Genomic DNA, 53728 nt, shown 5'->3' with positions numbered 1-53728 from the left:
GCTGGGGCTTGCCGTCGGCGCCCGTGCTGATGATCCAGCCCAGGGCGTCCTTGCAGGCGATCTCGTATTCGGGCTTGCTGCTGGGGCGGGTCGACAGCGGCGCGGCGTCGATCACCTCGCACGGCGCGTGCAGGTCGCCGGCGATCTTGGCGGCGGCCCGCACCTGCATCGGATTGCCCGGTTCGCGCTTCGTCAGGCGGGCGGTCGGGCGATTGATCGAGCTGTATTCGGACATGTAGTACTGCTGGGTGCCGGAAGGCGCGACGGGCTGCGGCGGGCCCGTCTGGGCGAGCGCGCCCCCAGCGAGCCCCGCCAGGGCGGCGGTCAGGACGAACAGGCGGCCGATCTTCAGCATGGGAAACCCCCGACGGATTTGACTGAGCCTTAGGTTGTATCGGCTTGGGCCGCGCCGCAAGCCCCGGCGACGCTAACCGGCGCCGTGGGCCCGGAACAGCTCCAGCGACCGCTGGCGGGCCAGCCTGGCGTCGTCGAGGTCGGAGTCGGGGCGGCCGTCGTTGTTGAAGCCGTGGCCGCTGTTCTCGTAGATGAACACGGGCACGTCCGGGTGCGCCTGACCGAGCTTGGCCTTCACGTCGTCGGCCGGGATATGGCCGTCCTTGCGGCCCAGGTGGACGACGACCGGCGCGTTCAGCGGCAGCGCGGCGTTGGCGGCGATCATGCTGCCGTAATAGGCCGCCCCGGCCGCCAGGCCCTTCAGCTTGCCCGCCGCCAGCCAGACCAGAGACCCGCCCAGGCAGTAGCCGACCGCGAACACCGGCCCGCGCGGGGCCAGCTCGTCGATGCAGGCCTGGATGTCGGACAGCATGGCGTCCAGCCCCACCGCGCCGACATTGGCGACGCCGGTCTGGAAGCCCTGGGGGTCGTGCTCGGCCACGTAGCCGGGCGTCACGCGGTCGAAGATCGACGGGGCCAGGACCTCGAAGCCCAGGGCCGACCAGCGCGTCACGTCGGCGTGGACGTACTGGTCCAGGCCGAAGATCTCCTGCACCACCACGATCCCCCCCTTGCGCTCGCCCTGAGGCTGGGCGTGGGCGGCGGTGAACTGGAAGCCGTCGATGGCGGAGGTCAGGGTGACGGTGTCGGTCATGGGGTGAACTCTGCTACGGGCTGTTGAGCCGGCCGACATCGAAGGTCAGGCCGTCCGGGGTCTGCTGGAAATGGAAGGGGAAGCCCATGATGCGGATCGTGGGCTGCTTGGTGGTGTCCGCCACGGGTTGGCAGGCGCGCGGCTCGAGAGGCGAGGTCGGCGCGAGGTCGGTCCAGGGGTCCTCGTTGATCCTGTATCGCGTCCGCCAGCCGACGAAGCGCCCTTCGGAGCACAGCTCCACGCCGATGTGGGCCGTGATCGGGGGATCGAACGCCTGGGGGCGGAAGCCGACCGGGCCGACCTTGCCCATGACGCGGATCAGGCCGAGCCCGTCGAACCCGATCGCGAAGGGGGATCCGTTCGAAATCCAGATGGCGTCGAGCTTGCCGTCGCCGTCCTCGTCGCTGAGGCAGTTGAGCGTCCGGTCGGCGGCCACGCGGGTGTCGCACCAGACGGTGCGCGCGCCGCCGTCCTTCAGGGACAGCTCGGCCTTCACCAGGGGCAGGCCGGCGGGGAGGGTCCGATAGCGCAGGCCGCCCTTGATCCCGTCGTCCAGGATCGCGGTCTCGGTCGCCCGCCAGCTGATGTCCAGCGCCAGGGTGGACTTGCCGACCGGTCCGGGCGGCGCGGTCCAGACCGGCTGGCCGGTCGAGGCGACCTTGGCCACCCCCATCTGGATTGCGGCGGCGGCGGGAAGGGCCGAGGCGATCACCGCCCCCGCCGTCATGGCCGCCGCGATCCCCCCGATCCTCATCCGCCGCCCCCAGCCCGGTCCGTCTAGACGTTGAACCGGAAGTGCATCACGTCGCCGTCCTTGACGACGTAGTCCTTGCCTTCGGCCCGCATCTTGCCGGCTTCCTTGGCGCCGTTTTCGCCCCCCAGACGGACGAAGTCGTCATAGGCGATGGTCTCGGCGCGGATGTAGCCCTTCTCGAAGTCGGTGTGGATCACGCCGGCCGCCTGCGGGCCGGTGTCGCCCACGTGGATGGTCCAGGCGCGGGCCTCCTTGGGGCCGACCGTGAAATAGGTCTGCAGGCCCAGCAGGTTGTAGGCCTCGCGGATCAGACGGTTCAGGCCGGGCTCCGACAGGCCCAGCGTCTCGAGGAACTCGGCGCGCTCCTCGGCGTCCAGCAGGGCGATCTCGCTCTCGATCTGGGCCGAGATCACGACGGCCTTGGCGTTGTCCTTGGCGGCGCGTTCGGCGACCAGGTCGCTGTACTTGTTGCCCTTGTCGGCGCTGCCTTCCTCGACGTTGCAGACATAGAGGGCCGGCAGCGAGGTCAGCAGCTGCAGCATGTGCCAGGCCTTCTCGTCCTCCTTGTCCACCACGGCGGCGCGGGCCGGACGGCCCTCGCGCAGCTGGGCCAGGGCCAGGTTGATCAGGCGCAGGGTGTTGGCGGCGTCCTTGTCGCCGCCGGACTTGGCCTTCTTCTCGATGGCCGGCAGGCGCTTTTCCAGGCTCTCCAGGTCGGCCAGCATCAGCTCCATCTCGATGATCTCGAGATCGCTGAGCGGGTCGATGCGGCCCTCGACGTGGGTGATGTCGTCGTCCTCGAAGCAGCGGGCCACGAAGGCCACGGCGTCGCAGTCGCGGATGTTGGCCAGGAACTGGTTGCCCAGGCCCTCGCCCTTCGACGCGCCGCGCACCAGGCCGGCGATGTCGACGAAGGTGATCCGGGCCGGGATGATCTCCTTGGAGCCGGCGATCTTGGCCAGGGCGTCCAGGCGCGGCTCGGGCACGGCCACGTCGCCGGTGTTGGGCTCGATCGTGCAGAAGGGATAGTTCGCGGCCTGGGCGGCGGCGGTCTGCGTCAGCGCGTTGAACAGGGTGGACTTGCCGACATTGGGCAGGCCGACGATGGCGACTTTAAGGGCCATGGAACTCTCGGTGGATTTCGTTGGCGCGCGCTTAGCATGGATCGGCGGGGAAGTCCTGTTTGGTGCAAGCCGCGCCCGCGAACACTTGCCCCCTACGGACCGCTTCGCGGTCGTCTTCCCCCGCAGGGGGAAGAGCGCTGGTGCGAAGGCTCCGCCCCCTACGGGGGCGGACAGGCGGCGAAGCCGCCAGGTGGGGGCAAGGGAGTGAGCCACGGCTTTTTCGCCTCACGCGATCTCTCGCTGAAGGTATGGAAAGGGCTGCGGAGCGCCGGACATCGTCCGGAAGAAGTTAGAGAATACCGTTTCGACGAAGCCCGTTCGCTCCGCGCGGTCGTTATCCGGAAGCGCGACGGCGCTGAGTTCTCTTAGAACCTCGCCGCCTTGAAGCCTCCGACGGACGGGCCAGGTCAACGACACCCGGTCCCGGACCGCGAGCCTGTCACAGCCCGCCTGCTGCTCAATCGGCCCCCATCCAACGCTGTATCCGTGTTCCGAGCCCAGCCGGCACCAGATGGATGGAGTTTGATCCTTTCGGACCGCCGAAGGAGCTTCCCGCTCGATCGCCCCCCGCCGCCGCATCGGTCGCTGGCCATGCGCCCTTTCCCGCGTCGAGGTGGGTAAAGGATACGGGCGGTCTGGAGGGTGAGGACCAAATCGGGTCGAGAAAGTTCAGGGCGTTGAAAACGCTGAACTTCATCCGCTATCCGCCGAGCATAAGTCGCCCACTCGGAACCCTCTCCCATAGGGAGAGGGTAGGGTGAGGGGTTACGGCGCCCGCCGGCGCGCCGGCAATGCGGCGGCAGCCAAACCTGACGGGATGTAACCCCTCACCCTCCCACGCCTTCGGCGCGGGCCCCCTCCCTCTCCCTCTGGGAGAGGGGGTATCGCTCTGTCGGCCGTCCGACGGACGCGGGGCGCGGAACCTGCCTAGCCTGGGCTCGGATCAGGAGCGCGCCGAGGGGCTGGCGACTTGGGGCAGACCTACACCTTCGTGGCCTTGACGGCGGACGGCCGCTCGCCGTTCCTCGACGTCCGCGTCTTCGAGAACGGCGAGGACCCGGCGGTCCATGCGCGCGAACTGCTGGCCGAGCACCGCAGCTGCGCGCGGATCGAGGTCTGGGACGGCGTCGTCCGCCTGTTCGAGGTGGGGCGCGACCCCGCCTGAGGCCTATTTCTTGCCGTCGACCACGTGGGTGGTCGGACGGTCGTCGCCGGCCGACAGCTCGTCGCGCCAGCGGCCGCGCTCATCCTCGTAGGAGATGCCGGTGTCCTCGCCCGCGATCCGCTGCTCGCCGGCCGCGCGCTGGGCCGCGTGCAGGGCCGCGTCGTGGGTCTTGAAGGTCTCGGAGAACACGTCGCCCACCTTGTAGGCCCAGCCGCCGTCGTGCTCGACGATGAGGTAGGTGATGTCGGTCATGGGACGGCTCCGTTGAAAGGCTCGTTTTTGAAACTGCGCCTCGATGGCCACGGTTCCAAGCGGGAAGTCTTGAATGGAGCGGCTGTGATCCTTCTCCCGCACGCCCTCACGCGCTCGTCATCCCGGGCCTTGTGCCCGGGAACCCTGGTTCAGCTCGCATGTGGAGCGCATTGGCGCGCCGCACCTGCGGCGGACAGAGGGGTCCCGGACACAAGGCCCGGGATGACGGCCTTAGCTGTTGGCGCTGAGATCCAGCCCTAAGCCACCTTCACCCGCGCCGCGCTCTCGGGCAGGTCGGTCCCGAACGCGCGCTGGAAGAACTCCGCCACGGTCGGCCGCTCCAGCTCGTCGCACTTGTTCAGGAAGGTCAGGCGGAAGGCCAGGCCGACGTCCTTGTCGAAGATCTCGGCGTTCTGGGCCCAGGTGATCACCGTGCGCGGGCTCATGACGGTCGAGATGTCGCCGTTCATGAAGGCGTTGCGGGTCATGTCGGCCACGCGGACCATGGCGGCGATCGCGCGCTTGCCGTCCGGCGTGTCGTAGGACGGGTTCTTGGCCAGGACGATGCCGGCCTCGACGTCGTGGTCGAGGTAGTTCAGCGTGGTGACGATCGACCAGCGGTCCATCTGGCCTTGGTTGATCTGCTGGGTGCCGTGATAGAGGCCCGTGGTGTCGCCCAGACCGATGGTGTTGGTCGTCGAGAACAGGCGGAAGTACGGGTTGGCGCGGATGACGCGGTTCTGGTCCAGCAGGGTCAGCTTGCCGCCGGCCTCCAGCACGCGCTGGATGACGAACATCACGTCCGGGCGGCCGGCGTCGTATTCGTCGAACACCAGGGCGATCGGGCGCTGCAGGGCCCACGGAAGAATGCCTTCGCGGAATTCGGTGACCTGCTTGCCGTCCTTCAGGACGATGGCGTCCTTGCCGACCAGGTCGATCCGCGACACGTGGCTGTCGAGGTTCACCCGCACCAGCGGCCAGTTCAGCCGGGCGGCGATCTGCTCGATGTGCGTCGACTTGCCGGTGCCGTGATAGCCCTGGACCATCACCCGGCGGTCGTTGGCGAAACCGGCGCAGATGGCCTTGGTCGTCTGCGGGTCGAACCGGTAGGCGGTGTCGATGTCCGGGACGTGGCTGTCCTTGTGGCTGAAGGCGGGCACCTTCATGTCGCTGTCGACGCCGAACGCGTCGCGGAGCGTCACCCACTTGTCGGGGGCCAGGGTGATCAGGGGATCGGCGGCGTGGCTGTCGGTCAGGTCGGGCATGATGCTTTTCGCTTACCGCTTTGACGTGGGGGGAGGGAAGGGCGAAGGCCAGTCCTGCATGGAAAAAACACCACGCGAACGCAAACGCCCCGGACGGTTGGACCGTCCGGGGCGCTCGCTACAGGTCTTGGAAGGCTCTTCGAGAAGGGCCTAGTTGTTGGCGATGATCACCGAGGCGATCAGGCCGGTGGCGATGGCCGCCAGGACGTACTGGTCGTTCACGCGCTGCCAGCGGTAGCCGCGGGGCGGGGCGCGCAGGCCGTGGCGGCGATAGTCGCTCACATAGTAGCCGTTGCCGCGATAGCGGGCGTCCAGGCGCTGGCCGCGCTGCCAGCGACGGTAGTCGCGGCGCTCGTCGCGGCGGTCGTAGCGATGGTCGCGGCGATCGTCGTGACGGTCGTAGCGGCTGTCGTGACGCTGGTCGTAGCGATGGTCGTCGTAACGTTGGCCCGCGGCCATGGCCGTCCCCGACAGGGCGGTCCCGGCCAGCAGGGTGGCGGCCAGGGTGGTGATGATCAGACGCTTCATAACGAGGTCCTTTCCTGTTGCGTGGCAGTCCGACACTGCCGAACCTCTTCGATAGTCCGACACTAGCGAGAGTGGTTTGGACCGGGGATGAACGGCGCTGGTCAGGAATGGTTCATCATGTTTCGAGGACGAAACATTTCGATGATCGCCTAGAATACTGGAGGGCGCGAAATCCAGTTTTGTGCGTTCACTTGCACATGATGCGTTTTCCAGCCTTTCGACCTCGCCGGGATTTGCCGCGACTGCTCGCGGCGGCGCGCGGCGAGCTCGGCGCCGTGGCCGCCCTGCTGGTGCTGGCGGGCGGCGCCCTGGCCTTCCTGGACCTGTCCGAGGACGTGGCCGAGGGCGACACCGCCGCCTTCGACCTGGCCGTGCTCAAGGCCCTGCGGCTGCCGGGCGATCCCAACAGCCTGGTCGGGCCCAAATGGCTGCACGTGGCCGCCGCCGACGTGACCGCCCTGGGCTCGATCACCGTGCTGACCCTGGTCGTGACCCTGGCCCTGGCCCTGATGCTCAGCCTCAGGCGCTGGAGCGAGGCCCTGGTGGTGCTGGTCGGGGCCGGCGGCGGGGTGGCGATCAGCCAGGGCCTCAAGCAGCTGTTCGGGCGCGAGCGGCCGGACATTGTCTATCGCGCGGTCGAGGCGGCCAATCCCAGCTTCCCCTCCGGCCACGCCATGCTGTCGGCCGTGGTGTTCCTGACCCTGGGCGCCCTGGCGGCGCGGTTCGCCACCCTCAAGCGGGTCAAGGCCCTGGCCCTGGGCGCGGCGGTGCTGCTGAGCCTGCTGGTCGGGGCGTCGCGGATCTATCTGGGCGTCCACTGGACCAGCGACGTCCTGGCCGGCTGGAGCCTGGGCGCGGCCTGGGCCATGGCCTGCTGGGTGGCGGCGTGGTGGTGGGAACGCAGGACGGGGCGGCGGCTCGACCCGGGTCGCGAAGGTCGATAGTCTCCCTGGGGTTGCGAGGGGGCGGGTGATGCGGAAAGCGGGTTTCGCGGGCGGTGTCGTCCTGGTCGTCGCCGCGACCCTGGCGGCCTGCGGGGCGCCGGACGCGCCGGCGCCGGTCCCGGCTCGTCCGGCCCCAGCGGCCGCGATCGACCCCAACGCCATGACCCCCGCCGAGATCGAGGCCGACCGCCAGCAGAATCTCGCCTTCGAGCGCGACCAGGAGACGGCGCCGTTTTCCCGCTGGCCGGGCGTCGCGCGGCGGCAGGGCGACGTCCTGGTCGTCCATGTCGGCGGCCGCGACGTCGCCAGCTTCACCGACACCGGCTATTGCGACGGCTTCGACCAGTGCGCCCGCTGGCGCTTCCGGGGCGTCTGGCGCCTGGGCGGGCGCGACTATCCGTGGCTGACCTTCTTCCACGGCGAGGGCGAGGAGATGGCCTATCTGGTCGACGCCGCCGGCGGACTGGTCAGCGCCTTGGGCGACCCCTCGGCCTCTCCGGACGGCCGCTGGCTGGTGATCGCCAATGAGGATCCGGACAGCGGCGGCGGCGTGAGCGTCTTCGAAGCCGGCCCGCGCGGCCTGCGGCTGGCGGCGGCCAGCGACATCGCCGCCTGCCGGGCGGGGGCGTGGAAGGACAACGGACGGCTGGCCGTGACCTGCGCCGAGTCCGACCCGGCGAAGGGCGAGCGGCTGGTGGCGGCCGACCTGGTCGCGGGCGAGGTCGGGTGGCGGATCGAGCCTCGCGCCGAGCTGGACGCCAAGACGCGCCAGCCCCTGGCCCGGCCGAGCCGGCCTCTGGTCGGCCTCGACGTGCCGCTGATCCTGAACGAGCACCCCGCCGACGTCGCCTACGAGGTCGAGAAGGGCTACCGGCTGCTTTGAGCGGAGAAGGCCGCTACTTCGCCAGCCCGGACTTCTGCAGGGTCTTGTAGGCCTTGATCACCCGCTGGAGCTTGTGCTCGGCGCTGCGGTCGCCGCCGTTCATGTCCGGGTGGCAGCGCTTGAGCAGGTCCTTGTAGCGGGCGCGGATCGCCGCGCCGTCGGCGCCGGCCTCCAGGTCGAGGTCGGCCAGGGCCTGGCGTTCCAGCTTGCCCAGCTGGCGGCCGGCGGCGGCCGATTCGGCCTTGCGCTGCTGGGCGCGGAACAGGCCGAACGGATCGTTCAGGTGACGGGCGTCGCGGGCGGCGGCGGCGGCGGCCTCGCGCGAGCGCGAGTCGGCCTTCATCGACCAGGTCGGCCGGCCGCCGGTCATCTTCTCCTGCTCCTGCTGGGCGCGGATCTGGCCCTCGCTCATGCCGGCGTAGAAGTTCCAGTTCTTGTTGTACTCGGCCGCGTGGCGCTGGCAGAAATTGTAGTAGACCCCCGGCAGGTCGCGCGACTTGGGCGCCTTGGCCGTGGCGGCCGAGCGGCATTCGGGGTGATCGCAGCGCACTTCGCCCGGTTTCAGGGCGTAGACGTCGTTCTCCCGCGCCGCTTCCTCCGGCGATTTCGGGGGGCGGACACGGATGTCGAAAAACTTGGGGCGATATTCGAAGTCGGCGCTCATGGCGCTTAGAGTAAGCCGCAGCTATTTGCGTTCAAGGATTGACAAGCAAGGAAGCCGCCATGGGCGCCGTCGCAGACACCATCGCCGCCAAACTGAACCGCGCGTTTTCGCCGACGAGGCTGGAGGTCGTCGACGACAGCCACCGCCATCAGGGCCATGCCGGACATCGCGAGGGCGGGGAGAGCCACTTCAACCTGCTGATCGAGGCCGAGGCCTTTGCGGGCAAGGCCCGCGTGCAGCGCCAGCGCCTGATCTTCCAGGCCCTGGCCGAGGAGATGGCGGGCCCCGTGCACGCCCTGTCGATCGTCGCCAAGGCGCCGGGCGAAGCTTGACCCTTTGGCGTGAAAACGGACTTGCCAGGGCGGCCCGCGACTGATTGCCTCTGCGCCCGGCGCGATCCCGCAAAGACGCGGTTTCCGCCGGCGACGAGGCCGGCATGAGCGCAACCGACACCACCACCCCGATCCCCATCTTCCTGGACGAGGACAGCGAGGCCGCCCTGGCCTCCGCCCTGCCGGCCCTGCTGGCGCGGTCCTACGCCCGCTATTCGAACTTCACGGTCGCCGCCGCGGTGATCGACGCCGACGGCCGCGCCCACCTGGGGGTCAATGTCGAGAACGCCGCCTATCCGTCGGGCACCTGCGCCGAGCAGACGGCGATCGGGGCGATGGTCACGGCGGGCGGGCGCAAGATCGCCAAGGTGCTGATCGCCGCCGGCTCCGACGCCGTGGTCCAGCCCTGCGGCGCCTGCCGCCAGCGCATCGCCGAATTCGCCGCCGACACCTGCGAGATCGTCTCGGTCCAGGGCGGCAAGGCCACGCGCCGCACGCCGTTCTGGAGCCTGCTGCCCGACTCGTTCGGCCCCAGGGACCTGGATTGAGGAATCTGGACTAGCGGCAACGAAAAAAGGGCGGCCCGCAGGCCGCCCTTCCCGAGGTTCCGGAAACCGGTCAGAGGCCGCCGGGGCCGCAGTCGGTCTTCAGGTAGTTCTCGATCTCGGTCAGCTGGGTCTCCAGCATGGCCGGGGTCATGAAGTTGTACTGGTGACCCATGTCCTTGATCTCGAGGTACTTGTAGGTCTTGCCGGCCGCCTTCAGGGCCCCGACGAAGCGGCGGGATTCCTCGACCTCGACCGTCTGGTCGCGATCGCCGTGATAGATGAAGATCGGGATCGAGACGTTCTTGGCGTTGGGCATCGGGTCCATGCCGTCGATGGTCGGGCGCTGGTATTCCCGCAGGAAGCGGTCGTTGAAGGTCTCGCCCTGGAAGCGCTTGATCTCGGCCACGCCCGCCCCGGCCACCGAGCACTGGTAGAGGCCGTTGGGACGGATGGCGGCGGCGTAGGCCGCGTAGCCGCCGTAGGAGTAGCCGAACAGGGCGATGCGGTCGGGCGCGGCCAGCTTCTGGTCGATCAGGTACTTGGCCGCGTCGTCGTTGTCGTCCTGCATGGTCTTGCCCCACTGGGCGTCGCCGGCCCGGGCCAGCTTGGAGCCCCAGCCTTCCGACCCGCGGAACTGGGGCTGGATCACCACATAGCCCCGGGCGGTGAAGTACTTGGTCCAGCCCGAGACGTCCCAGTCCAGATGGTCGCGGGCCGAGGGGCCGCCGTGCGGCAGGACGATGGCGGGGTAGGGGCCCTCGCCGTAGACGTCCTTGGGCGGGGTGTGCAGGAAGGCCGGGATCATCAGGCCGTCGCGGGCCTTGTATTCCACCAGCCGAGACTCGCCCAGCTTGGCGGCGGCCAGCTGCGGGCGCGACTTGCCCAGCAGGGTCAGCTTGGTCCCGTCGGTCAGCAGGTAGTATTCCGGCGGCAGGTTCGGGCCCGACTTGCGGATCAGGACGTACTTCTTGTCCTTGGACCAGTCGGCGATCTCGGCGCCCGCGCCGTCGGGATAGCTGAACTTGGCGGTGGGCGCGCCGCCGGGATCGGTCCAGGCCAGGCTGACGGTCTTGACCCCGAGAGCGGACGGCAGGTTCTTGGCGACGCCCGCCAGGGTGGGGTCGACCCAGTAGTTGCGAGCGGTCTCGGCCTCGTAGTCGAAGCCCAGCAGCTTGCCGTCGTCGTCGAGGATCGGACCGCCCGCGTCGAACAGTTTGATCTCGAAGGCCGGCTCCGTGATCTTCTTCTGCGCGATGTCGTACTCGTAGATACCGGTCTTGTCGGCGTCGCCCTGGCGGACGTTGACATAGATGATGTTGGGGTCGTCGCTGAAGCCGACCACGGTCATCAGGTTGCGGTCCTTGGCGTAGGAGCGCCAGTGCTCCACCCATTCGCCGGTCTTCGGATCGCGGATCTGCTGGCCGATATAGACCTTGCCGGCGTCGAAATCGACCTTCTGGCGGGCGCGCAGCTCGCCCTTGTGGTCGGCCTGCAGGCCGCCGAAGTGGTCGGAGCCCCGGGTCACCCGGTCGGCCGAGCCGTCGTACAGGTCGACCTTGTAGACGTCGCCCGAGCCGGTGAAGTTGGTGTTCAGCACCAGGATGTGGCGCGGATCGTTGGGCATCCGGCTCAGGATCGAGGGGTTGCTGACGGCCTGGGCGAACTGCTCGTCCTCGGTCTTGCCCCGGTTCTCGGGCAGGGCCGGCTTCCAGTCCGAGCCCTTCAGGTCGGTGATGTAGAGCTTCTGCAGGTGGGTCTTGGTCGCGCCGTAGGTCCAGGTCTGCTGGGCCAGGACCGCCAGGCGGTCGTTCTTGACGAAGTTCATCCCCATCAGCTGCATCTTGGCCGAACCCAGGATGGTCGGGGCCTTGTCGGGATTGGCGGTCTCCCAGATGGCGATGACCTTGTTCTCGCCGTCCTGCGAGACCAGGCCGGCGATGTGCTGGCCGTCCGGCGAGATGCTGACGTTGTCGATCTGGGCGTAGCGGGCGAAGTCCTTGGCGACCGGCGGCGCGGCCGGCGCCTGGGCCTGAACCGCCAAGGGCGCCGTCGCCAGACAGAATGCGGCGCCGACGAGCAATCCTAAATTGTATGAACGCATGTTGCTGCCCAAAGTCCTCGGATTGGAAAAAGATTCCGTTTTGTAAGCGTGGTCTTACTTCGCGTCGGTCCCTTCCCCGACACGCGCGGCGACCGACGAAACACCCCCGCCTAGGGTAATCTATCCAGATTGCATCGGTCTCCAACCCACCGTTTGCCGGTGGAACGCCGCACAATGCGGCGCCGTGTCGCATTCGTGGCGGCACTGTGACCAGATTGTAACGCTGTTCGGCCGAAGTTTGCTCACGCGCTTCTTATCGTTGAGCGACGCAGTGAAGGTGAATAGCGTTCTCCGCAATCGGGGGTGACGCAATTTTTTTGTCGTGTCCCCGACATGCTAAAAATTGAGGGGTCCATATGCTTGATCGCAAGTCACTGCTCACAAGTTCAATCTTGGCGGGTGTCATCGCTCTGTCGGCCGCGCCGACAGCCTTCGCCCAGACGTCGAGCTCGTCGACCGCCTCCTCGGACAGCGAAGTCGAAGCCCTGGTCGTCACCGGTTCGCGCATCAAGCGGAACGAATACACCAGCGCTTCGCCGATCCAGGTGATCACTTCGGAGCAATCCACCCTGCAAGGCCTGGCCGACACCGGGGACATCCTGCAGAAGTCGTCGGCCGCCAGCGGTTCGTTCCAGTCGAACAACCTGCTGACCGGCTATGTGATCACCGGCGGTGAGAACATCAGCAGCATCTCGCTGCGCGGCCTGGGCGCCAACCGCACCCTGGTCCTGCTGAACGGCCGCCGCCTGGCGCCGGCCGGCCAGGGCGGCACCGTCGGCCCGGTCGACCTGAACGTCCTGCCGTCGTCGATCATCGACCGCACCGAAATCCTGAAGGACGGCGCCTCGTCGATCTACGGCTCCGACGCCGTGGCCGGCGTCGTCAACATCATGACCAAGAAGGACTTCGACGGCGTCGAGCTGAACGTCTACGGCTCGGTCCCGGCCCGCGGCGAAGGCGAGACCTATCGGATCTCGGGCACCGCCGGGAAGGTGTTCGACAAGGGCTACATCAACCTGACCGCCGACTACAACGAGCAGAAGGCGCTGAAGGTCAAGGACCGCAAATACACCTCCTGCGCCGAAGACTACCGCTTCGACGCCGTGACCGGCGAGCGCGTCGACTTCATCGATCCGGCGACCGGCCACTACAAGTGCTACAACGCGGTCAACAACGCCTGGCAGGCGGCCGACGTCTACGGCGGCATCTTCCAGTACGACCCGACCCTGTCCAAGGCCCCTCCCGGCGGCTATCCGGCGGCGGGCCTGACCACGCGCGGCTTCCTGCCCGACTGGGTGCGCGCCGCCCGCGCCGGCCAGCCGGCCACCTATCCGTACGCCAACTACGACAACGCGGCCTACCAGAACTCGGACGCGATCTCGCCCGTCAAGCGCGGCACGATCTACCTGACCGGCAGCTATGACATCACGCCGAACGTCGAGGCCTACACCGAAGTGCTGCTGAACCGCCGCAAGTCGTCGGGCACCAGCATCATGTACCTGTTCGAGACCGTGTCGGGCGACAACCCCAACAACTCGGTCGCCGCGGGCCTGCAGGCCGGCGGCGCGTCGGGCGACGCGATCCCGCTGATCCTGCTGCCGCACTTCCAGCGCGAGACGATCGACTACGGTCGTGTCGTCGGCGGCCTGCGCGGCACGATCAACGGCGCCGGCTTCCTGAACAACTGGGACTGGGACGTCTACGGCCAGTACGGCAAGTCCGACGCCAAATACACCAGCGACTTCATCTACGCCGACCGCGTCTACGCCACCACCGGCGGCAGCGGCCTGGGCTGCGACCCGTCCGAGATCACGATCTCCGGCGGCTCGTGCATGAACATCGACTACTTCAATCCGAACGTGCTGGCCGGCAACCTCACCCCGGCCCAGAAGGCCTTCCTGATCGGTCAGGAAACCGGCACGACCAAGTACACCCAGTACTCGTTCGAAGGCTCGATCAGCGGTGACCTGTTCACCCTGCCGGCCGGCCCGGTCGGCGCGGCGTTCGGCGCCACCTACCGCAAGGACAAGCTGGACGACACCCCCGGCTTCAATGCCCAGAACGCCAACTACTGGGGCTACAGCACCGCGGGCCGCACGGCCGGCAGCGACGACGTGAAGGAAATCTACGGCGAACTGGCCATCCCGATCTTCAAGGACCTGCCGGCGATCGAGAAGCTGGATCTGAGCCTGTCGGGCCGCTACACCGACTACAAGAGCTACGGTTCGGACGAGACCTACAAGGTCGGCCTGAACTGGCAGCTGTCGTCGGCCTTCCGCATCCGCTCGTCGTACGGCACCTCGTTCCGCGCCCCGGCGCTGTACGAACTGTACCTGGCTGACCAGACCTCGTTCTTCAACGGCGTCGACCCCTGCCGTCGCTGGGGTGAATCGACCAACACCCGCCTGCAACAGAACTGCGCGGCCGCCGGCATCCCCGACGACTACGTGGAATCCTCGACCCCGCTGGTCAGCACCGGCGGCGGCGTGGGCCGCCTGAAGGCCGAAACCTCCAAGGCCGCGACCTTCGGCGTGATCTGGACCCCCAGCTTCATGGACCTGAGCCTGGCGCTGGACTACTTCGACATCGAGGTGAACAACGAAGTCGCCAACTTCGGGGCCGGCAACATCCTCAACGCCTGCTACGGCGGCAACAACTACCCGAACGACTTCTGCTCGCTGTTCAACCGTGACCCGGTCAGCCACGACGTCACGATCATCAACGACAACTACCTGAACGTCGCCAGCCAGAAGAACCGCGGCCTGGACTTCAACTCGCGCTACCAGCACGAGTTCACCGCCGGCAAGCTGACCATCGACGGTCAGTTCACCTGGCAGTTCGAGGACGTCACCAACCTGCTGGAAGGCGGCGAGCCGGACGACCACAACGGCGAAACCACCGAGCCGGACTTCACCGGCGTGATCAACACCCGGTTCGACCACAACGACTGGACGGTCAACTGGGCGGTCGACATGTACGGCAAGGCCTCGGACACCGAGCTGATTGACGGTGGCGATATCCACTCGAGCACCCGGTACAACAAGAACCTGTACTCCAAGCAGTACACCGAGTTCACGGCGTACCACTCGCTGACCGTGCGCAAGAAGTTCGACAACCTGTCGGTCCAACTGGGCGTGCTGAACGTCTTCGACGAACTGCCCCCGGCCCAGTCGGCCGGCCAGTTCCGGATCGGCGTCTCGGCGCTGAACGCCTACGACCTGCGCGGTCGCCGGTTCGTGTTCGAGATCAACAAGCGCTGGTAGTCCCGCCAGCCCCGCCGCCGACCCTCACGGGCCGGCGGCGTCGGCGGGAACCCGGACGCAAGACAAAAGGAAAGAGCGGCGGGAGCTTCCCGCCGCTCTTTTTCTTTGCCGGATCGGCGCGCGTCGGCGCGGCCGTCAGGCCACCTGGGCGGCCAGGCTCTCCAGCACCTTGCGCAGGTCGGCTTCGCGGAACGGCTTCTGCAGCACGGTCGCGCCCTTGTGGCCTTCCGACAGGCCGGCCTCGCCGTAGCCGCTGGCGAAGGCGAACGGCACGCCGCGCTCCTTCAGGGCGTCGGCGACCGGGAAGATCGGGCGTCCGCCCAGATTGACGTCCAGCAGGGCCGCGTCGATGTCGGCGGAGCCGGCCAGGCGCAGGGCCTCCTCCAGCTCGGCGGCCGGACCGACCACGACGCAACCCAGGTCGCTGAGCATGTCCTCCACCAACATGGAGACCAAGGCTTCGTCTTCGACCACCAGGACCTTGAGGGCGGCGAGGGTCTTCATTGTTCAGGGCTCCAAAGCACGGATCGGCAACCTCATGGTGCAGGCTAGGCCGAGGCTATCATAGGCTAGGCTGACCTGTGCGGACAGTTCGCCCGCCAGGCCCTTTTCGAGAAGTCGCGCGCCGAAGCCTTGACGCGTCGGCGCGACCACCGGCGGGCCGCCCCGCTCGGTCCAGGTCAGGCGCAGGGCCGGGCTTTCGTCGGTTTCGCCCGACTCCACCGCCCAGACCACCCGCACCTCGCCCCCAGGGACCGAGAGGGCCCCGTATTTCAGGGCGTTGGTCGCCAGTTCGTGCACGGCCATGCCCAGGGCCACCGTGGCCTTGGGGCTCAGCTGCAGGTCGCGGTCGTAGTCGAAGCCGATGCGGTCGCGGGCCGCGAAGGCCTCGAGCTCGAAATCGAAGATCTCGCGCAGGCTGGCGCCTTCCCAGTTCTGCTGGGTCAGGAGGTCGTGGGTGTGCGACAGGGCCATGATCCGGCCCTCGAAGGCGTCGCGGAAGGCCTCGGGCGTCTCGGTGGTGCGCAGGGTCTGGCTGGCGATCGACTGCACCGAGACCAGGGTGTTCTTCACCCGGTGGTTCAGCTCGTTGACCAGCAGCTTCTGGCGCTCCTCGGCGCGCTTGCGCTCGGTGACGTCCAGCGACACGCCGGCCATGCGCCGGGCGCCGCCGTGGTCGGCGGTCTGGGCGGCGCGGCCGCGGGCGTGCACCCAGCGGGTCTCGCCGACCGGCGCGCGCACCCGGTACTCGATGTCGTATTCGGCGCCGTGCCGGATGGCGTCCTCGATGGCGGCGGTCATCCGGTCGCGGTCGCCCGGATGCACCGAGGCGACCAGGTCGTCGAAGGTGAAGTCCTCGTCGGAGCGGCGGCCGTAATTGGCCTTGCAGATGTCCGAGGCCAAGTAGGCGCGGGTCTCGACATCCAGCTCCCACGAGCCCAGGCGGCCGGAATCCAGGGCGAACTTCAGGCGCTCCTCGGCGTCGCGGCGCTGGGCCAGCTCGGCGTGGGCGGCCTCGCGGGCGCGCACCGACTCGATGGCCACCGCCGCCTGGGCGGCCAGGCCGACCATCAGGCTCTCGGCCCGCGCGCCGAAGCGGCCGACCTGGGGATGGCCGAAGAACAGACCGCCCAGCACGGCGCCCTCGCGGGTGATCACCGGCACAGCCAGATAGCTGCGCACCGGCAGGTGGCCCTCGGGCATGCCCCTGCGCGGGGCGTTGCGGCCGTAGCGGGAATCCTGGGTGATGTCGTCCGACCGCACCACGCCCTCGCCCTTGAAGGTGGGGGCGAAGACGGCGGTGTTGCGCGGCATCGGGAAGCCTTCGAACGCCGAGCGCGGTGCGCCCGACAGGCTGTAGAGGGTGTAGCTTTCGCCGTCCGGGGCGACGATGTTGTAGAAGAACGCCCCGAACTGGGCGCCCGTCAGCTCGACGCCGCCGTCGACCACCGTCTGGACCAGGGTCTCGGCGTCATGGCCGGCCCCGATGGCCTCGGCGATGCGGTTGAGGGCCCGCGAGCGGCGCACCTCCTCGGCCAGGGCCTCCTCGGCGGCGCCCAGGCGCGCCAGAAGGTCCTCGACCTCGTCCCCTTCGGCGCGGCTCATCGCCCTGACCAAGCCCTTGATCCCCCCTGCCGCCATCCGCGGGCGTGCTCACAAACGCGCCGTTATGGTGATAGTTCCAAGCCCACGTCATCCTGCGCCCTGCGGTTGAGGCTTGGAAGCGTCTTCGTTGTGAAATCCGAGAAAATCAAGCGGTTGCGTCGGGTCCCCGACGCAGTCCCTGGGGCGCGGGGCCTAGCGCGCCCCCTCGTCCAGGCGGCCGCTGATCCGCAGGCCGGTGACCTGGTTGCGCTGACGGCGCAGCACCTGGAAACGGTGGTGATGGAAGATGAAGATCTGCCCCGGCTCGGGAATGGTCTGGGCCTCGTGGATCACAAGGCCGGCGATGGTCACCGCATCGCCTTCCGGCAGGCGCCAGTCCATGGCCCGGTTCAGGTCGCGCACGGTGACGTGGCCGTCGACATGGACCGAGCCGTCGGGCTGGGGCCGCAGGCCCTCGACCTTGGTGTCGTGCTCGTCCTCGATCTCGCCGACGATCTCCTCGAGGATGTCCTCCAGGGTCACCAGGCCCTGCAGGGCGCCGTATTCGTCGACCACCAGGGCGAAGTGGCTGCGCCGCTTGAGGAAGGCGTTCAGCTGGTCCTTCAGGTTGGTGGTGTCGGGGATGAACCACGGCTCGCGCTGGATGGCCGCCACGTCGATGTCGTCGATCGCCCCGTTGGCCGCGGCCAGGGCCCGCAGCAGGTCGCGGGCGTGCAGCACGCCGACGATGTTGTCCGGGTTCTCGCGATACAGCGGGATGCGGGTGTGCTGGGCCTCCAGGGCCTCGGCCACCAGCTCGCGGATCGGCAGGTCGGCGTCGATCAGGGTGATCGACTTGCGGTGGACCATGATCTCAGAGACGTCCATGTCCGACAGGTCCAGCACCCCGCCCAGCATCCGCCGGTCGCCGCTCTCCACGCCGCCTTCGGAGTGGTGGTACTCGACCGCGCCGCGGATCTCCTCGTGGGCGGCCAGCACGTCGACCGCCATGTCCAGCTTGACGCCGAACAGCCTCAGGGTGCGCCGCACGATCCACTGGATGGCGTAGATGATCGGGCCGAACAGGCGGACCACCAGCAGGGTGGGGGCCGACAGGAAGCGGGCCACGTCGTCGGACTTCAGGATCGCCAGGGTCTTGGGCAGCACCTCGGCGAACACCAGGACGAGCACGGTCATCGCCCCGGTCGCCGCCGCCACGCCCCACGGACCGGGGATGGCGGCCGTCAGCACCTGGGTGGTCAGGGCCGAGGCCAGGATGTTGATCAGGTTGTTGCCCAGCAGCACCGCCCCGATCATCGTCTCCTGGTCGGCCAGCAGGGTGTTGACCCGCTTGGCCGGCCGGTCGCCCTCGCGCTCCAGCTGGTGCATGCGGGCCCGCGAGGCGGCGGTCAGCGAGGTCTCGGCGGCCGAGAACAGCGCCGAGATGGCCAGCAGGACGATGATGATCGGCGCGAGGCCGAGGATGGCGGTCAGGATCATGGATCCTTCTTACGCCACGTCCCGGAAATGCGGGAGGCCGTCGATGGGGGCGGTCACACGCCCCAGAGCTTGCGGGCCTCCTCGGCGATCAGGTCCGGGCGCTCCTCGGGGAAGAACAGGTTGGCGTCCTCGACGAAGCGCACGCCGCGCGACTTCGGGAAGGTCCGATCCAGCCAGGCCGCCCATTCGTCGCCGAACAGCTCGTTGTTCCGGGCCCAGACCATCCGCACCGGCTTGTCGAAAGCACGCAGGGCGGGCGCGGCGGCGGGCAGGGGATTGGGCAGCATGGCGATGGCGTAGCCCTGGCCCTGGCGGCGGCGCTTGTCCGGCCCCGTCAGCGGCCGCAGGTAGGTGTCGACGACGGCGGGGGTCAGCACCTGGTCGGGATGGGTGTAGCCGCGTCCGATGCCGTCGTGCGACCGGACGAAGGCGTTGTCGGCCAGTTGCCTGTCGAACCAGCCGACCAGCTGGTCGTTCCGCGCCGCCTCGATCGCGCCCATGAACGGAGGAGGCGGACTGTTGGTGTCGACGTCGCCGTTGGTCAGCAGCAGCGACCGCACGCGCTTCGGATGGCCGGCGGCGACCAGCTGGGCCACGCCCGTGGCGCTGTCGTTGGAGACGAGGTCGGCCGCCTTCAGGCCCAGCCTGTCCATCACCGCCACCACCATCGCCGCCTGGGCCGCGGGCGACAGGTCGGCGTCCGCCGCCACGTCGCTGTAGCCCAGGCCCATCAGGTCGACGGCGATGCAGCGCCGATGGCCCTCCAGCCGGGCCATGGCGCCGCGCCACTGGAAGCCGTTCAGCGGATAGCCGTGCAGGAAGATCGCCGCCGGCCCCGAGCCGCGCTCGACATAGGCGATCCGGCCGACGTCCAGGTCGACGAAGCGCCGGGCGGCGTGGAATTGCGCGGGGGTCCATTCCGACGGCGAGGCCCTGGCCGGGCTGGTCGCCACGACAGCCAGTCCGCCGGCCAACAGGTCTCGTCTCAACATTCCAACGCCTCGCGCCCGCTGCTTCAGATGAAGGCGATGTAAGAAGATCGTCCGGGTCATCTCAACTACGCTGCAAATCATGGCGTCATGACCTTGGAGGTCATGGGCCGGGCCACCACCTGCTCGGCAAGCCTCCGGTCTCTTCGCGTCAAAGGGTCAGAATGAGCGTTTCGTCCGCCGCGTCGCGCACCCCGGCCGCCGCCGCCCAGCCGCCGATCGGCCGGCTCCTGCGGGAATGGCGGGCGGCGCTGCGGTTCAGCCAGATGGACCTGGCGATGGAGGCGGGCGTCTCGACCCGGCACCTCAGCTGCATCGAGACCGGCAAGGCCCAGGCCAGCCGCGAGGTCCTGACCCGTCTGGCCGACGCCCTGGCCATGCCGCTGCGCGAGCGCAACGCCCTGCTGACCGCCGCCGGCTACGCCCCGAAATATCCCGAGACCACGCTCGACACCCCCGAGCTGGAGCGGATGCAGAAGGCCATCGACCTGATCCTGGCCAAGCAGGAGCCGTACCCCGCCTTCGTCATCAACCGGCACTTCGACGTCCTGCAGGTCAACAAGGCCACCGCGCGCATCGACCAGCTGACCATGGGCCGCCAGAGCCGGCACAAGAACCTGCTGCACCAGGTGTTCGACCCCGACGACTTCCGCCCGGTGATCGTCAACTGGCAGGAGGTGGCCGAGGGCTTCGTCGGCCACCTGCACCACGAGATCGCCGTCTCGCCCACCGACCCGCGCCCGCAGCAGCTGCTGGACGAGATCCTGCGCTATCCCGACGTGCCCACCCGCTGGCGCTTCCGCGACGTCGACAAGGCCCCGTCGCCGATCCAGACCATGCGCTTCCGCAGCCCGCTGGGCGAGCTGCGGTTCTTCGAGACCATCACCACCTTCGCCCTGCCGCGCGACGTGACCCTGGACGAGATGCGCATCGAATGCGCCTTCCCGGCGGACGATCACACCGCGGCGGTGTGCGAGCGGCTGGCGGAGGGGGCGTAGGGCGCGGGGCGTCGGTTATTTGGCCTGGGGCAGCTTGATCCCCAGCAGGACCAGCCGCTCGCCGGAGATGCCGAACCAGTGGGGCACGCCGGCGGGGACCAGGATGACGTCGCCCGGGCCGAGCGTCCGCGTCGCGCCGCCCTCGATCCGGCTTCCCTCGACCAGGTTGGGGTTGGTGACCTTTTGATCGGCCATGGTCCCGCCCGAAACCAGCGTGCCGGCGCCGTCCAGCACGATGGCGTATTCCGCTTCGGCGGGGTGGACGGCGGGGCGGCCCGGCTTCTTCCAGATCTCGATCGCCGCCACGGTGGCGCCGTCGCGGACCAGGGGGCGCCACATGAACCCCTGGTCGGGCTTCATCGCGGCGAGCATGTCGCGGACCTGGGCCTGGACGTCCGCGCCGCTCGCGAAAGCGGTCGGGTCGGCGGCTTGAGCGGGGGACGTCTGGGCGGAAGCGGCGCCCGACGAGACGGCGAGCAGCACCGAGGCCGCGCAGATCGTGAAGGCCTTGGCCATGGTGGTCATCGCAGCTCTCCCCAGGTCGCGACCCTATCGTCGCCGACTCAAGCTAGCGGCCTCCGGCCTGCCGAGCCACCTCGACCAAAGGCGGGGGATCTGACCGAGGCCGCCAAAGGCTCGTTGCGGACGCTTCTTGAACCCTCTCCCTATGGGAGAGGGGGCAAGCCCTCGCACGGCCCCTTGCCCGTCTCCGCATGGAACTCGATCAGCATGCCCAGGTCCGCGCGGGTCGGGGCCAGGAACGACGCCCCGGACAGGCCCTGATAGGCCGCCAGGGTCGTCTCGTACCCCCGCTCGACCCGCCGCTTGGCGGCGTCCAGGTCGGCGACGCCCAGGCTGACGGCCAGCACCTGCGGGCCGCCGCCGCGCAGGGCGTCGGCGGCGACGCCTGGGCCGTCCGGCTCCAGGGCCAGCACGGCGTTCGGACCGACGGCCACGCAGTAGCCCTTGGCCCCGACCTGCGCGACCCGCACGGGGATCGCGCCGCGCACGCCCAGCTTCTCCAGGCCGGCCTTGTCGGCCGCGGCGTCGGCGGACAGCAGCCAGAAGGCCGACAGCGACCGCGCCCCGTTCGGATGCTGGCGGGCGGTCTTGTCGTCGGCGACGCTGGCCGGGTCGGACTTCGGGGCGGCGTAGTCGATCAGGAACAGGTTGCTGGACAACACCGGGCGTTCGAAGGCGAACAGCCGCCAGCGCGGCGGCTTGCCCGGGCCCTGGCCGTCCGGATCGTCGGCGGCGGCCGTGAAGATCGGCGTCGCGGGCAGGCCCCGGGCCTTCATCGCGGCCTGGGCCTGGTCCAGCGCGGCCGAGTGCAGGCCGAACGTCCGCGATCCCGCCCCGCCATGCAGCGAGGCCTGGTCGGCCTGCATGCCGGGGTCCATCTCGGCGTCGGGCCGGGTGATGCCCAGCAGCTCGATATAGCCCTGGTCGGCCAGGCGGATGTAGCGGTTGGCCACCCCGCCGGGGTTGCGCCCGGGCCGCACCTGGAAGCCCAGCTTCACCGCCAGCACGGTGGAGACCTGGTCGATGTCGCGGCCCCACAGCAGCGCGTGGTCCAGCTTGTCGGCGGGGGCGGGGGCCGCTTGGGCGGGCAGGGCCAGGCCCAGCGAGAGGGCGAGGGCGGAAAGGGCGAGCAGAGGACGCAAGGCGAGAAAGCTCCGTGACGGGACGGCGCAAGCTGGCACGCCGCCGTAAGCGGAGCCATGACCCCGGAGGTCATGAGTTCTGGCGGCGGGAGGTCAAATTCGGCGCCGACGGGGACATGCCCTTGGGCGTGTCCCCATCTTCCGCTCCGCCTCTGTTGGGGGCCCGCGCGAGCGCATGTCCCCGGCGTCTAGACCGCGCCTTCCTCGATCAGGAACGCCCGCAGCGCCGCGCGATCCACGTCCTTGGCCACGAAGGCGTCGCCGATGCCGCGCACCAGGATGAAGGTCAGCATCCCGCCCTCGGCCTTCTTGTCCTGGGCGCTGTGGGCGATCAAGGCGTCGGCGCTGAACGGCTCGGGGCGGATGTCCGACAGCTTGGTCGGCAGGCCGGCGGCCTTGATGGCGGCCTCGGCGCGGACGGCGTCCTGGCTGGGGCACAGGCCCTGGCGCGCCGAGAAGCGGAAGGCCTGGGCCATGCCCAGCCCCACGGCCTCGCCGTGCTTGAGCGCGTCGCCGAAGCCCATCTCGCCCTCGACCGCGTGGCCGAAGGTGTGGCCCAGGTTCAGGAGGGCGCGGCGGCCGGCCTCCTTCTCGTCCTCGGCGACGATCTCGGCCTTCATCTCCACCGAGCGGCCGACGGCGCGGACCAGGGCCGAGGTGTCGCGCTCCAGCACCGCCTGGACGTTGGCCTCCAGCCACTCGAAGAAGGCGAAGTCGCCCAGCAGGCCGTACTTGATGATCTCGGCGTAGCCGCAGGCCAGCTCGCGGGCGGGCAGGGTGGCCAGGATGTCGAGGTCGGCCAGCACCAGGCGCGGCTGGTGGAAGGCGCCGATCAGGTTCTTGCCGCGCGGGGTGTCGATGGCGGTCTTTCCGCCCACGGACGAATCCACCTGGGCCAGCAGGGTGGTGGGGATCTGGATGAAGTCGATGCCGCGCTTGTAGATCGCCGCCGCGAAGCCGGTCAGGTCGCCCACGACGCCGCCGCCGAACGCCACGACCATGTCGCCGCGCTCCAGGTTCAGGGCCAGCAGCTTGTCCGACAGGTCGGCCAGGCCCTCGAAGCTCTTGGTCTCCTCGCCCGGCGGGACCAGGATCACGTCGGTCGCCACGCCCGCGTGCTCCAGGGCGGCGGCCAGGCGCTCGCCGTGATGCTCGCCGACGATGGTGTCGGTGACGATGGCCACCCGCTTGCGCTTCAGGAGCGGCACGATGCGCTCGCCCGCCCGGTCGATCAGACCCGTGCCGACGACCACGTCATAGGCGCGCGCGCCCAGGCCCACGGGGATGGTGGTGATCACTGGGTCTCGCTTTCAGACGGTTGCAGGCGGCCCTCCAAATGGCTTTTGAGGGCCTGGATCACGGCCTCGACCGCCACGCCGTGGGCGGTGTCGCCGGTCTCGACCGTGAGGTGGGCCTCGCCATAGGCGGGATAGCGGGCGGCGGCGTGCTCGCGCAGCACGTCCATCGGGTCGCGGTTCTTGAGCAGCGGCCGGCCCTCCTTGCGGCCCACGCGGCGGGCCAGCAGCTCCAGGTCGGCCTTCAGCCAGACGGCCACGGCCTTGGACTTGATCAGGGCGCGGGTCTCGGCGTTGACGAAGGCCCCGCCGCCGGTGGCCAGCACGTGGGGCGGCTCGTCCAGCAGCCGGGCGATCACCCGCCGCTCGCCGTCGCGGAAGGCCGGCTCGCCCATCTCGGCGAAGATCTCGGGGATCGAGCGGCCGGCGGCGGCCTCGACCTCGTTGTCGGCGTCGCGGAACGGCAGGTCCAGGGCCGCGGCCAGGCGGCGGCCGACGCTGGACTTGCCCACGCCCATCAGCCCGACCAGCACGATGGTCTTGCGGCGCAGGGCGGCCTTCGGGTCGGGACCCGGCAGGTCGGAAGGGGAAGGGGCGGGATCGTCGGTCATGGCCTGCTGGCGGTTTACACGACGGCGAGGCCTCCCGCCAAGGTTTGGACCAAAGCCGCGTCCAGGGTGCCCGGCGAGGCGAAAAGTTTCGCCAACCCCTGTCCTGCGGCATAGTTGAACCATGGCTCCTTCCAAGCGACTCACGACCTGTTCGGCCCTCGCCCCCCTTGCCCTCGGTTTGGCGGCGGCCCTGGTTTCGACCCCGCCCGCGTGGGCGCAGGTGCAGGTCCAGTCCCTGGCCGCGCCGGACCTGTTCTCGGCGCCCGCCGCCGAGACGGGACTGTCGGCCGACCTCTGGAAGGACGCCCCGCCGGGCGTGGCCCAGGACGCCCTGCCCAAGCTGGCGGCCAAGCCGCTGTCGCCGGCGACCGCCGGCCTGGCGCGGCGGGTGCTGTCTACCGGCGCCCACGCCCCCGCCGGCATGGGTGACGATCCGGAGTTGGGCGCGACCCGCGCCCTGGCCCTGATCGCCCTGGGCGAGGCCAAGGGCGCGGACGCCGTGCTGGACCGCGCGCCCGGCGTGGCCGCCAGCGCCCCGCTGTCGATGGCCGCGGCCGAGGCGGCCCTGATGACCGGCGCCGACGACAAGGCCTGCAAGATCGGCGAGGCGCTCAGCGCCGATCGGGGCGGACCGTACTGGCTGCGGCTGCGGGCCTTCTGCCAGGCGATCGGCGACCAGCACGACGCCGCCCAGCTGACCCTCAGCCTGGCCGTCCAGCAGACCAAGGACGCCGACTACGCCCGGCTGATGAACGCCCTGCTGTCGGGCGCGCCCGCCGGGGCGGCCAATCTGCGCAACGGCGTCAACTACGCGCTGTCGCGCAAGCTGGGGCTGGACCTGTCGTCGGCCGCCGCCGTCGCCAGCGCCGCACCGGCCCTGAAGCCGCCGCCCAAGCCGGTCGAGGTCGCGGCCGACCTGACCGCCGCCCAGGCCCAGGTCCTGGCCGCCCTGCGCGCCGCCAAGGGCCTGGCCGCCTTCGCCGACGCCGCCAAGGCCTCGCTCCCGGCGATCGCCGCCCTGGCCGGCGCCGACGCGCCCCTGGAGGACCCGGTGCTGCTGGCCCGCGCCGCCCTCGCGGCCGGCGACGCGGCCACGGCCCAGGCCATCCGGGGCAAGCTGACCGGCGACAGCGTCCCCGGCGCCACCACCCAGGACCTGGCCCTGCTGGACGCGACCCTGGCCGCCGCCGAGGGCAGGAAGGACGGCCAAGTCCTGGACGGCCTGATCGAGCGCGGCGTCCAGGGTGGCGCCAAGTCGCCGGCCCAGCCGGCCGCCCTGATCCTGGCCGCCTTCGGCGCGCCGATGGACGCCGAGGCCCGGGCCCGGTTCGCGACTTTCGACCCCGGCAAGTCCGCCGCCACCGCCGGGCGGCTGGCCGTGCTGGACGACGCGGCCGCCGCCGGCCGCCAGGGCGAGGCCGCCCTGCTGGCCCTGTCGATCGCCGCCGACGCCGGTCCGTCCGGCCCCGGTCCGGTCGACCGCGCCCGCCTGGTCCGCGCCCTGCTCAAGGCCGGCCTGGAGACCGACGCCCGCGCCTTCGCCGTGGAGGGGCTGCTGGCGCTGCAGGTGAAATGAGCGCCTCCGCGTCCGGCTGGATCGACGCCTTCCTCGAGATGATGGCCGTGGAGCGCGCGGCCGCCCGCAACACCCTGACCGCCTACGAGAAGGACCTGGCCGACGCCCGCCTGTTCCTGGCCTCGCGCGGCGACCTGGACGGGGCGTCGGCCGAGGCCGTCGAGGCCTATTTCGCCGACCTGGGCGCGCGCGGGCTGTCGCCGGCCACCGCCGCCCGCCGCCGCTCGGCCCTGCGCCAGTTCTACCGCTTCGTGCTGGGCGAGGCCTGGCGCGCCGACGACCCATCCCGCCGGGTCGAGGCCCCCCGGGCCGGCCGGCCCCTGCCCAAGGTGCTGTCGCGCGACGCCGTCGAGCGGCTGATCGCGGCGGCCGCCGCCAAGGACGGCGGCCAGGGCCTGCGCCTGGCCTGCATGATCGAGCTGCTCTACGCCTCGGGCCTGCGGATATCCGAACTGCTGAACCTGCCCCTGGCGGCCCTGGCCCGCGATCCGGCCTTCCTGATGGTCAAGGGCAAGGGCGGCAAGGAGCGGCTGGCCCCGCTGAACGACGCGGCCCGTACGGCGGTGAAGGCCTATTTGGAGGCAAGGCCGCAATTCCTGCCAAAGGGCGTCAAGGAGAGTCCCTGGCTGTTCCCGTCGCGCGGCAAGGGCGGCAAGCTGACCGCGCGGCGGGTCTCCCAGCTGCTGGAGGACGCCGCCGTCGCCGCCGGCCTCGATCGCGAGATGGTCAGCCCCCACGTCCTGCGCCACGCCTTCGCCACCCACCTGCTGGAGGGCGGCGCCGACCTGCGCGTGATCCAGACCCTGCTGGGCCACGCCGACATCGCCACCACCCAGATCTACACCCACGTGGCCGGCGACCACCTGGCCCAGGTGGTGAAGTCCAAGCATCCGCTGGCGAAGAAGGGGTAGGTCGCGGGCCAAACAGGGGACACACACTCACGGCCCCGTCGGTTGCAGGACTGGCGAAGCCGTGGGGTGAGTGTGTGTCCCCACCTTGAGGCGCGGCATGACAAGGCGGGCCGGCGCTGCTACGCACCCCCACCCTTCCGGAGAACCCCCATGTCGGACGAAACCCGCGACAGCAACGGCGCGATCCTGGCCGACGGCGACAGCGTCACCCTGGTCAAGGACCTCAAGGTCAAGGGCTCGGGCGGCGTGACGCTGAAGCGCGGGACCCTGGTCAAGAAGATCCGCCTGACCGGCGACCCCGACGAGATCGAGGCCAATGTCGACAAGGTGAAGGGCCTGGTCCTGCGGACGGAGTTCGTGAAGAAGGCCTAGTCGCCCGCCTCGCGCCCGATCACGACGTGCGTCGCCAATTCCGTGGCGACGGAGTCCGTCACGCGGTAGCCGAGGGCGGGCAGGTCCAGGCCCTCGAACAGGGACTCGCCGCGCCCCAGCAGGACCGGCGAGATCGCCAGGTGCAGCTCGTCGATCAGCCCGGCCTGCAGGTACTGGCGGACGGTCGAGACCCCGCCGCCGATCTTGACGTCGAGGGTCCCCGCCGCGTCACGGGCGCGTTCGAGCGCGGCGTGGATGCCGTCCGTCACGAAGTGGAACGTGGTGCCGCCCTCCATGACGAGCGGCTCGCGGGCATGATGCGTCAGGATGAAGGTCGGGGCGTGGTAGGGCGGGTTGTCGCCCCACCAGCCCTTCCAGCCGTCGTCCGGCCATTCCCCGCGTCCGGGGCCGAACATGTTGCGGCCCAGGATGAAGGCCCCGAAGCCGTCCATCGAGCGGTGGGCGAAGGTCTCGTCCACGCCTTCGGAGCCGCCGCCCTGGCCGAACATGGCCTGGAAGGTCCTGGTCCCGAAGAACCAGCGATGCAGCTCGGTCCCGCGCTTGCCCAGCGGGTCCTCGAGGCTCTGATCCGGCCCCGCGCCGAACCCATCCAGCGACAGGGAGAACCCCGCGACTCTGACTCGACCCACCCTGAGTCTCCTCTATCGATTGAAATCCGCGACCGCCGGCCTCAGGCCGCGGTCTCGCCGTCAAAAGCGGCCTTCAGCTTGGGCATGTCCAGCTTCACCATCTTCATCATGGCGGCGAACATCCGGCCGACGGCCGCCTTGTCGGGGCTGGAATAGAGGTCCATCAGCTGCTGCGGCACGATCTGCCAGGACAGGCCGTACTTGTCCTTCAGCCAGCCGCACTGGCTCTCCTTGCCGCCGTCGGCGGTCAGGGCGTCCCAGTAGCGGTCGACCTCGGCCTGGTCGGCGCAGTGGACCATGAACGACACCGCCTCGGTGAAGGTGAAGTGCGGCCCGCCGTTCAGGGCGGTGTAGGCCTGGCCGTCCAGCTCGAAGTCGACGGTCATCACCTTGCCGGGCGGTCCGGCCGGCGGCGGGGAGTCGCTGGGATAGCGCGCGATGTTCTTGATCTTCGAGTTGGGGAACAGCGAGACGTAGAAGTTCGCGGCTTCCTCGGCCTGGGTGTCGAACCACAGGAACGGGGTGATCTTCTGCACGGGCGTGGCCTCCGTTGAACGGTTGTCGAGCGAAGGACGATCAAGACGCGCCGGTTCCGACATCGGCCCGCGCTTTTCGACGAACGGCCGGCCTCACGCGGCCGCCAGCAGGTCGGCGCCCTTGTGGTCGGGATCGCAGCCGGGGACCAGGATCACGTCGCCCCGGGCGTTGTCGGTGCGCAGGGCCAGGATGGCCTGGTACGCGGGCGAGGCGTACCAGGCGCGGGCCGTCGCCAGGTCCGCGAAGGCGATGATCACGATGTCGCCGGGCCAATCGCCCTCCAGCACCTCGACCCGCGCGCCGTGCACGACGAAGCGGCCGTCGAAGGGTTCGAGCGTGGCGTCGATGCGCCGCAGGTATTCGACGATGTCGGGACCGAAATCGACGCTGCGCAGATGGGCGATGGCGTAGGCGGGCATGGCGAGGCTCCTCGTCGTGGACGGGGAGAGCCTCGCGCGGGAAACGGCCGGATGCGATGACCTCGAAGGTCATGGCGCGCGGTCAGGCGAAGGCGGCGGCGTCCAGGGCCGAGGTCTGCCTGGCGGTGAGCCTCCGGATCATCCGGATCGCCAGGGCGCTGGCGATGAAGCCGGCGGCGAAGCTCACGATGGCGATCGCGGTCGAGGCCGCCAGGAACGCGGCGCCCTCGCTCTTGCCCACGATGTTGGACAGCGAGCCGCCGATGTTGCTGGTCAGGTGGAAGCCCCACCACCAGCGCAGCAGCGACGGCGTGTCCAGGGCGCGCCAGCGCGTGGGATCGATGCTGACCCGCCAGGTCTGGTCCAGCCCCTGGAACGGCTTGTACAGCGAGGCGAAGGGCACGAAGAACCAGCCCACCGCCCAGCCGGGCCCGACCTCCATGCCGGCGGACAGGGTCTGCGCGTTGCGGTTCGTGCGATGCACCCACATCAGGAAGAGCACCAGGTTGACGAGCAGGCTGGCGAGGTAGGCGATCGCCGCCAGGCCATAGGCCATCAGATAGGGGTCGAAGCTGTCCGCGACGCCGTCGGTGACCTTGTCGCCCGCGCCGGACAATTTCAGCAGGTGCACGAAGGTCAGTCCGCCGATGATCGCGACGGCGATCATGTGCAGGACGGCGCCGATGATCGCGCCCTTGGCGCGTTTCCTCGGATCCTTCGGCGTATAGACCTTCCTGGTCTTCATGATGTCGCTCCCCCAAGCCGGTCCGAGCTAGACCGTTTCGACGCCGCCCACAACGCCGCCGTTGCCGCCTCCTCCGCCGCGCACTAGTTACGCTGCATGGCCGCTTCCGACATCGAACCCTTCCACGCCATCGCCATCAGCCGTCTGGCCCACCAGATGAAGGCGCAGGGCCAATCGATCATCCACATGGAGTTCGGCCAGCCGTCGACGGGCGCGCCCCAGGCGGCCATCGCCAAGGCCCACCACGTGCTGGACACCGACGGCATGGGCTATTGGGAAAGCCCGCTGCTGAAGGCGGCGATCGCCAGGCGCTACGCCGATCTCGACGGGGTGAGCGTCGATCCCGAGCGGATCATCCTGACCTGCGGGGCCTCGCCGGCCCTGGTGCTGGCCCTGGCCTCGAACTTCGCGCCCGGCGACCGCGTGGCCCTGGCCCGGCCCGGCTACGTGGCCTACCGCAACACGCTGAAGGCCCTGAACCTGGAGCCGGTCGAGATCGCCTGCGGGGCCGAGAGCCGCTTCCAGCTGACCGCCGCCCACCTGGCCGCCCTGGAGCCCGCCCCGGCCGGGGTGATCATCGCCAGCCCGGCCAATCCCACCGGCACGATCATCCCCGCCGCCGAGCTGGAGGCCATCGCCGAGGTCTGCCGCGCGCGCGGGATCCGGGTGGTCTCCGACGAGATCTATCACGGCCTCAGCTACGGCGAGCCGGCCCGCTCGATGCTGGCCTTCGAGCCCCAGGCCCTGATCGTCAACAGCTTCTCCAAGTACTTCAGCATGGCCGCCTGGCGGCTGGGCTGGGTGGTCGTGCCGCAGGACCAGGTCCAGCGGGCCCGGGCCTTCATGGGCAACCTGTTCCTGACCCCGCCGTCGCTGAGCCAGCACGCCGGCCTGGTGGCCATGGACTGCCTCGACGAGCTGGAGGGCCACCTCGACGTCTACCGCGCCAACCGCGCCCTGCTGCTGGACGCCCTGCCGGCCCTGGGCCTGGGCTCGATCGCCCCGCCGGACGGGGCCTTCTACATCTACGCCGACATCGGCCACCTGACCGACGACAGCCTGGCCTTCTGCGAGCAGCTGCTGCGCGACACGGGCGTGGCCACCGCCCCCGGCGTCGACTTCGACCCGGTCGACGGCCGGCGGTTCATCCGCTTCAGCTTCGCGGTGTCGACCCCAGAGGTCGAGGAGGCCCTGCGGCGGATCACGCCCTGGTTTGCTTCGAAAAACCCTCTCCCTGAGGGAGAGGGCGGGGCCCGCGCCGGAGGCGTGGGAGGGTGAGGGGTTACACCTTCGCCGCCTTCTTCGCGGAAGCCGTGCCGGCGCGCCGGTTGACGTTTTAACCCCTCACCCTCCCATGCTGCGCATGGGCCCCTCCCTCTCCCTCTGGGAGAGGGTTTTCAGAGGACCAACGATGCGACTGATCGGGATGCTGGACTCGCCCTATGTGCGCCGCGTGGCCATCTCGGCCCGCCTGCTGGGCCTGCCGTTCGAGCACGAGGCGGTGTCGGTGTTCCGGCACTACGACACCTTCGCGGCGATCAATCCCGTCGTGAAGGCGCCGACCCTGGTGACCGACGACGGCGTGGTGCTGATGGACTCCGGCCTGATCCTCGAGCACCTGGAGCGCCTGGCCGGGCGGAGCCTGGGCCCGGCCGACCTCGCCGACCACGCTCGCGCCCAGCGGATCCTGGGCCTGGCCCTGGCCGCCAGCGAGAAGACCGTCTCGCTGGTCTACGAGTTCAACCTGCGCCCCGAGGACAAGCAGCACGGCCCGTGGGTCGAGCGGGTGCGCGGACAGCTGGCGGAGGCCTGGCGCCTGCTGGAGGCGGAGGTCGCCGCGCCTCCGCCGGGATTCGAGGGCTCGCAGGCCTGGCTGACCTGCGCGGTGGTCTGGACCTTCGCGATCCGCACCCTGCCGGGCTCGATCGACGCGGCGACCTGCCCGGCGCTCGCGGCGCTGACGGCGCGGGCCGAGGCGACCCCGGCCTTCCTGGCTACGCCCTTCGACTGAAGTCAGCGAACCCCCTCTTCGTTGTCATCCCGGAAGCCTCGGAGAGGCTGTCCGGGACCCAGGGGACTGGGTTGGCGCGTTGCGGTTCACCTGGGGCCCGGACAAGCGCTCCGCGCTTTCCGGGATGACAACTCAGAAGTGTTTGCTCGATCCGGCAAACCTCTTGCCCATTCCTGCGCCGTCGATTTCGCGCTCTTATCGTCGGGCCGGACGGCCCCCATCTTCCCCCGTGGAAGGCGGGCCTTCCCACGCGACATCCAACATCAGGAGCTCCTCATGAAGACGCGCAAACTCGGCGACGGGCTGGAAGTTTCGGCCATCGGTCTCGGCTGCATGGGGATGGGCCAGGTCTACGGCACCGCGCTGGACAAGGCCGACGCCTTCAAGGTTCTGGCCCGGGCGGTGGACCTGGGCGTGACCTTCTTCGACACCGCCGAGGTCTACGGCCCCTATCTGAACGAGGTGCTGGTCGGCGAGGGCCTCAAGCCTTTCCGCGACAAGGTGGTGATCGCCACCAAGTTCGGCTTCGACATCGCGCCGGAGGGCACGGGCGAGGGCTTCTCGCGCATGCGGGGCACCGACAGCCGGCCCGAGCACATCCGCGAGGTGGCCGAGGCCTCGCTCAAGCGCCTGGGCGTCGAGGTGATCGACCTGCTGTACCAGCACCGCGTCGATCCCAATGTGCCGATCGAGGACGTGGCCGGGACGGTCAAGGACCTGATCGCCGAGGGCAAGGTCAAGCATTTCGGCCTGTCGGAAGCCGGTCCCGAGACCATCCGCCGGGCCCACGCCGTCCAGCCGGTGGCCGCCCTGCAGAGCGAGTATTCGCTGTGGTTCCGCGAGCTGGAGGCCGAGACCCTGCCGGTGCTGCGCGAGCTGGGCATCGGCCTGGTGCCCTACAGCCCCCTGGGCCGCGGCTTCCTGACCGGGGCGATCAAGGCCGACGCGCCGCTGGCCGACAACGACTTCCGCCGCGCCCTGCCGCGCTTCCAGGGCGAGGCCATGGCCAAGAACCTGTCGCTGGTCGAGGCCCTGACGACGATCGCCGCCGACAAGGGCGTCACCCCGGCCCAGCTGGCCTTGGCCTGGATCCTCCACCAGGGCCCGGACATCGCCCCGATCCCCGGCACCACCAAGATCAGTCGCCTGGAGGAGAACGTCGGCGCCGTCGATGTGACCCTGTCGAGCGAGGACCTGGCGAGGATCGCCGCGGCCGTGCCCGAGACGGCGATCGAAGGCGAGCGCTACACCCCGGCGGGCCTGGCGATGGTGGGGCGGTAGCCCTCCAGTCTTCCCTCCCCCTTGTGGGGAGGGTGGACGCGAAGCGGACGGGTGGGGCCTGCTGACTCAGTAACCCCACCCGACCCTGGCTCCGCCAGGGCCACCCTCCCCACAAGGGGGAGGGAAGGGCGCGGAGGGGTAATCGGGGTATTGATCCCCGCCGCCGGGCGCCCCCACACTCGGCCCCATGTCGCCAAATCCCCTTACCCGCCCCGACGCGATCGAGCTGGTCAAGCTGGGCAAGACCACGATCACCCTGGGCGGCGTGGCGGCCGCGATCGTCATCGTGGTGGCGTCGATCTACCTGTCGCGGCTGGTGACCTCGGGCCTGCGCCGGCTGCGCGAGCGGTCGGTGGGCGCGGCGCCGTCGCTGTACATCGTCGAGCGGCTCAGCACCTACGGCCTGCGGGTGATCGGCCTGTTGATGGCCCTGTCGGTGATGGGGGTGAACCTGACCTCCCTGGCCGTCTTCGCCGGCGCCCTGGGCGTGGGCGCGGGCCTGGGGCTGCAGGGGCTGGTCAAGGACTTCGCCTCGGGCATCTCGCTGATGTTCGAGCGGCTGGTGGCGGTGGGCGACTTCGTCGAGCTGCAGAACGGCGCGCGCGGCGTGGTGCACGAGATCGGCCCGCGCTCGACCCGCCTGCGCACCAACGACAGCACCGACGTGATCGTGCCCAACTCGGTGCTGGTCAACGAGCAGGTGATCAACTGGACCCTGCACCACACCAGCCGCCGCATCCGCGTGCCGTTCGTCACCGCCTTCGGGGTCGACAAGGAGAAGGTGCGCGAGGCGGTGCTGAAGGCGGCCCATTCGGTATCGTTCACCGCGCCCGACGACGCCAACCGCAAGGCCCAGGTCTGGCTGGTGGGCTGGGGCGAGTCGACCCTGAAGTTCGAGCTGGTGGTCTGGCCCACGGTCGACTCGGTGCGCCGCCCGGCGGCGATCTTCGCGGCCTATACCTGGGCGATCGACGACGCCCTGCGCGGGGCCGGGATCGAGATTCCGTTCCCGCAGCGCGACGTCCGTCTGCGCGGCGTGCTCGGCGAGGAGGGCGACGACGCCCGCGCCGCCCTGCGGCTGGAGCCCCGCGCCGGCCGCAAGGCCAAGGCCAAGGCCGCCCCCTCGCGGAACGACGCCGCCGAGGACCTCAAGCGCGAGGACCCCGAGGAGCCGCCGCTGCCGGCGCAGGGGCCGCCGGCGAAGGCCTAGTCAGGGCGTTCCGAACCCCGTGTAGGCGCGGTCGGTCTTGGAGCACGAGTCGAAGGCGATATCGTAAAGCCACCCCTTGTCCCTGCACATCCGACATGCCCCGCCCGGGCCCCGGCGCACCTGCGCGTCGGGATAGGCGCTGGCTTGTCTCGTCAACTGACCGCACGAGATTTCCCGGTGTGCAAACCACCCGCCCGTCGCCAGCAGAAGAGCGCCGGCGACGATCGAAACGGCAAGAAGGCGCGGCTTTCCGGCGAGCATTCGGGCAACTTAGCCGTTTGGTCGCGGTTATCCACCGTCGCGCTTTCCTAGGACGGGGTCTTTCCGCTGACGCATGCGTCAGCCTTGACCCCGCTCGCCCCTCGCCGCACCTTATCTCGCAACTGCGAAATAAGCAGAGACTAGGGACGCGCGCGCCATGAAGACCCCCCGAGGCTTTTTCAAACCCCTGGCGATCGGCGCGCCCGCGCCCTGGCGCGAGCCGCCGGCCCGGGTCGAGCGCATGATCCACTTCGTGCCGCCGCACCTGGACAAGGTCCGCGCCAAGGTCCCCGAGATCGCCTCGACCGTCGACGTCATCCTGGCCAATCTGGAGGACGCCATCCCGGCCGACGCCAAGGGCGCGGCCCTGGCCGGCGCGATCGCCATGGCCCGGGAGACCGACTTCAAGGCGCTGGGCGTGGGCCTGTGGGTGCGGATCAACTGCCTCAACTCGCCGTGGCACCTGGACGAGGTGGCGACCCTGGTCGAGAAGGCCGGCGACCGCATCGACGTGATCATGGTCCCCAAGGTCGAGGGGCCTTGGGACATCTTCTACATGGACCAGCTCTTGGCCTCGCTTGAAGCCAAGCACGGCGTCACCCGGCCGATCCTGCTGCACGCCATCCTCGAGACGGCCGAGGGCGTGATGAACGTCGAGGCCATCGCCGGGGCCAGCCCGCGCATGCAGGGCATCAGCCTGGGCCCGGCCGACCTGGCCGCCAGCCGCGCCATGAAGACCACCCGGGTCGGCGGCGGCCATCCCGGCTACCGCGTGATCGAGGACCCGCACGCCGACGGCTCGCCGCGCGTCTCGGTGCAGCAGGACCTGTGGCACTACACCTTCGCCAAGATGGTCGACGCCTGCGCGGCCCACGGCATCAAGCCGTTCTACGGCCCGTTCGGGGCCATCGACGATCCGGTCGCCTGCGAGCAGCAGTTCCGCAACGCCTTCCTGATGGGCTGCGCCGGGGCCTGGAGCCTGCACCCCAGCCAGATCGAGATCGCCAAGCGCGTCTTCTCGCCGGCCCCCGACGAGGTGGCCTTCGCCAAGCGCATCCTGGAGGCCATGCCCGACGGCACGGGCGTGGCGATGCTGGACGGCAAGATGCAGGACGACGCCACTTGGAAACAGGCCAAGGTCATGGTCGATTGCGCCAAGCAGATCGCGGCCAAGGATGCGGAGTATGCCGAGCTCTACGGGTTCTGACCGGCGCGGAATGCTGCATGACATGCTGCGGCGGTTGCACGCGCGCGGCCTGGAGCTGCCGGAGTGGCTGGCGCTGCTGATCGTGGGCGGCGGGGTGACGGGCGTGAACGGCTTCAACCTGGGCCAGTTCGTCCTGCACGGCCGCTTCTACGTCGTGGAGCGTCACGTCCCGAACTACTGGGCGTACTGGCGCACGGACGCCGACGCCATTCTCAGGAACGGTCTCTGGAGCCTGGTGATCTTCGCCTTCGGCGCTTTCGCGCTGGCGACGGCCCTAGTCTATCCGCTGCTGGTCATGCGCTGGGGCAAGACCGCGCCGGGCTACAGGAAGCTGCCGCCGCTGAGCATCAAGGACTAGGCCGCCCGCGTCTCCACCTTCGACCCCGCCACCAGCATCTTGTGCACGGGGCAGGCCTCGGCGATCTCCATCAGGCGCGTGCGCTGGGCCTCGTCGAGGTCGCCGTTCAGGGTGATCACGCGCTCGAAGACGTCGGCCGGCAGCCAGCCCGGCTCGCGCCGCCAGGTGACCTGCACGTGGACCGCGCCCAGGGCCCAGGCCTTGCGCTTGGCGTAGAGCCTCAGGGTCTGGGTGGTGCAGGCCGCCAGGCCCGCGGCGACCAGGTCATGGGGATTGGGACCGACATCCAGGCCGCCGTCGGCCGGCGTCAGGTCGCCCGTGAAGCGGACGGGACCGGCGGTGATCAGAATCTGCACGCCGCCGTGGCCGCTGTCGTCGGCGATGGCGGAAGGGCGGGCGGGAACGGTCATGGGGCGGACTCCGTCAAGCGAGTCCCGAACTATAGCGCGCCGCAAGGGGCGCGCTTGCAGCTTCGTGCGCTAAGCCGCCGCCTGCTGGGCCGAGGTCACGGCGAAAAGCTGGGTCGCCCCGCGCCACACCTCGACGGTGTCGCAGCCGCGATGAACGCCGACCAGTTCCTCGGCGCGACGACGCGCGGCCTGGTCGTCAGGGCAGGGGGTGACGTCGAAACGCGGCACCGAGCCGTCGGACTCGACACAGAAGAAGGTGAACACCTGCATGGGAACATCCGTTCGCATCAGGCGGGACCGGGTCCATATTCGATGGGCGGGGCCGCGGGCGTCGGCTGTTTTCTGAGCCGACCAAGGGGATATAGGTGAGAATCCGACGGTTAACCAGGGTCCGCAGGTTTCAATACAGGACTCTCCACAGGACTCTCACGATGACGAATCCCTGAGACTCGCAGGGGTTCCTGGCGGGCTACGGTGTCGCTGCGACGACGAGTCGCAGGGGCGAGCTTCGCGAACCCTTCGTAGAGCGCCATTGAGTCGGGCCTGAGTCCCCTCCGAGGCGAGCTTTGGCGATTTCGAGGCCATGACCCGCCAAAAGCGGTTTCGTTTTCGGTTATCGCGCTCTAGGTTCGCCACCTTTCCGCAACGGCGACGTTAAGAGACCCATGGCCGCGCACTATCTCGACTTCGAGCGACCCATCGCCGATCTGGAAAGCAAGATCGAAGAGCTGTCCCGACTTTCCGAGACGGCCGGTCCCGGCGCGTTCGAAAGCGAGATCCAAGCCCTGCGCGACCGCGCCCAGCAGCTTCGCAAGGAAGCCTATGCGGGCCTGGACGCCTGGCAGAAGACCATGGTCGCCCGCCATCCCGAGCGTCCCCACCTGAAGGACTACGTGGCCGGCCTGATCGACGAGTTCGTCGAGCTGCGCGGCGACCGCAAGTTCGCCGACGACCAGGCGATCGTGGGCGGCCTGGGCCGCTTCCGCGGCGTCCCGGTGGTCGTGATGGGCCACGAGAAGGGCCACGACACCACCACCCGCCTGAAGCACAACTTCGGCATGGCCCGCCCCGAGGGCTACCGCAAGGCCGTGCGCCTGATGGACATGGCCGAACGCTTCAACCTGCCGGTCATCACCTTCGTCGACACCGCCGGCGCCTATCCGGGCCTGGGCGCCGAGGAGCGCGGCCAGGCCGAGGCCATCGCCCGCTCGACCGAGCGCGGCCTGGTGCTGGAGACCCCGATGGTCGCCACCATCGTCGGCGAAGGCGGCAGCGGCGGCGCCATCGCCCTGGCCGGCGCCAACAAGGTGCTGATCCTGGAGCACTCGATCTATTCGGTGATCTCGCCGGAAGGCGCGGCCTCGATCCTGTGGCGCGACGGCGCCCGGGCCAAGGACGCGGCCACCAACATGAAGATCACCGCCCAGGACCTGATCCAGCTGAAGATCGTCGACCGCATCGTCGAGGAACCGGCCGGCGGGGCCCACTCCGACCCGGCCGCGGCCATCGAAGCCGTCGGCGACGCGGTCGAGGACGAGCTGAAGACGCTGATGCGCCTGTCGCCCGCCGAGCTGAAGAAGCAGCGGGCCGAGCGCTTCTACGCCATCGGCCGCGAAGGCCTGCAGTAAATCCAGATCACCGCTCTTCCCGGCGAACGCCCGGACCCAGATGGAATGGCTCTGAAGCGGACTCCACGAGCGCGGCGCTTTTTCCCGTCAGGTTCAACCTTTGGATCTGGGTCCCGGCGTTCGCCGGGATGAGCGGATTTAAGGGGCTGAAAATTTCTGGCGGGCCCATGTCACGTTTCGCCGCGTGATCTCGTCTTATCCTCGAAGCCCGGAGACGGGCCCCAGAAGAGGAAAAGACCATGACCGCCGAAACCGCGCCGTTCCGCCACGACCTGAACGTCCCCGAGATCTACAAGGCCTTCATCGCCGCCGAGAACGCGGTGGTGGCCTCGGGCGTCGACAAGCACCTGCTGCACCTGATCAAGCTGCGCGTCTCGCAGCTGAACGGCTGCGCCTTCTGCGTGAAGATGCACGCCAAGGAAGCCCGCGACGACGGTGAGACCAACGAGCGGCTGGACCGCCTGGTGGTCTGGGACCACGTCAGCGACTTCACCGCCAAGGAGAAGGCCGCCCTGGCCTGGGCCGAGGCCCTGACCCAGCTGCCCACCCACAAGGACCTGGCCCCGCTGCGCGCCGCCCTGCGCGAGCACTACACCGACGTCGAGGCCAGCGCCGTCACGGCGGTGATCGCCCAGATCAACCTGTGGAACCGCCTAGGCGTGTCGGTGCACTAGGACCAAAAGCGGGGGGGGCTTGCCCCTCCCCAACGTCACTCGGCCATACTCCCCCGAAACAACCCAGGGAGAGGCGTCCGTGGCCATCAAGACCCGTTTCACCGAGCTGTTCGGCGTCGAGCATCCGATCGCCCAGGGCGGCATGCAGTGGGTGGGTACCGCGCCCCTGGTCAGCGCCGTGGCCAACGCCGGGGCCCTGGGCTTCCTGACCGCCCTGACCCAGCCCACGCCGGAGGCGCTCTCCAAGGAGATCGCCCGCACCCGCGAGCTGACCGACAAGCCGTTCGGCGTGAACCTGACCATCCTGCCGGCCATCAAGCCGCCGCCCTACGCCGAATACCGCGCGGCGATCATCGAGGCGGGGATCAAGATCGTCGAGACGGCGGGGTACAAGCCGCAGGAGCATGTCGACGAGCTGAAGGCTCACGGCGTGAAGGTGATCCACAAGTGCACCGCCGTGCGCCACGCCCTGAGCGCCGAGCGGATGGGCGTGGACGCCATCAGCATCGACGGCTTTGAATGCGCCGGCCATCCGGGCGAGGACGACATCCCCGGCCTGATCCTGATCCCGGTGGCGGCGTCGAAGGTGAAGATCCCGATGATCGCCTCGGGCGGCTTCGGCGACGCGCGCGGCCTGGTGGCGGCCCTGGCCCTGGGCGCCGACGGCGTCAACATGGGCACCCGCTTCTGCGCCACCCAGGAGGCGCCGATCCACGACAACTTCAAGCAGCAGATGGTCGCCAACGACGAGCGCTCGACCGACCTGATCTTCCGCACCCTGCACAACACCGCCCGGGTGGCAAAGAACGCGATCAGCCAGCAGGTGGTGGCCATCGAGCGGGCCGGCGGCGCCAAGTTCGAGGACGTCGCCGACCTGGTGAAGGGCGCGCGCGGCCGCGAAGGGCTGATCAGCGGCGACACGGACCACGGCGTCTGGTCGGCCGGCATGGTCCAGGGCCTGATCCACGACGTGCCGACGGTGCGCGAACTGATCGACCGGATCATGAGCGAGGCCGAGGACCTGATCCGGGGACGGCTGGCCGGGATGGTGGGGTAGGCTCGCGAGCCCCCCCCCTTTCAATCGTCATTCCGGGCCTTGTGCCCGGAACCCCTCTGTCCGCCGCAGGTGCGGATGTGTGGCGCGCCTGCGCGCCAAGGCGCTTCACGTGCGAGCTGAACAAGGGGTCCCGGGCACAAGGCCCGGGAAGACGGTTTTGGGTGGGGTAAGGGCGTTTGGGCAGTCACGGTAAACACCCCGGCAAACACTGTGACAGCACCGCGAAGTTTTCGTGAAATAGCAGCGCTTCGGGACCAGGATTAGCCAGTCGTTAGGCCAGAAATGGTCCATCCGGCCCCGAGTAATTGGGGTCTTACATGTTCACGTTGCGAGACACGGTTTCGTCGCTGGCGCCGGCCCGGGCCGACGACCTGGGCAAGACGCTGTACGAGCGTTTCCGCGAAGAACCCGACACCCTGATCGTGCCCGTGCTGGACGCCGACGACCGGCCGATCGGCCTGGTCGAGCGCAACGCCTTCTTCCTGCGCATGGCCGCCGAGTACGGCCGCGCCCTCTACGCCCTGCGGCCGATCTCGGTGCTGATGGACAACGACCCGCTGGTGGTCGAGGCCGATGTCGAGCTGGCGGCCTTCACCAGCGACAGCCTGTCGTATCGCGCCTCGGACCTGCTGCGCGGCTTCATCGTCACCGACGGCGGGCGCTATATCGGGGTCGGCACGGTGCTGGGCCTGCTGCAGGCGGCCAACGAGACCAACCGCCGGGGCGTCGAGGCCCTGGCCTCCGCCAAGGCCGATCAGGAACGCGCCCACACCTTCATGACCGCCGTGGTCGAGGCCATCCCCTCGATGGTGTTCGTCAAGCGGGCCGACGACCATTCCTACGTGCTGCTGAACCGGGCCGGCGAGAAGATCCTGGGCCACGCCCGCGTCGACATGATCGGCCGCACCGACGCCGACTTCTATCCGCCCGAACAGGCCGCCATCTATCGCCAGCGCGACGCCGAGGTCGCCGCCTCGGGCGAGGTGCGGGTGATCGAGGAGGACCTGGTGCCGCGCAAGGACGGAAGCACGGCCCTGCTGCGCACCAAGAAGATCGCCATCCCCGGCCCGGACGGCGCGGCCGAGTACATCCTGGCGGTCTCGGAAGACATCGCCGAGCGCAAGCGGGCCGAGGCCCAGATCGCCCGCCTGGCCCACTATGATCCGCTCACGGACCTTCCCAACCGCCTGCTGTTCCAGAAGGACCTGTCGGCCGCCCTGTCGCGCGCCGCGCGGCGCGAGGACCTGGTGGCGGTGCACTGCATCGACCTGGACCGCTTCAAGACCGTCAACGACACCCTGGGCCATCCGATCGGCGACGCCCTGCTGAAGACCGCCGCCGAGCGCCTGCGGGCCTGCGTGCGCGAGGGCGACACCGTCGCGCGCCTGGGCGGCGACGAGTTCGCGGTGGTCCAGTGCGGCCTGACCGACCTCTCCGGCGCCACCCGCCTGGCCGGCCGCATCGTCGAGGCCCTGGCCGAGACCTTCGAGCTGCAGGGCCACCAGGTGATGATCGGCGGCAGCGTCGGGGTGGCCGTGTCGCCCAACGACGGGTCCGACAGCGACGAGCTGCTGAAGAAGGCCGACATGGCCCTCTATCGCGCCAAGGCCGACGGCAAGGGCGCCTTCCACTTCTTCGAGCGCGCCATGGACGAGGCCCTGCAGGCCCGCCGGGCCCTGGAGCTGGACCTGCGCCTGGCCCTGGCCGAGGGCCAGTTCGAGCTGCACTACCAGCCGCTGTTCAACCTGGGCGCCGACAGGGTGACGGGCTGCGAGGCGCTGCTGCGCTGGCGTCACCCCGTGCGGGGGATGGTCTCGCCGGCCGACTTCATCCCGCTGGCCGAGGAGATCGGCCTGATCAACAGCCTGGGCGAGTGGGTGCTGCGCGAGGCCTGCCGCGAGGCGGCCGGCTGGCCCGAGCACGTGCGCCTGGCCGTGAACCTGTCGCCCGCCCAGTTCCGCGACAAGCACCTGGTGACCACCGTGGTCTCGGCCCTGGCGGCCTCGGGCCTGGCCGCCGAGCGGCTGGAGCTGGAGATCACCGAGTCGGTTCTGCTGCAGGACACCGCCGGCAACATGTCGATCCTGCACGACCTGAAGGCCCTGGGCGTGCGCATCTCGATGGACGACTTCGGCACCGGCTATTCCTCGCTGAGCTATCTGCGCAGCTTCCCGTTCGACAAGATCAAGATCGACCAGACCTTCGTGCGCGACATCCTCGACGACGCCGACGCCCTGGCGATCATCAAGGCCGTGCTGGACCTGGGCGCCAGCCTGGGCATCACCACCACCGCCGAGGGCGTGGAGTCCGAGGAGCAGCTGGACGAGCTGCGCCGCCAGGGCTGCGGCGAGATCCAGGGCTACTTCATCAGCCGGCCCAAGCCGGCGGCCGAGATCGCGGCGATGCTGGGCGTCACCGTCAAGGGCGGCGACAAGGCGCCCGTGATCACCTTCTCCCAACCTTCGGAAACCTTCTCCCATGGGGAGAAGGAGGGGCCCGCGCCGCAGGCGTGGGAGGATGAGGGGGTTCCGAGTCCGACGGCGCGCCGGCAGGGCCGCGAGTGAAGCCGGAGGGGGGTTATCCCCGTCTTCGATCGCCAAGCCCCCTAGGCGCCCGCCGCGATCTTCGCCACACACCGGCCCATGCGCATGGTCGGCTATCTCAGAGTTCCGCCCGTCAGGGGCGTGGTGATCGACGGGCCGTCGTCGCAGCGGCTGTTCGAGGCCGGCTGCGACCAGCTGTTCCACGACCGCTGCTACGGCCTGGCGGTGCACAAGCCCGGCCTGGACCAGGCCCTGGCCGTGCTGAAGCCCGGCGACGTGCTGGTCGTGATCAACCTGCACGCCTTCGCCGCCCATTTGGTCGACCTGCTGGAGGTGCTGGCCCGGTTCGAGGCGGCCGACGTCCACCTGCTGACCTTGGCCGAGGGCATCGACACCCGCGCCCCCGGCGGCTTCTTCACCGCCTGCGCCCAACTGGCCGCCTTCCACGACCAGCGGAGGGCCGTGCGGACCATGGAGGAGAAGATCGTACGGGAAGGGCCGCGGCGATCGGAAGCGACGGGCGCGGCGGAGGAAGCCTGAAGCGGGCCGCCTCCGCGCCGGCCGGCTAGACCTGGGCCAGGCCGCCGTCCACGGCCAGTTCCGAGCCCGCCATGAAGGCCGAGTCGTCCGAGGCCAGGAACAGCACCGCCTTGGCGATCTCGCTCGGCGCGGCGACCCGACCGATCGGCGTCTGGCCCGCCAGGTGGTCCAGCAGGGCCTGCTGCTGGGCGGGGTCTGAGCCGGCCAATTCGACCAGGCCCGGCGTCTTGACCGGGCCGGGGCTGACGACATTGACCCGGATGCCGCGATCCTTGAGGTCGAGGGTCCAGCTGCGGGCCAGGTTGCGCACCGCCGCCTTCGAGGCGCTGTACACGCTGAAGGCCGCCGTGCCGGTGCTGGCCGTGGTCGAGCCCGTCAGGATCACGCTGGCGCCGTCGCGCAGCAGCGGCAGGGCCTTCTGCACCGTGAAGATCACGCCCTTCACGTTACGGCCGAAGATGTCATCGTAGTGTTCCTCGGTGATCGCGCCCAGGGGCAGCATGTCGCCGCCGCCGGCGTTGGCGAACAGGGCGTCGATCTGGGCGTGGCGCTGCTGGACGGCGTCGTACAGCCGGTCGATGTCGGCCAGCTTCGACATGTCGGCCTGGACGCCCACCGTCTTGCCGCCGATCGCCTTCACAGCCGCGTCCAGCTCGGCCTGGCGGCGGCCGGCGATGAACACCGCGGCCCCTTCGGCCGCGAACTGGCGGGCGGTCTCCAGGCCGATCCCGCTGGTGCCGCCGGTCACCACCACCACCTTGTTTTCGAACTTGCCGCTCATCTGAAACTCTCCTTGGTCGACGAACCGTTCGTCGTGACGGGAGAGATGCATCTGGAACGATGAGACGAGTAGTCGGCCTCTGTGATACTTAGTGTCCCAAATTTGGGACGATTGCATGCCCGACCTGAACGACTACCTGCTCTACGCGGCCGTGGTGAGCCATGGGGGTTTCGCCCCGGCCGGCCGCGCGCTACGCCAACCGAAGTCCACCCTGAGCCGGCGGATCGCGGCGCTCGAGGCGCGGCTGGGCGTGCGGCTGATCGAGCGCACAACGCGCCGCTTCCGGGTCACCGAGGTGGGCCAGGCCTTCTACGAGCGCTGCCGCATCGTGGCCCTGGACGTGGAGCAGGCCGACGCCGTCGCCGCCGAGGCCAAGAGCGAGCCGCACGGCGTCATCCGCTTCAGCTGTCCCACGGGCCTGGTCGAGACTCTGTCGGCGACCTTCCCGCAATTCCTCGCGCGGTTCCCGAAGGTTCGGCTGCAGGTGATCGCGGTGGACCGGGCCGTGGACCTGATCGACGAGCGGATCGACGTCGCCCTGCGGGTGCGCACCACCCTGGCGACCGACGCGGCCCTGACCATGCGCACCCTGGGCCGGTCGTCACGCATCCTGGTGGCCGGCCCGCAGATGGCGGCGCGCTGCGACGGCCTGTCAGTGGAGGACGTCGCCGGCCTACCCACCCTGAGCCCCACCGACCAGCCGGGCGAGATCGTCTGGGAGCTGTCCGGCCCGAACGGCGAGGTCCGCGAGGTCCGCCACGAGCCGCGCATGACCTGCGGCGACTTCCTGGCCCTGCGCGACGCCGCCGCCGCCAACGCCGGGATCGCCTTCCTGCCGGACCATGTCTGCCGGGGCGACCTGATCAGCGGCCGTCTGGTGCGGGTGTTCCCCGAGTGGCGGTCGCAGGACGGGATCGTCCACCTTGTGTTCACCACCCGGCGCGGCCTGCCGCCCGCGGTGCGGGCGCTGATCGACCACCTGGCCGCCGTGTTCAGCCGCGACCGGCCGGTGGGCTAGGCGATCTGCGCGAGCGCCGCGCCCAGTTCCTCGACCATCTCCGGCGTCGTGGCCCAGGAGCACATGAAGCGCGCCGTGCCGTCCAGGAAGCGGTAGACGAACCAGCCTTTCTGGCGAAGCCGCTCCAGGGCCTGGTCGTCCATGTCGACGAACAGGCCGTTGGCTTCGACCGGGTGGCGAAGGGGGAAGGGCATCAGGGCGGCCAGCTTCCGGGCCATGGCGTTGGCGTGGGCGGCGCGAGCGGCCCAGGGACCGCCGTCCCCGCCTTCGCCCAGCAGGCCCAGCCACGGGGCGGCCAGGAACCGGCCCTTGGAGACCAGCTGGCCCGCGTGCTTGAGGCGGGCGTCCAGGCGCTTGCCCAAGGCCTTGTCCAGGAACACCACGGCCTCGGTCGGGGTCGAGCCGGCCTTGGTGCCGCCGATCACCAGGATGTCGACGCCGATCTTCGGCACGGCGCGGAGGTCGAAGCCCGCCGCCACCGCGTTGGCCAGGCGTGCGCCGTCCAGGTGCACGCCGTGGCCCTTGGCCTTCACCGGCGCGATCAGAGCGGCCAGGTCGTCGGCGGAATAGACCGTGCCGTATTCGGTGGCGTTGGTCAGGGACAGGGCGGCGGCCGGCTGGCGGTACGAGACGTCGGGCTCGTTCAGGGCCAGCTCCAGCCCGGGCAGGGCGATCTTGCCCGAGGCGCCGGCCAGGCCGATCAGGCCCACGCCCTGGCCGAAGAAGCCCGGCGCGCCGGTCTCGTCGGTGCAGATGTGGGCGTGCTCGTGGGCCAGCACCGCTTCGTGCGGACGGGCCAGGCAGGTCAGGGCGAAGGCGTTGGCCGCCGTGCCCGAGGCGGTGAACCGCACCTCGGCGTCGGTGTCCAGCAGGGCGCGGATGCGGTCGGCGGCCGCCGCGCTGACATGGTCGGTTCCGTAGCCCGAGGCCGTGCCCGCATTGGCGGCGACGATCGCCTCGATGACTTCCGGCATGGCGCCGGCGACGTTGTCGGAAGCGAAGTCGTAGCGGGCCATTCAGGTCCTCAGGGAGCGGGCGGGTTCTCGGGGAAGGCCGGACGGCCAGGCTCGATCCGATGCCACGGCTGGGCCTCGCTCGTCCAGAGATGGATGGCCGGCTCCAGGAGCGACGGGTCGTCCAGGCTGCCCGCCTTGACCGGGTAGAAGGGGAAGACGCCCTCGGACCACAGCGGCGAGCCGCAGTCGCCGCAGAACACCTGGTTCACCTCGCCGCCGCTGCCGCCCTTGCGGGCGTAGTGCTTGGGCTGGCCCTTGGTGACGACGAAGCCGCTCTTCGGGGCCAAGGCCACCGAGTTGGGACCGCCGCCGGTGGAGTATTGGCACTGCCGGCAATGGCAGACCCCCGAACCCATCAGGTCGCCGGTGATCTCGTAGCGGATCGCGCCGCACTGGCAGCCGCCCTGGATGGCCATGGTGTTCGCTCCCTTTGATCGGCCTCGGCGGGCCGTTGGGAGGCAGAGTGCACGAAGAACGTCGTTTGCTCTATCGCTCCCCACAGTCCCAAACGGTTGTCATCCCGGAAGCCTCGCAGAGGCTGTCCGGGAGCCAGGGGACTGGGCGGATGCGGTGCAGTTCATCTGGGTCCCGGACAAGCGCTGCGCGCTTTCCGGGATGACAACCCAAGGGATCAATCAAACACGATCACCGACCGCGCCAGCTCCCCGCGCTTCAGTTCGTCGAAGGCCGAGTTGACCTCCTCCAGCCTGATCCGGCGCGAGATCAGCTCGTCCAGCTTCAGCTTTCCGGCCATGTAGGCGTCGACCAGGCGCGGCATGTCGACCGGGAAGCGGTTGGAGCCCATGTAGCTGCCCTGGATCCTGCGCTCGCCCAGGAAGTCGACCCCGTGCAGCTCGATCTTGGTGCCGACCGGGATCATGCCGATCACATTGGCCGTGCCGCCCCGGCGCAGCATCTTGAACGACGCTTCGGCGGTGGCCTTCAGGCCGATGGCCTCGAAGCTGTGCTGCACGCCGCCGCTGGTCAGCTCGACCACCGCCTTGGCCACGTCGTCGACGGCGCCGGCGTCGATCACGTCGGTGGCCCCGAACGTCTTGGCCAGTTCCAGCTTGGCCGGCACCCGGTCGATGGCGATGATCCGGCCGGCGCCCGCGATGGCCGCCCCGTTTATCGTGGCCAGGCCGACGCCGCCGCAGCCGATCACGGCCACCGTCTCGCCCGGGCGGACGTTGGAGGTGTGGACCACCGAGCCGACGCCGGTCATCACCGAACAGCCGATCAGGGCGGCGCGGTCGAACGGCATGTCCTTGCGGATGGCCACGCACGCATGCTCGTGCACCAGCATCATCTCGGCGAACGACGACAGGTTCAGGAACTGGGCCATCTTGGTGTCGCCCGTTCTTTCGCCATTTGGCCCGGACAGGTCCTCGCGGAACAGGCGCGGCTCCTCGCCCTTGCCACGCTTGGTCTCGGGGCTGATGCAGAGGTTCATGTGCCCGGTCAGGCAGACCTCGCAGTGGCCGCAATAGGGGTTGAGGCAGGTGATCACGTGGTCGCCGACCTTGACCGTGCGGACCTCGGACCCGACCGCCTCGACGATCCCGGCGCTCTCGTGGCCCAGCACGGCGGGCAGCGGGTGGGAGTAGGAGCCTTCGACGAAGTGCAGGTCGGAATGGCAGACGCCGGCGGCCTTGGTGCGGATCAGCACCTCGCGCGGGCCTGGCTTGCCGATCGAGACGTCCTCGATCTGGAGCGGCTTGCCCACTTCGCGCAGAACGGCGGCCTTCATCGGCGATCTCCCTTGTTGTTGCGGGAGACCCTAGCGGGAGGGCGGGGGGCGAAGGAAGGGGCTATTCGAACAAATGTTCGAATAGCCTCGGCGCGCGTGGCTCCTAGGCCGCCAGCTGGACCTTGCGTTCGGGCAGCACGGCGTCCACGGCCAGCAGCACGATCATGGCCGCCTCGGTGGTGATCACCGCCGAGACCAGGGTCGAGGCGACGTCCTCGCCCAGCGGCGGGGGCGGGCTGATGCTGTCGGCCGGGACGATGAAGCTGTCGCAGACCGCGTCGACCAGCAGGCCGGCGACGTCTTCGTGATGCTCGACCACGATGATCACCTGGCGGGCGCTGTCGGCGGCCACGCCCTTGCCCAGGCGTTCGGAGAGGTCGATGACCGGCATGACCTGGCCGCGCAGGTTGATCACGCCGCGCACATAGGGCGGGGCGTCGGGCAGCGGGGTGGCGGGGGTGACGCCGCGGATCTCGCGGACCGCGCCCACGGGCACGCAATAGGTCTGGGTTCCGACTTCGAACGACAGGATCTGCAGATCCTGGCCGGCCGTGTAAGCCACGTTCCTGGACATCGGCGGGTCGCCTTCAAGCTTGTCTGCGCCCGTTCTGGGCGCCGTCTTGATCCCAGCTTCACGCGGAAAGGTGAATAAATCCGCCTCGAATTCAACGATTTGAGTCTCGGGGGCGCCCGGCGAAGCTGACGGCCCCGTTCAGCCTGCGTTCAGCCGCCGGGGCGGAGGATGGGTCCCAAGATGGAGACGGACCTGTCGGAACGCCTCTCCAGAGAGGACACGAGCGTCATGAACCGCAATCTGAAGACCCTGATCGGCCGCGCGACGGCCGGCGTCGCCGCCCTGGCCCTGGTCGCCGGGGCGACCGCCGCCTCGGCTCAAGGCTACCGCCACGGCGGCTATTACGGCCATGGCCATGGCCACCACGACAACGACGCGGGGGTGGCCATCGCCGCCGGCGTCGTCGGCCTGGCCCTGGGCGCGGCGATCGCGGGCAACGGCAACAACCACTACCGCAGCGGCTACAGCTACGGCTACGCCCCTCCGCCGCCGCCCCCGCCGCGCTACTACGGCGGCTACGCCCCGCGCCCGTACGGCTATGGCTACGGCCGCGACTGCTGGACCACGCGCGAATACGACCCCTATCGCGACGCGGTCTATTCGCGGACGGTGTGCCGGTAACGGCTGATCGATCTGGAAACGAAGACGCCCCGGATTCGCACCCGGGGCGTTTTTGTTAGGCCTGGGCCCCGTCCCCAATCGTTGTCATCCCGGAAGTCCCGCAGGGGCTGTCCGGGACCCAGGGGACTGGGCTGATGCGGTGCGGTTCACCTGGGTCCCGGACAAGCGCTCCGCGCTTTCCGGGATGACAACCCTTGAGTGGTCCTGGGGGCTACCCCTGCGCCGCCCGCAGCCGCTCCAGGTACTGCGGGTGCAGTTCCTGGTTGGCGGCCAGGATCGAGGCGCCGTCGACGGGATTGCCGTGTTCCTCGATCGTGGAGACCTTGCCGCCGCTCTCGGTGACCATCAGCACGCCGGCGGCCACGTCCCACGGCTTGAGGTTCCGCTCCCAGAAGCCGTCGAAGCGGCCGGCGGCCACCCAGGCCAGGTCCAGCGAGGCCGCGCCGAAGCGCCGCACGCCCGAGACCTTCTGGCTGATCTGGTGCAGCTCCTTCAGGAACTGGGCGTGGCCGGGCTTGCCCAGGAACGGGATGCCGGTGGCGATCAGGCTTTCGTCCAGGTGGCGGCGGGCCGCGACGCGCAGGCGCTTCTCGGCGCCCAGGAACGCGCCCTTGCCCTTTTCCACCCAGAACAGGTCGTTGGTGATGGGGTTGTAGGTGACGCCGGCCACCACCTCGCCCTCGCGCTGCAGGGCGATGTTGACCGCGAAGTGCGGGATGCCGTGCAGGAAGTTGGTGGTGCCGTCCAGCGGGTCGACGATCCAGGTGTGGGTCTTGTCGGTGCCCTCGACCAGGCCGCGCTCCTCGCCCAGGAAGCCGTAGCCGGGGCGGGCCTTCTCCAGGATCTCGAAGATCACCTGCTCGGCCTTCTGGTCGGCGGCGGTGACGAAGTCGGCGGGACCTTTCTTGGACACCTGCAGCTCGGTGACTTCGCCGAAGTCACGGGCCAGGCCGCGCGCTGCCTTACGCGCAGCGTCGATCATCACGTTCAGGAGGGCGGAAGCGGTGGCCAATCTGGATGTCCTTCAAAGGTCCCCCTACGCAGCGTCATGGGAGTGACGGCGGGGGATATGCGTGCGGGCGGATAGAAAGATCGGGAAAGTGGGCGCGATACCTAGTCGCCTGGGCCGCCGAAAGCAAGGCGAGGGGATTTTGTCGCGACCTAGCCGTTCGGCCGCTGTTGTCGCCGGAGAACGTGGCCGATCACCCAGGCGATCGTGCCCAGGGCCGTCAGGGCGAACCCCAGGACCAGTCCGATGACGATCCAGGTCGCGACGCGGTTGATGTCCTGCGGCGCGGCGTCGGCCGTTCCAGGCGGCATCTTCACGGTCACCTGAACCGTGAAGAGCGGGACGATCAGATAGAAGATCACGCTCAGCGCCAGAAAGGCCAGGACGGCGAGTTTCCATTTGGCGCGCATGGCTTTCGTCTCCCCCGAGGCCCGAGACAGCTTGACCAGCTTCACGCCGTTCCACAACCGTCGGCGGATTTTTCGCGCCGCCGTGTCACATCCGTGACGCCTGTCTCGTCCTGTCCCTGAACAACGGAGGGCACGACGATGCGTTGGGTGAAATGGATCCTGCCGGCGATCCTGGCGGTCAACGGCGCGGTGATGATACTGGTCCCGGCCTGGTGGTATCCGCGCGTGCCGGGGGTGATCGAGACCGGGGCGTTCAACGACCACTTCGTGCGCGACATCGGGGCGGCGTTCCTGGCCTGCGCCCTGGCCATGGGCTGGGCGCTGAAGGACCCGGTGCGCGGCCTGGGCGCGGCGGCGGCCTCGGCGACCTTCCTGTGCCTGCACGCGGTGATCCACCTGATCATGCCGTTCTGCGGGACCAGCGTGCCATGGCCGCTGCTGGCCCGCGACTTCCCGGGCGTGTTCCTGCCGGCGATCCTCAGCGTCCTGATCGTGCGCTCGTGCCGGCGACGCGCCGCCAAGGTGGAGGCCTGAGCCATGCTGACCTGGCTGATGCTGAGCGCGGTGCGCCGCCTGGAGCGCCGCTACGACTACGACGCCAGCTACATCCGCGCCCTGGCGGCGGCCAGCCCCAAGGCGCTGATGGCCTTCTCGGGCGTCGGGCGGCTGCAGGGCTTCCGCGAGGGCGCGCCGCCCGAGGCGATCGCGGCGGCGGCCCTGGCCGGCACGCTGAACGAGGACTGCGGACCCTGCACCCAGATCGTCGTGCGCCAGGCCGAGGAGCGGGGCGTCCCGCCCGCGATCCTGGCGGCGATCCTGTCCGGCGACGGCGAGGCCATGGGGCCGGACGCGGGCCTGGCCTTCGGCTTCGCCCGCGCCAGCCTGGCCCGCGACCTGGAGAGCAGCGAGGACCTGCGCGACGAGGTGGTGGCGCGGTGGGGCCGGAAGGGACTGGCCGCCATCGCCCTGGCCTTGGCGACGGCGCGGGTCTATCCGACGGTGAAATACGCGCTGGGCTACGGCAAGGCCTGCTCCAAGGTCACGGTCGGCGGGCGCGCGATAGCGGTGCGGGCATGATGGACGCTTTGGGCAAGGACGGGGACACGATCTTCGAAGATCGGCGCGGGGCGATGACCGGCCTGGCCTATCGCATGCTGGGCTCGCGGGCCGACGCCGAGGACGTGGTGCAGGACGCCTGGATCCGCTGGCGCGGCGTCGAACCCGGCGAGATCTCCAATCCCGCCGGCTTCCTTAACAAGGTGGTCACCCGCCTGTGCCTGGACCGGCTGAAGTCGGCCCGGGCCCGGCGCGAGGTCTATGTCGGCGAATGGCTGCCCGAGCCGGTGGTCGACGAGGACCACGAACGCCTGGGCGAGGACCTGTCGGTGGCCTTCCTCCTGGCCCTGGAGCGGCTGACCCCGCTGGAGCGCGCGGCCTTCCTGCTGCACGACGTCTTCGACGCGTCGTTCGCCGACGTCGCCAAGACCCTGGGCCGGACCGAGGCCGCCTGCCGCCAGCTGGCCGCCCGGGCCCGCGAGCACGTCAAGGCCGGCAAGCCCCGCTACCACCCCAGCGCCGAGGAGGAGCAGCGCCTGACCGGCGCCTTCCTGGCCGCCGCCATGACCGGCGACGAGGCCCTGCTGCGCGGCGTCCTGGCCCAGGACGTGGTCATGCACTCGGACGGCGGCGGCATCGCCAAGGCGACGATGAACCCGGTCTTCGGTCTGGAGAAGGCGATCCGCCTGGTGCTGGGCATCAAGAAGAAATGGCCGGCCCCCGAGGGTACGGACGCGCGCCTGGCGCGGATCAACGGCGCGCCCGGCATCGTGTTCAGCCACGACGGCGTGGTGTTCCAGACCATGGGCCTGGAGATCGTCGACGGTCGCATCGCCGCCGTCTACACGATGCGCAATCCGGAAAAGCTGGCGCGGCTGAATTCCTGAGGCCTAAGGCAAAGCCACCTTCGGCAGGGTGTCCCGGGTCTCGCAGGCCACGCGGCCCGCGCCGCCGGCGGCGCCCTTGATGTCCTCGATCTTCTCGCCCTTGCGCCAGCCCTTGGGCAGGCCCTGGTCGCCCGAGAAGTCCATGCCCAGGTCGATCCACTTGTCGGCGGCGCAGTCCAGGGCGAACAGCATGATCGGACCCTTGCCGCCCGGCCAGCCCTTGTAGGGGCCGTTGGGCCGGCCCTCGGCGATGCGCAGCACCACCAGGCCGGACGTCTCGTCCACCCTCAGGAAGTCCGCGTCGTAGAAGGTCTTCGCCTCGCCGGGCGAGGGCTTCCAGTTCTCGGCCCAGGTCATCGTGGCGGCGGTCGCCGCCAGGCCCAGGGCCGTTACGCCAAGCAAACACAGACCAAGCCGCCGCATGGGCGTCCTCCCCGTATTTTATCGTTGGGAGGAGGCTACGCCCGTCAAGCTTGAGCGGCAAGTTCCGCGAACGGCGTTACGCGGCGGAGGCGTCGTCGTCGGGGAACAGCCGACCGATCAGCGCGCCCTGGCCGGACTGCAGCACGTGGGCGTCGGTCAGGGGGATCCAGAAGCACTCCAGGCGGGTCGGAGGCTCCAGCCCGTCGTGGTCCTCGATCGCCGGCCAGCGCTCGGGCAGAGGCGCGGTCGGCCGGGCCAGGAAGAAGACGCGGTGCTGGATCTCGAACCGATGGGGCGTGATGTCGTACTCGGCCTCGCCCAGGTCGCCGAGGATCTCGAAATCCTGGCGGCCGGTCTCCTCCCGCAGTTCGCGCAGGGCGGCGGCGCGCGGGTCCTCGCCGTCGCGGATCGAACCGCCGGGAACCTGCAGGCCGACGGCGTCGGGTGAATGGTCGGGGTGGCGCAGCACCAGCAGGCGGTCGCGGTCGATGCAGTAGATCACGACCTTGCGCCGCCGCGCCTTCATCGCGCGGCAAGCCCTTCGGCGATGGCGGCGTTGAGCGCCGCGACGCCGGCGGCGGGACCGTCCGGGTGTTTCCAGACACCGGCCGAGACGGCCAGGAAGTCGGCGCCCGCTGTGGCCAGGCCCGCGGCGTTGTCGGCGGTGATCCCGCCGATGGCCACCGAGGGGACCTCCATCGTCTCCTGCCAGATCGACAGGATCTCGGGATCGGCGGTGGTCGGGGCGTCCTTGGTGGTGGTCGGGAAGAAGGCCCCGAAGGCCACGTAGTCGGCCCCGGCCTCGGCGGCCTCCATGGCCAGGTGGCGGCTGTCGTGGCAGGTGACGCCGATCATCGCCGACGGACCCATGATCTTGCGGGCGTCCTTGTAGGGCGTGTCGCTCTGGCCGACATGGACGCCGTCGCAGCCCAGGCGCGCGGCCAGGTCGGGACGGTCGTTGAGGATCACCGCCACGTCGTGCGCGCGGGCGATGGGGGCCAGGGCCTGGACGGCGGCGGCGACCACCTCGTCCGGGGCGTCCTTCAGGCGGATCTGCAGCGCCGCCACGTCGCCGGCGTCGAGCGCCGCGGCCAGGTCGCGGCCGAAGGCGGCCAGGTCGTCGAGGGCCGGCGGGGTGATCAGATAGAGGCGGCAGTCGGTCATGGGCGCCAATTACGCCGATTTGGCCGCTGACGCAGCCCCTTCCGGCCATGGCCGGGGACAGGCGCATGCGCCTGTCCCCCTCGTTCACTTTGTCGCACTGCGAGTCAGTTGCAAAAGCCTCACGCCTCCGCTACATGAGAATGACAATCATCTCGGGTAGGGCGTTCTCCCTTGTACGTCTGCAATTGTAACGGCATTCGCGAGCGTGAAGTCCGCGCCGCCATCGAGGCGGGCGCCACCCGTCCCGCCGAGGTGTTCCGCCACAAGGGCTGCCAGGCCCAGTGCGCCAAGTGCGTCTGCGAGATGCGCCAGATGATCCAGGACAGCCGCGAGGTCCTGGCCTTCGCCGCCGAATAGGTTCTCGTTCCGCTCATCCCGGCGAATGCCGGGACCCAGATGGAATGACTTTGGGCCCGACGCCATGAGCGCCGCCCTCTTTCCAATCAGCCTCTCCGCCTTTGGATCTGGATCCCGGCATTCGCCGGGATGAGCGGATTTGGGGTATTTTCCGCTCACGCGAAGCAGTCTCACGCTTTTCCGTGAGGCTGAGAAACAC

The 53728-nt window shown here is 69.7% G+C and carries 60 protein-coding genes (1 of these 60 running past the window's edge); 27 read left to right on the top strand and 33 right to left on the bottom strand.

The features are described 5' to 3' along the window. From WAE60_RS14645 to ychF, 4 genes are all read right to left on the bottom strand, one after another. On the bottom strand, positions 1-355 hold the 5' portion of the coding sequence (locus WAE60_RS14645) for a hypothetical protein (RefSeq protein ID WP_337687275.1). It extends 338 nt beyond the left edge of the window; only the first 355 of its 693 coding nucleotides appear in the window; it begins with the start codon at positions 353-355; its stop codon lies beyond the left edge, outside the window. A gap of 72 nt (positions 356-427) precedes the next feature. Beyond that, entirely contained in the window at positions 428-1108 is a 681-nt protein-coding gene (locus WAE60_RS14640) for a dienelactone hydrolase family protein (protein ID WP_337687273.1), read from the bottom strand. Positions 1109-1121: 13 nt separating this feature from the next. After that, positions 1122-1862: a hypothetical protein gene (locus WAE60_RS14635; RefSeq protein WP_337687272.1), complete on the bottom strand. Its 741-nt coding sequence runs from the start codon at positions 1860-1862 to the stop codon at positions 1122-1124. A gap of 23 nt (positions 1863-1885) precedes the next feature. Beyond that, positions 1886-2986 carry a redox-regulated ATPase YchF gene (gene ychF / locus WAE60_RS14630; RefSeq protein WP_029912190.1) on the bottom strand — a complete coding sequence of 367 codons (1101 nt, stop codon included), beginning with the start codon at positions 2984-2986 and terminating at the stop codon, positions 1886-1888. A 970-nt stretch (positions 2987-3956) separates the two neighbouring features. On the opposite strand from ychF, the gene WAE60_RS14625 reads away from it, so the two are divergent. Beyond that, positions 3957-4151 (top strand): hypothetical protein, encoded by a 195-nt coding sequence (locus WAE60_RS14625; protein ID WP_029907117.1) that lies wholly within the window; start codon positions 3957-3959, stop codon positions 4149-4151. Between the two features lie 3 nt (positions 4152-4154). On the opposite strand, the gene WAE60_RS14620 is transcribed toward WAE60_RS14625, so the two are convergent. From WAE60_RS14620 to WAE60_RS14610, 3 genes are all read right to left on the bottom strand, one after another. Continuing rightward, on the bottom strand, positions 4155-4403 hold the full coding sequence (locus tag WAE60_RS14620) for a DUF2188 domain-containing protein (RefSeq protein WP_029907118.1): 249 nt from the start codon (positions 4401-4403) through the stop codon (positions 4155-4157). A 257-nt stretch (positions 4404-4660) separates the two neighbouring features. Beyond that, positions 4661-5668 (bottom strand): cobaltochelatase subunit CobS, encoded by a 1008-nt coding sequence (cobS, locus tag WAE60_RS14615; protein WP_337687269.1) that lies wholly within the window; start codon positions 5666-5668, stop codon positions 4661-4663. 150 nt (positions 5669-5818) lie between these two features. Then, positions 5819-6196 carry an RcnB family protein gene (locus WAE60_RS14610; RefSeq protein WP_029907120.1) on the bottom strand — a complete coding sequence of 126 codons (378 nt, stop codon included), beginning with the start codon at positions 6194-6196 and terminating at the stop codon, positions 5819-5821. A 197-nt stretch (positions 6197-6393) separates the two neighbouring features. Between WAE60_RS14610 and WAE60_RS14605 the strand changes: the two genes are divergently transcribed. Both WAE60_RS14605 and WAE60_RS14600 read left to right on the top strand, forming a co-directional pair. Continuing rightward, the gene (locus WAE60_RS14605) at positions 6394-7140 is read left to right on the top strand and encodes a phosphatase PAP2 family protein (RefSeq protein WP_029907121.1); all 747 of its coding nucleotides are present in this window, start codon (positions 6394-6396) and stop codon (positions 7138-7140) included. A 28-nt stretch (positions 7141-7168) separates the two neighbouring features. Beyond that, complete coding sequence (locus WAE60_RS14600) at positions 7169-8023, top strand: hypothetical protein (RefSeq protein WP_337687266.1); 855 nt, start codon at positions 7169-7171, stop codon at positions 8021-8023. Positions 8024-8036: 13 nt separating this feature from the next. On the opposite strand, the gene WAE60_RS14595 is transcribed toward WAE60_RS14600, so the two are convergent. Next, entirely contained in the window at positions 8037-8687 is a 651-nt protein-coding gene (locus WAE60_RS14595; RefSeq protein WP_029907123.1) for a J domain-containing protein, read from the bottom strand. A gap of 59 nt (positions 8688-8746) precedes the next feature. Here WAE60_RS14595 and WAE60_RS14590 point away from each other — a divergent pair, with 59 nt between their 5' ends. Beyond that, entirely contained in the window at positions 8747-9019 is a 273-nt protein-coding gene (locus WAE60_RS14590) for a BolA family protein (RefSeq protein ID WP_029907124.1), read from the top strand. 104 nt (positions 9020-9123) lie between these two features. Further along, positions 9124-9567, top strand: a complete 444-nt coding sequence (gene cdd / locus WAE60_RS14585) for a cytidine deaminase (protein WP_337687265.1) — start codon at positions 9124-9126, stop codon at positions 9565-9567. Between the two features lie 70 nt (positions 9568-9637). On the opposite strand, the gene WAE60_RS14580 is transcribed toward cdd, so the two are convergent. Further along, complete coding sequence (locus WAE60_RS14580; RefSeq protein WP_051695025.1) at positions 9638-11608, bottom strand: alpha/beta fold hydrolase; 1971 nt, start codon at positions 11606-11608, stop codon at positions 9638-9640. Positions 11609-12060: 452 nt separating this feature from the next. Here WAE60_RS14580 and WAE60_RS14575 point away from each other — a divergent pair, with 452 nt between their 5' ends. Further along, the gene (locus WAE60_RS14575; protein WP_051695027.1) at positions 12061-14931 is read left to right on the top strand and encodes a TonB-dependent receptor; all 2871 of its coding nucleotides are present in this window, start codon (positions 12061-12063) and stop codon (positions 14929-14931) included. 135 nt (positions 14932-15066) lie between these two features. On the opposite strand, the gene WAE60_RS14570 is transcribed toward WAE60_RS14575, so the two are convergent. The 4 genes from WAE60_RS14570 to WAE60_RS14555 form a co-directional block, all read right to left on the bottom strand. After that, positions 15067-15435: a response regulator gene (locus tag WAE60_RS14570; protein ID WP_029907128.1), complete on the bottom strand. Its 369-nt coding sequence runs from the start codon at positions 15433-15435 to the stop codon at positions 15067-15069. 3 nt (positions 15436-15438) lie between these two features. Next, positions 15439-17037: an HWE histidine kinase domain-containing protein gene (locus WAE60_RS14565; protein ID WP_337687263.1), complete on the bottom strand. Its 1599-nt coding sequence runs from the start codon at positions 17035-17037 to the stop codon at positions 15439-15441. Between the two features lie 192 nt (positions 17038-17229). Then, a complete protein-coding gene (locus WAE60_RS14560; RefSeq protein ID WP_156035541.1) occupies positions 17230-18513 on the bottom strand; it encodes an HlyC/CorC family transporter in 1284 nt (427 codons plus the stop codon). A 56-nt stretch (positions 18514-18569) separates the two neighbouring features. Next, the gene (locus tag WAE60_RS14555; RefSeq protein ID WP_337687261.1) at positions 18570-19508 is read right to left on the bottom strand and encodes an alpha/beta fold hydrolase; all 939 of its coding nucleotides are present in this window, start codon (positions 19506-19508) and stop codon (positions 18570-18572) included. A 161-nt stretch (positions 19509-19669) separates the two neighbouring features. Between WAE60_RS14555 and WAE60_RS14550 the strand changes: the two genes are divergently transcribed. Further along, positions 19670-20503, top strand: coding sequence for a helix-turn-helix transcriptional regulator (locus tag WAE60_RS14550; protein ID WP_029907132.1), 834 nt, complete (start codon positions 19670-19672; stop codon positions 20501-20503). Between the two features lie 15 nt (positions 20504-20518). On the opposite strand, the gene WAE60_RS14545 is transcribed toward WAE60_RS14550, so the two are convergent. From WAE60_RS14545 to WAE60_RS14530, 4 genes are all read right to left on the bottom strand, one after another. Continuing rightward, positions 20519-21028 carry a cupin domain-containing protein gene (locus tag WAE60_RS14545; RefSeq protein ID WP_231499369.1) on the bottom strand — a complete coding sequence of 170 codons (510 nt, stop codon included), beginning with the start codon at positions 21026-21028 and terminating at the stop codon, positions 20519-20521. 140 nt (positions 21029-21168) lie between these two features. Beyond that, positions 21169-22167 (bottom strand): VOC family protein, encoded by a 999-nt coding sequence (locus WAE60_RS14540; protein ID WP_337687259.1) that lies wholly within the window; start codon positions 22165-22167, stop codon positions 21169-21171. Between the two features lie 188 nt (positions 22168-22355). Then, positions 22356-23465, bottom strand: a complete 1110-nt coding sequence (gene aroB / locus WAE60_RS14535; RefSeq protein WP_337687258.1) for a 3-dehydroquinate synthase — start codon at positions 23463-23465, stop codon at positions 22356-22358. Further along, positions 23462-24073 carry a shikimate kinase gene (locus tag WAE60_RS14530; RefSeq protein WP_337687256.1) on the bottom strand — a complete coding sequence of 204 codons (612 nt, stop codon included), beginning with the start codon at positions 24071-24073 and terminating at the stop codon, positions 23462-23464. The genes aroB and WAE60_RS14530 overlap by 4 nt, the downstream gene beginning before the upstream one ends. Positions 24074-24293: 220 nt before the next feature. Between WAE60_RS14530 and WAE60_RS14525 the strand changes: the two genes are divergently transcribed. The 3 genes from WAE60_RS14525 (at position 24294) to WAE60_RS14515 (ending at position 26932) form a co-directional block, all read left to right on the top strand. After that, positions 24294-25649, top strand: a complete 1356-nt coding sequence (locus WAE60_RS14525; protein WP_337687254.1) for a hypothetical protein — start codon at positions 24294-24296, stop codon at positions 25647-25649. After that, positions 25646-26560, top strand: coding sequence for a tyrosine recombinase (locus WAE60_RS14520; RefSeq protein ID WP_337687253.1), 915 nt, complete (start codon positions 25646-25648; stop codon positions 26558-26560). Before WAE60_RS14525 ends, WAE60_RS14520 begins: the two co-directional genes overlap by 4 nt. 150 nt (positions 26561-26710) lie before the next feature. Further along, complete coding sequence (locus tag WAE60_RS14515; RefSeq protein ID WP_337687252.1) at positions 26711-26932, top strand: alkylphosphonate utilization protein; 222 nt, start codon at positions 26711-26713, stop codon at positions 26930-26932. On the opposite strand, the gene WAE60_RS14510 is transcribed toward WAE60_RS14515, so the two are convergent. The 4 genes from WAE60_RS14510 to WAE60_RS14495 form a co-directional block, all read right to left on the bottom strand. Beyond that, complete coding sequence (locus tag WAE60_RS14510) at positions 26929-27582, bottom strand: dihydrofolate reductase family protein (RefSeq protein WP_337687251.1); 654 nt, start codon at positions 27580-27582, stop codon at positions 26929-26931. The two genes, WAE60_RS14515 and WAE60_RS14510, sit on opposite strands and share 4 nt — an antisense overlap. 41 nt (positions 27583-27623) lie before the next feature. Beyond that, positions 27624-28118: a VOC family protein gene (locus WAE60_RS14505; protein ID WP_337687249.1), complete on the bottom strand. Its 495-nt coding sequence runs from the start codon at positions 28116-28118 to the stop codon at positions 27624-27626. Positions 28119-28211: 93 nt separating this feature from the next. Continuing rightward, positions 28212-28538 (bottom strand): DUF1330 domain-containing protein, encoded by a 327-nt coding sequence (locus tag WAE60_RS14500; protein ID WP_029907142.1) that lies wholly within the window; start codon positions 28536-28538, stop codon positions 28212-28214. An 82-nt stretch (positions 28539-28620) separates the two neighbouring features. Then, complete coding sequence (locus WAE60_RS14495; RefSeq protein ID WP_337687245.1) at positions 28621-29283, bottom strand: DUF4328 domain-containing protein; 663 nt, start codon at positions 29281-29283, stop codon at positions 28621-28623. A 96-nt stretch (positions 29284-29379) separates the two neighbouring features. Here WAE60_RS14495 and WAE60_RS14490 point away from each other — a divergent pair, with 96 nt between their 5' ends. From WAE60_RS14490 to WAE60_RS14465, 6 genes are all read left to right on the top strand, one after another. After that, positions 29380-30561 (top strand): aminotransferase class I/II-fold pyridoxal phosphate-dependent enzyme, encoded by a 1182-nt coding sequence (locus WAE60_RS14490; RefSeq protein WP_337687243.1) that lies wholly within the window; start codon positions 29380-29382, stop codon positions 30559-30561. Between the two features lie 133 nt (positions 30562-30694). Continuing rightward, positions 30695-31294 (top strand): glutathione S-transferase family protein, encoded by a 600-nt coding sequence (locus WAE60_RS14485; RefSeq protein ID WP_337687242.1) that lies wholly within the window; start codon positions 30695-30697, stop codon positions 31292-31294. Between the two features lie 276 nt (positions 31295-31570). Then, positions 31571-32575, top strand: a complete 1005-nt coding sequence (locus tag WAE60_RS14480) for an aldo/keto reductase (RefSeq protein ID WP_337687241.1) — start codon at positions 31571-31573, stop codon at positions 32573-32575. Positions 32576-32762: 187 nt separating this feature from the next. Beyond that, complete coding sequence (locus tag WAE60_RS14475; RefSeq protein WP_029907147.1) at positions 32763-33785, top strand: mechanosensitive ion channel domain-containing protein; 1023 nt, start codon at positions 32763-32765, stop codon at positions 33783-33785. A 418-nt stretch (positions 33786-34203) separates the two neighbouring features. After that, positions 34204-35253 (top strand): CoA ester lyase, encoded by a 1050-nt coding sequence (locus WAE60_RS14470; protein ID WP_337687240.1) that lies wholly within the window; start codon positions 34204-34206, stop codon positions 35251-35253. Between the two features lie 22 nt (positions 35254-35275). Further along, entirely contained in the window at positions 35276-35611 is a 336-nt protein-coding gene (locus WAE60_RS14465; protein WP_337687239.1) for a hypothetical protein, read from the top strand. On the opposite strand, the gene WAE60_RS14460 is transcribed toward WAE60_RS14465, so the two are convergent. Further along, positions 35608-36021, bottom strand: coding sequence for an OsmC family protein (locus tag WAE60_RS14460; RefSeq protein ID WP_337687237.1), 414 nt, complete (start codon positions 36019-36021; stop codon positions 35608-35610). The genes WAE60_RS14465 and WAE60_RS14460 overlap by 4 nt on opposite strands. A gap of 69 nt (positions 36022-36090) precedes the next feature. Continuing rightward, positions 36091-36291, bottom strand: a complete 201-nt coding sequence (locus WAE60_RS14455) for a hypothetical protein (protein ID WP_337687235.1) — start codon at positions 36289-36291, stop codon at positions 36091-36093. A 395-nt stretch (positions 36292-36686) separates the two neighbouring features. On the opposite strand from WAE60_RS14455, the gene WAE60_RS14450 reads away from it, so the two are divergent. The 5 genes from WAE60_RS14450 (at position 36687) to WAE60_RS14430 (ending at position 42463) form a co-directional block, all read left to right on the top strand. Continuing rightward, the gene (locus WAE60_RS14450) at positions 36687-37649 is read left to right on the top strand and encodes an acetyl-CoA carboxylase carboxyltransferase subunit alpha (protein WP_029907153.1); all 963 of its coding nucleotides are present in this window, start codon (positions 36687-36689) and stop codon (positions 37647-37649) included. Between the two features lie 239 nt (positions 37650-37888). Continuing rightward, positions 37889-38323 (top strand): carboxymuconolactone decarboxylase family protein, encoded by a 435-nt coding sequence (locus WAE60_RS14445; protein WP_337687234.1) that lies wholly within the window; start codon positions 37889-37891, stop codon positions 38321-38323. Between the two features lie 79 nt (positions 38324-38402). Continuing rightward, entirely contained in the window at positions 38403-39380 is a 978-nt protein-coding gene (locus WAE60_RS14440; RefSeq protein WP_337687232.1) for a nitronate monooxygenase family protein, read from the top strand. A gap of 317 nt (positions 39381-39697) precedes the next feature. Further along, on the top strand, positions 39698-41944 hold the full coding sequence (locus WAE60_RS14435; protein ID WP_337687231.1) for an EAL domain-containing protein: 2247 nt from the start codon (positions 39698-39700) through the stop codon (positions 41942-41944). An 84-nt stretch (positions 41945-42028) separates the two neighbouring features. Further along, positions 42029-42463 (top strand): recombinase family protein, encoded by a 435-nt coding sequence (locus WAE60_RS14430; RefSeq protein WP_337687229.1) that lies wholly within the window; start codon positions 42029-42031, stop codon positions 42461-42463. 25 nt (positions 42464-42488) lie between these two features. Here the strand turns inward: WAE60_RS14430 and WAE60_RS14425 are convergent, their stop codons facing one another. Then, positions 42489-43244: an SDR family oxidoreductase gene (locus WAE60_RS14425; protein ID WP_337687228.1), complete on the bottom strand. Its 756-nt coding sequence runs from the start codon at positions 43242-43244 to the stop codon at positions 42489-42491. A 115-nt stretch (positions 43245-43359) separates the two neighbouring features. On the opposite strand from WAE60_RS14425, the gene WAE60_RS14420 reads away from it, so the two are divergent. Continuing rightward, a complete protein-coding gene (locus tag WAE60_RS14420; protein WP_029907159.1) occupies positions 43360-44262 on the top strand; it encodes a LysR substrate-binding domain-containing protein in 903 nt (300 codons plus the stop codon). On the opposite strand, the gene WAE60_RS14415 is transcribed toward WAE60_RS14420, so the two are convergent. The 4 genes from WAE60_RS14415 to WAE60_RS14400 all read right to left on the bottom strand — a co-directional run bounded on the left by WAE60_RS14415 (position 44259) and on the right by WAE60_RS14400 (position 47602). Continuing rightward, positions 44259-45278 (bottom strand): beta-eliminating lyase-related protein, encoded by a 1020-nt coding sequence (locus tag WAE60_RS14415; RefSeq protein ID WP_029907160.1) that lies wholly within the window; start codon positions 45276-45278, stop codon positions 44259-44261. The genes WAE60_RS14420 and WAE60_RS14415 overlap by 4 nt on opposite strands. Positions 45279-45286: 8 nt before the next feature. Further along, positions 45287-45694 (bottom strand): GFA family protein, encoded by a 408-nt coding sequence (locus WAE60_RS14410; protein WP_029907161.1) that lies wholly within the window; start codon positions 45692-45694, stop codon positions 45287-45289. 215 nt (positions 45695-45909) lie between these two features. Then, on the bottom strand, positions 45910-47028 hold the full coding sequence (locus WAE60_RS14405; protein WP_029907162.1) for a Zn-dependent alcohol dehydrogenase: 1119 nt from the start codon (positions 47026-47028) through the stop codon (positions 45910-45912). Between the two features lie 103 nt (positions 47029-47131). Next, the gene (locus WAE60_RS14400; protein ID WP_029907163.1) at positions 47132-47602 is read right to left on the bottom strand and encodes a chemotaxis protein CheW; all 471 of its coding nucleotides are present in this window, start codon (positions 47600-47602) and stop codon (positions 47132-47134) included. Between the two features lie 228 nt (positions 47603-47830). Here WAE60_RS14400 and WAE60_RS14395 point away from each other — a divergent pair, with 228 nt between their 5' ends. Further along, positions 47831-48223, top strand: coding sequence for a hypothetical protein (locus WAE60_RS14395; protein ID WP_337687225.1), 393 nt, complete (start codon positions 47831-47833; stop codon positions 48221-48223). A gap of 211 nt (positions 48224-48434) precedes the next feature. Here WAE60_RS14395 and WAE60_RS14390 read toward each other — a convergent pair whose 3' ends face one another. After that, complete coding sequence (locus WAE60_RS14390; RefSeq protein ID WP_029907165.1) at positions 48435-49235, bottom strand: inositol monophosphatase family protein; 801 nt, start codon at positions 49233-49235, stop codon at positions 48435-48437. Positions 49236-49384: 149 nt separating this feature from the next. Continuing rightward, positions 49385-49642: a hypothetical protein gene (locus WAE60_RS14385; RefSeq protein WP_337687223.1), complete on the bottom strand. Its 258-nt coding sequence runs from the start codon at positions 49640-49642 to the stop codon at positions 49385-49387. Between the two features lie 138 nt (positions 49643-49780). Between WAE60_RS14385 and WAE60_RS14380 the strand changes: the two genes are divergently transcribed. The 3 genes from WAE60_RS14380 to WAE60_RS14370 are packed head-to-tail and all read left to right on the top strand — an operon-like array spanning position 49781 to position 51585. Further along, the gene (locus tag WAE60_RS14380) at positions 49781-50176 is read left to right on the top strand and encodes a hypothetical protein (protein WP_337687221.1); all 396 of its coding nucleotides are present in this window, start codon (positions 49781-49783) and stop codon (positions 50174-50176) included. Positions 50177-50179: 3 nt separating this feature from the next. Beyond that, complete coding sequence (locus WAE60_RS14375) at positions 50180-50719, top strand: hypothetical protein (RefSeq protein WP_337687219.1); 540 nt, start codon at positions 50180-50182, stop codon at positions 50717-50719. Then, entirely contained in the window at positions 50719-51585 is an 867-nt protein-coding gene (locus WAE60_RS14370; protein WP_029907169.1) for a sigma-70 family RNA polymerase sigma factor, read from the top strand. The genes WAE60_RS14375 and WAE60_RS14370 overlap by 1 nt, the downstream gene beginning before the upstream one ends. Positions 51586-51588: 3 nt before the next feature. On the opposite strand, the gene WAE60_RS14365 is transcribed toward WAE60_RS14370, so the two are convergent. The 3 genes from WAE60_RS14365 to thiE form a co-directional block, all read right to left on the bottom strand. Further along, positions 51589-52008 (bottom strand): hypothetical protein, encoded by a 420-nt coding sequence (locus tag WAE60_RS14365; RefSeq protein WP_029907170.1) that lies wholly within the window; start codon positions 52006-52008, stop codon positions 51589-51591. Between the two features lie 76 nt (positions 52009-52084). Beyond that, entirely contained in the window at positions 52085-52534 is a 450-nt protein-coding gene (locus WAE60_RS14360; RefSeq protein ID WP_337687217.1) for an NUDIX domain-containing protein, read from the bottom strand. After that, entirely contained in the window at positions 52531-53172 is a 642-nt protein-coding gene (gene thiE, locus WAE60_RS14355) for a thiamine phosphate synthase (RefSeq protein ID WP_337687215.1), read from the bottom strand. The genes WAE60_RS14360 and thiE overlap by 4 nt, the downstream gene beginning before the upstream one ends. Positions 53173-53343: 171 nt before the next feature. Between thiE and WAE60_RS14350 the strand changes: the two genes are divergently transcribed. Next, positions 53344-53529, top strand: coding sequence for a (2Fe-2S)-binding protein (locus tag WAE60_RS14350; protein WP_337687214.1), 186 nt, complete (start codon positions 53344-53346; stop codon positions 53527-53529). The last annotated feature ends 199 nt before the right edge of the window (positions 53530-53728 follow it).

It is taken from the genome of Caulobacter sp. CCG-8 (genome assembly GCF_037402475.1).
Lineage (GTDB): Bacteria > Pseudomonadota > Alphaproteobacteria > Caulobacterales > Caulobacteraceae > Caulobacter.
The sequence above is the reverse complement of the archived record's forward strand: the minus strand, read 5'-3'. Positions and strand labels throughout refer to the sequence as shown.

Bases quoted from the DNA above. Each gene is read 5' to 3' on its own strand.
- WAE60_RS14400 (WP_029907163.1), bottom strand. From the start codon at position 47,602: ATGTCCAGGAACGTGGCTTACACGGCCGGCCAGGATCTGCAGATCCTG.
- WAE60_RS14555 (WP_337687261.1), bottom strand. From the start codon at position 19,508: ATGTTGAGACGAGACCTGTTGGCCGGCGGACTGGCTGTCGTGGCGACC.
- WAE60_RS14500 (WP_029907142.1), bottom strand. From the start codon at position 28,538: ATGCCCGCCTACGCCATCGCCCATCTGCGCAGCGTCGATTTCGGTCCC.
- WAE60_RS14485 (WP_337687242.1), top strand. From the start codon at position 30,695: ATGCGACTGATCGGGATGCTGGACTCGCCCTATGTGCGCCGCGTGGCC.
- WAE60_RS14490 (WP_337687243.1), top strand. From the start codon at position 29,380: ATGGCCGCTTCCGACATCGAACCCTTCCACGCCATCGCCATCAGCCGT.
- ychF (WP_029912190.1), bottom strand. From the start codon at position 2,986: ATGGCCCTTAAAGTCGCCATCGTCGGCCTGCCCAATGTCGGCAAGTCC.
- WAE60_RS14605 (WP_029907121.1), top strand. From the start codon at position 6,394: ATGATGCGTTTTCCAGCCTTTCGACCTCGCCGGGATTTGCCGCGACTG.
- WAE60_RS14640 (WP_337687273.1), bottom strand. From the start codon at position 1,108: ATGACCGACACCGTCACCCTGACCTCCGCCATCGACGGCTTCCAGTTC.
- WAE60_RS14570 (WP_029907128.1), bottom strand. From the start codon at position 15,435: ATGAAGACCCTCGCCGCCCTCAAGGTCCTGGTGGTCGAAGACGAAGCC.
- thiE (WP_337687215.1), bottom strand. From the start codon at position 53,172: ATGACCGACTGCCGCCTCTATCTGATCACCCCGCCGGCCCTCGACGAC.
- WAE60_RS14475 (WP_029907147.1), top strand. From the start codon at position 32,763: ATGTCGCCAAATCCCCTTACCCGCCCCGACGCGATCGAGCTGGTCAAG.
- WAE60_RS14380 (WP_337687221.1), top strand. From the start codon at position 49,781: ATGCGTTGGGTGAAATGGATCCTGCCGGCGATCCTGGCGGTCAACGGC.
- WAE60_RS14620 (WP_029907118.1), bottom strand. From the start codon at position 4,403: ATGACCGACATCACCTACCTCATCGTCGAGCACGACGGCGGCTGGGCC.
- WAE60_RS14385 (WP_337687223.1), bottom strand. From the start codon at position 49,642: ATGCGCGCCAAATGGAAACTCGCCGTCCTGGCCTTTCTGGCGCTGAGC.
- WAE60_RS14550 (WP_029907132.1), top strand. From the start codon at position 19,670: ATGAGCGTTTCGTCCGCCGCGTCGCGCACCCCGGCCGCCGCCGCCCAG.
- cdd (WP_337687265.1), top strand. From the start codon at position 9,124: ATGAGCGCAACCGACACCACCACCCCGATCCCCATCTTCCTGGACGAG.
- WAE60_RS14595 (WP_029907123.1), bottom strand. From the start codon at position 8,687: ATGAGCGCCGACTTCGAATATCGCCCCAAGTTTTTCGACATCCGTGTC.
- WAE60_RS14460 (WP_337687237.1), bottom strand. From the start codon at position 36,021: ATGACCGTTCCCGCCCGCCCTTCCGCCATCGCCGACGACAGCGGCCAC.
- WAE60_RS14410 (WP_029907161.1), bottom strand. From the start codon at position 45,694: ATGGCCATCCAGGGCGGCTGCCAGTGCGGCGCGATCCGCTACGAGATC.
- WAE60_RS14375 (WP_337687219.1), top strand. From the start codon at position 50,180: ATGCTGACCTGGCTGATGCTGAGCGCGGTGCGCCGCCTGGAGCGCCGC.
- WAE60_RS14365 (WP_029907170.1), bottom strand. From the start codon at position 52,008: ATGCGGCGGCTTGGTCTGTGTTTGCTTGGCGTAACGGCCCTGGGCCTG.
- WAE60_RS14450 (WP_029907153.1), top strand. From the start codon at position 36,687: ATGGCCGCGCACTATCTCGACTTCGAGCGACCCATCGCCGATCTGGAA.
- WAE60_RS14360 (WP_337687217.1), bottom strand. From the start codon at position 52,534: ATGAAGGCGCGGCGGCGCAAGGTCGTGATCTACTGCATCGACCGCGAC.
- WAE60_RS14425 (WP_337687228.1), bottom strand. From the start codon at position 43,244: ATGAGCGGCAAGTTCGAAAACAAGGTGGTGGTGGTGACCGGCGGCACC.
- WAE60_RS14420 (WP_029907159.1), top strand. From the start codon at position 43,360: ATGCCCGACCTGAACGACTACCTGCTCTACGCGGCCGTGGTGAGCCAT.
- WAE60_RS14435 (WP_337687231.1), top strand. From the start codon at position 39,698: ATGTTCACGTTGCGAGACACGGTTTCGTCGCTGGCGCCGGCCCGGGCC.
- cobS (WP_337687269.1), bottom strand. From the start codon at position 5,668: ATGCCCGACCTGACCGACAGCCACGCCGCCGATCCCCTGATCACCCTG.
- WAE60_RS14370 (WP_029907169.1), top strand. From the start codon at position 50,719: ATGGACGCTTTGGGCAAGGACGGGGACACGATCTTCGAAGATCGGCGC.
- WAE60_RS14465 (WP_337687239.1), top strand. From the start codon at position 35,276: ATGCTGCGGCGGTTGCACGCGCGCGGCCTGGAGCTGCCGGAGTGGCTG.
- WAE60_RS14565 (WP_337687263.1), bottom strand. From the start codon at position 17,037: ATGAGCCGCGCCGAAGGGGACGAGGTCGAGGACCTTCTGGCGCGCCTG.
- WAE60_RS14480 (WP_337687241.1), top strand. From the start codon at position 31,571: ATGAAGACGCGCAAACTCGGCGACGGGCTGGAAGTTTCGGCCATCGGT.
- WAE60_RS14415 (WP_029907160.1), bottom strand. From the start codon at position 45,278: ATGGCCCGCTACGACTTCGCTTCCGACAACGTCGCCGGCGCCATGCCG.
- WAE60_RS14495 (WP_337687245.1), bottom strand. From the start codon at position 29,283: ATGAAGACCAGGAAGGTCTATACGCCGAAGGATCCGAGGAAACGCGCC.
- WAE60_RS14515 (WP_337687252.1), top strand. From the start codon at position 26,711: ATGTCGGACGAAACCCGCGACAGCAACGGCGCGATCCTGGCCGACGGC.
- WAE60_RS14530 (WP_337687256.1), bottom strand. From the start codon at position 24,073: ATGACCGACGATCCCGCCCCTTCCCCTTCCGACCTGCCGGGTCCCGAC.
- WAE60_RS14635 (WP_337687272.1), bottom strand. From the start codon at position 1,862: ATGAGGATCGGGGGGATCGCGGCGGCCATGACGGCGGGGGCGGTGATC.
- WAE60_RS14405 (WP_029907162.1), bottom strand. From the start codon at position 47,028: ATGAAGGCCGCCGTTCTGCGCGAAGTGGGCAAGCCGCTCCAGATCGAG.
- WAE60_RS14600 (WP_337687266.1), top strand. From the start codon at position 7,169: ATGCGGAAAGCGGGTTTCGCGGGCGGTGTCGTCCTGGTCGTCGCCGCG.
- WAE60_RS14470 (WP_337687240.1), top strand. From the start codon at position 34,204: ATGAAGACCCCCCGAGGCTTTTTCAAACCCCTGGCGATCGGCGCGCCC.
- WAE60_RS14430 (WP_337687229.1), top strand. From the start codon at position 42,029: ATGGTCGGCTATCTCAGAGTTCCGCCCGTCAGGGGCGTGGTGATCGAC.
- WAE60_RS14455 (WP_337687235.1), bottom strand. From the start codon at position 36,291: ATGCAGGTGTTCACCTTCTTCTGTGTCGAGTCCGACGGCTCGGTGCCG.
- WAE60_RS14610 (WP_029907120.1), bottom strand. From the start codon at position 6,196: ATGAAGCGTCTGATCATCACCACCCTGGCCGCCACCCTGCTGGCCGGG.
- WAE60_RS14395 (WP_337687225.1), top strand. From the start codon at position 47,831: ATGAACCGCAATCTGAAGACCCTGATCGGCCGCGCGACGGCCGGCGTC.
- WAE60_RS14520 (WP_337687253.1), top strand. From the start codon at position 25,646: ATGAGCGCCTCCGCGTCCGGCTGGATCGACGCCTTCCTCGAGATGATG.
- WAE60_RS14445 (WP_337687234.1), top strand. From the start codon at position 37,889: ATGACCGCCGAAACCGCGCCGTTCCGCCACGACCTGAACGTCCCCGAG.
- WAE60_RS14590 (WP_029907124.1), top strand. From the start codon at position 8,747: ATGGGCGCCGTCGCAGACACCATCGCCGCCAAACTGAACCGCGCGTTT.
- WAE60_RS14545 (WP_231499369.1), bottom strand. From the start codon at position 21,028: ATGACCACCATGGCCAAGGCCTTCACGATCTGCGCGGCCTCGGTGCTG.